57 protein-coding genes, 2 pseudogenes and 1 riboswitch (1 of these 60 only partly in view) are annotated in these 57,114 nt (G+C 50.5%); of the genes and pseudogenes, 48 read left to right on the top strand and 11 right to left on the bottom strand.

Annotated features, from left to right (window positions below; translation table 11 throughout):
* The 5 genes in view from WMO29_RS12900 to WMO29_RS12880 are tightly spaced (at most 31 nt apart) and all read left to right on the top strand, a layout consistent with a single transcriptional unit that may run on beyond the window.
* Window positions 1-219, top strand: partial view of a 5-formyltetrahydrofolate cyclo-ligase gene (locus WMO29_RS12900; RefSeq protein WP_349165076.1) — the 3' end only. The gene continues 378 nt to the left of window position 1, outside the view; the window shows 219 of its 597 coding nt (coding positions 379-597); its start codon lies off the left edge, out of view; it ends in the stop codon at window positions 217-219.
* Window positions 220-1,461 carry a glutamate-5-semialdehyde dehydrogenase gene (locus tag WMO29_RS12895; protein ID WP_349165075.1) on the top strand — a complete coding sequence of 414 codons (1,242 nt, stop codon included), beginning with the start codon at window positions 220-222 and terminating at the stop codon, window positions 1,459-1,461.
* 3 nt (window positions 1,462-1,464) lie between these two features.
* Window positions 1,465-2,028, top strand: a complete 564-nt coding sequence (rsmD, locus tag WMO29_RS12890) for a 16S rRNA (guanine(966)-N(2))-methyltransferase RsmD (protein WP_349165074.1) — start codon at window positions 1,465-1,467, stop codon at window positions 2,026-2,028.
* Window positions 2,025-2,513, top strand: coding sequence for a pantetheine-phosphate adenylyltransferase (gene coaD, locus WMO29_RS12885; RefSeq protein ID WP_178039157.1), 489 nt, complete (start codon window positions 2,025-2,027; stop codon window positions 2,511-2,513). Before rsmD ends, coaD begins: the two co-directional genes overlap by 4 nt.
* A 31-nt stretch (window positions 2,514-2,544) precedes the next feature.
* Window positions 2,545-3,129: an ATPase gene (locus WMO29_RS12880; RefSeq protein WP_178039158.1), complete on the top strand. Its 585-nt coding sequence runs from the start codon at window positions 2,545-2,547 to the stop codon at window positions 3,127-3,129.
* Here WMO29_RS12880 and WMO29_RS12875 read toward each other — a convergent pair.
* A complete protein-coding gene (locus WMO29_RS12875) occupies window positions 3,080-4,048 on the bottom strand; it encodes a nucleoside recognition domain-containing protein (protein ID WP_178039159.1) in 969 nt (322 codons plus the stop codon). The two genes, WMO29_RS12880 and WMO29_RS12875, sit on opposite strands and share 50 nt — an antisense overlap.
* Window positions 4,049-4,079: 31 nt before the next feature.
* On the opposite strand from WMO29_RS12875, the gene WMO29_RS12870 reads away from it, so the two are divergent.
* The 41 genes and pseudogenes from WMO29_RS12870 to WMO29_RS12670 all read left to right on the top strand — a co-directional run bounded on the left by WMO29_RS12870 (window position 4,080) and on the right by WMO29_RS12670 (window position 42,962).
* Window positions 4,080-5,528, top strand: a complete 1,449-nt coding sequence (locus WMO29_RS12870; RefSeq protein ID WP_349165073.1) for an aminoacyl-histidine dipeptidase — start codon at window positions 4,080-4,082, stop codon at window positions 5,526-5,528.
* Window positions 5,529-5,575: 47 nt separating this feature from the next.
* Complete coding sequence (locus tag WMO29_RS12865; protein ID WP_178039161.1) at window positions 5,576-6,256, top strand: peptidoglycan DD-metalloendopeptidase family protein; 681 nt, start codon at window positions 5,576-5,578, stop codon at window positions 6,254-6,256.
* A gap of 13 nt (window positions 6,257-6,269) precedes the next feature.
* Window positions 6,270-7,082 carry a GTP pyrophosphokinase family protein gene (locus WMO29_RS12860; protein ID WP_178039162.1) on the top strand — a complete coding sequence of 271 codons (813 nt, stop codon included), beginning with the start codon at window positions 6,270-6,272 and terminating at the stop codon, window positions 7,080-7,082.
* Window positions 7,083-8,480, top strand: coding sequence for an RsmF rRNA methyltransferase first C-terminal domain-containing protein (locus WMO29_RS12855; RefSeq protein WP_349165072.1), 1,398 nt, complete (start codon window positions 7,083-7,085; stop codon window positions 8,478-8,480).
* Window position 8,481: 1 nt separating this feature from the next.
* Window positions 8,482-9,204: a pseudouridine synthase gene (locus tag WMO29_RS12850; protein ID WP_349165071.1), complete on the top strand. Its 723-nt coding sequence runs from the start codon at window positions 8,482-8,484 to the stop codon at window positions 9,202-9,204.
* Window positions 9,189-9,869, top strand: coding sequence for an HAD-IA family hydrolase (locus WMO29_RS12845; RefSeq protein WP_178039165.1), 681 nt, complete (start codon window positions 9,189-9,191; stop codon window positions 9,867-9,869). The genes WMO29_RS12850 and WMO29_RS12845 overlap by 16 nt, the downstream gene beginning before the upstream one ends.
* 3 nt (window positions 9,870-9,872) lie before the next feature.
* Complete coding sequence (locus tag WMO29_RS12840) at window positions 9,873-11,828, top strand: YgiQ family radical SAM protein (RefSeq protein ID WP_349165070.1); 1,956 nt, start codon at window positions 9,873-9,875, stop codon at window positions 11,826-11,828.
* 12 nt (window positions 11,829-11,840) lie between these two features.
* Window positions 11,841-12,665, top strand: a complete 825-nt coding sequence (locus WMO29_RS12835; protein WP_349165069.1) for a Cof-type HAD-IIB family hydrolase — start codon at window positions 11,841-11,843, stop codon at window positions 12,663-12,665.
* 18 nt (window positions 12,666-12,683) lie between these two features.
* A complete protein-coding gene (locus WMO29_RS12830; protein WP_178039168.1) occupies window positions 12,684-13,466 on the top strand; it encodes an SDR family NAD(P)-dependent oxidoreductase in 783 nt (260 codons plus the stop codon).
* A 43-nt stretch (window positions 13,467-13,509) separates the two neighbouring features.
* On the top strand, window positions 13,510-14,040 hold the full coding sequence (locus tag WMO29_RS12825) for an NUDIX domain-containing protein (RefSeq protein ID WP_178039169.1): 531 nt from the start codon (window positions 13,510-13,512) through the stop codon (window positions 14,038-14,040).
* A 19-nt stretch (window positions 14,041-14,059) separates the two neighbouring features.
* Window positions 14,060-14,764 carry a class I SAM-dependent DNA methyltransferase gene (locus WMO29_RS12820; protein ID WP_349165068.1) on the top strand — a complete coding sequence of 235 codons (705 nt, stop codon included), beginning with the start codon at window positions 14,060-14,062 and terminating at the stop codon, window positions 14,762-14,764.
* A 369-nt stretch (window positions 14,765-15,133) separates the two neighbouring features.
* A complete protein-coding gene (locus WMO29_RS12815; protein ID WP_349165067.1) occupies window positions 15,134-15,892 on the top strand; it encodes a hypothetical protein in 759 nt (252 codons plus the stop codon).
* Between the two features lie 41 nt (window positions 15,893-15,933).
* The gene (locus WMO29_RS12810) at window positions 15,934-16,536 is read left to right on the top strand and encodes a hypothetical protein (RefSeq protein WP_349165066.1); all 603 of its coding nucleotides are present in this window, start codon (window positions 15,934-15,936) and stop codon (window positions 16,534-16,536) included.
* Window positions 16,537-16,622: 86 nt separating this feature from the next.
* Window positions 16,623-17,666: an RluA family pseudouridine synthase gene (locus WMO29_RS12805; protein ID WP_349165065.1), complete on the top strand. Its 1,044-nt coding sequence runs from the start codon at window positions 16,623-16,625 to the stop codon at window positions 17,664-17,666.
* A gap of 375 nt (window positions 17,667-18,041) precedes the next feature.
* A complete protein-coding gene (locus WMO29_RS12800; RefSeq protein ID WP_349165064.1) occupies window positions 18,042-19,967 on the top strand; it encodes a beta-glucoside-specific PTS transporter subunit IIABC in 1,926 nt (641 codons plus the stop codon).
* A gap of 88 nt (window positions 19,968-20,055) precedes the next feature.
* Window positions 20,056-21,468 carry a glycoside hydrolase family 1 protein gene (locus WMO29_RS12795; protein WP_349165063.1) on the top strand — a complete coding sequence of 471 codons (1,413 nt, stop codon included), beginning with the start codon at window positions 20,056-20,058 and terminating at the stop codon, window positions 21,466-21,468.
* Window positions 21,469-21,472: 4 nt separating this feature from the next.
* Window positions 21,473-22,312, top strand: a complete 840-nt coding sequence (locus WMO29_RS12790) for a PRD domain-containing protein (RefSeq protein ID WP_349165062.1) — start codon at window positions 21,473-21,475, stop codon at window positions 22,310-22,312.
* A gap of 154 nt (window positions 22,313-22,466) precedes the next feature.
* Window positions 22,467-23,000 carry a Holliday junction resolvase RecU gene (locus WMO29_RS12785; RefSeq protein WP_349165061.1) on the top strand — a complete coding sequence of 178 codons (534 nt, stop codon included), beginning with the start codon at window positions 22,467-22,469 and terminating at the stop codon, window positions 22,998-23,000.
* Between the two features lie 49 nt (window positions 23,001-23,049).
* Window positions 23,050-24,015, top strand: a pseudogene (hisZ, locus tag WMO29_RS12780) (ATP phosphoribosyltransferase regulatory subunit); the annotation flags it as partial.
* 30 nt (window positions 24,016-24,045) lie between these two features.
* A complete protein-coding gene (gene hisG / locus WMO29_RS12775; RefSeq protein WP_178038138.1) occupies window positions 24,046-24,702 on the top strand; it encodes an ATP phosphoribosyltransferase in 657 nt (218 codons plus the stop codon).
* 12 nt (window positions 24,703-24,714) lie between these two features.
* Entirely contained in the window at window positions 24,715-25,725 is a 1,011-nt protein-coding gene (locus WMO29_RS12770) for an acyltransferase family protein (RefSeq protein WP_349165060.1), read from the top strand.
* On the top strand, window positions 25,722-27,023 hold the full coding sequence (hisD, locus tag WMO29_RS12765; RefSeq protein WP_349165059.1) for a histidinol dehydrogenase: 1,302 nt from the start codon (window positions 25,722-25,724) through the stop codon (window positions 27,021-27,023). Before WMO29_RS12770 ends, hisD begins: the two co-directional genes overlap by 4 nt.
* Window positions 27,024-27,026: 3 nt before the next feature.
* Window positions 27,027-27,614, top strand: coding sequence for an imidazoleglycerol-phosphate dehydratase HisB (gene hisB, locus WMO29_RS12760; RefSeq protein WP_349165058.1), 588 nt, complete (start codon window positions 27,027-27,029; stop codon window positions 27,612-27,614).
* A gap of 1 nt (window position 27,615) precedes the next feature.
* Complete coding sequence (gene hisIE, locus WMO29_RS12755) at window positions 27,616-28,713, top strand: bifunctional phosphoribosyl-AMP cyclohydrolase/phosphoribosyl-ATP diphosphatase HisIE (protein WP_349165057.1); 1,098 nt, start codon at window positions 27,616-27,618, stop codon at window positions 28,711-28,713.
* 81 nt (window positions 28,714-28,794) lie between these two features.
* Window positions 28,795-29,079, top strand: a complete 285-nt coding sequence (locus WMO29_RS12750) for a hypothetical protein (protein WP_178038121.1) — start codon at window positions 28,795-28,797, stop codon at window positions 29,077-29,079.
* Between the two features lie 18 nt (window positions 29,080-29,097).
* Window positions 29,098-29,660 (top strand): annotated as a pseudogene (locus WMO29_RS12745) (AzlC family ABC transporter permease).
* Window positions 29,657-29,983 carry a branched-chain amino acid transporter permease gene (locus WMO29_RS12740; RefSeq protein ID WP_349165056.1) on the top strand — a complete coding sequence of 109 codons (327 nt, stop codon included), beginning with the start codon at window positions 29,657-29,659 and terminating at the stop codon, window positions 29,981-29,983. Before WMO29_RS12745 ends, WMO29_RS12740 begins: the two are co-directional and overlap by 4 nt.
* Window positions 29,984-30,009: 26 nt before the next feature.
* On the top strand, window positions 30,010-31,935 hold the full coding sequence (locus tag WMO29_RS12735; protein WP_349165055.1) for a glycosyltransferase family protein: 1,926 nt from the start codon (window positions 30,010-30,012) through the stop codon (window positions 31,933-31,935).
* A gap of 80 nt (window positions 31,936-32,015) precedes the next feature.
* The gene (locus tag WMO29_RS12730) at window positions 32,016-33,380 is read left to right on the top strand and encodes a hypothetical protein (RefSeq protein WP_349165054.1); all 1,365 of its coding nucleotides are present in this window, start codon (window positions 32,016-32,018) and stop codon (window positions 33,378-33,380) included.
* A gap of 452 nt (window positions 33,381-33,832) precedes the next feature.
* Window positions 33,833-35,713, top strand: a complete 1,881-nt coding sequence (locus WMO29_RS12725; protein WP_349165053.1) for a TIGR03960 family B12-binding radical SAM protein — start codon at window positions 33,833-33,835, stop codon at window positions 35,711-35,713.
* Window positions 35,710-36,432, top strand: coding sequence for a TIGR03936 family radical SAM-associated protein (locus WMO29_RS12720; protein WP_349165052.1), 723 nt, complete (start codon window positions 35,710-35,712; stop codon window positions 36,430-36,432). Before WMO29_RS12725 ends, WMO29_RS12720 begins: the two co-directional genes overlap by 4 nt.
* Complete coding sequence (locus WMO29_RS12715; protein WP_349165051.1) at window positions 36,432-37,682, top strand: ribonuclease E/G; 1,251 nt, start codon at window positions 36,432-36,434, stop codon at window positions 37,680-37,682. The genes WMO29_RS12720 and WMO29_RS12715 overlap by 1 nt, the downstream gene beginning before the upstream one ends.
* A 232-nt stretch (window positions 37,683-37,914) precedes the next feature.
* Window positions 37,915-38,226 (top strand): 50S ribosomal protein L21, encoded by a 312-nt coding sequence (gene rplU / locus WMO29_RS12710; protein WP_178038128.1) that lies wholly within the window; start codon window positions 37,915-37,917, stop codon window positions 38,224-38,226.
* Between the two features lie 5 nt (window positions 38,227-38,231).
* Window positions 38,232-38,552, top strand: a complete 321-nt coding sequence (locus WMO29_RS12705) for a ribosomal-processing cysteine protease Prp (protein ID WP_178038129.1) — start codon at window positions 38,232-38,234, stop codon at window positions 38,550-38,552.
* 4 nt (window positions 38,553-38,556) lie between these two features.
* Window positions 38,557-38,844, top strand: a complete 288-nt coding sequence (gene rpmA / locus WMO29_RS12700) for a 50S ribosomal protein L27 (RefSeq protein ID WP_087165749.1) — start codon at window positions 38,557-38,559, stop codon at window positions 38,842-38,844.
* 73 nt (window positions 38,845-38,917) lie between these two features.
* Window positions 38,918-40,207, top strand: coding sequence for a GTPase ObgE (gene obgE, locus WMO29_RS12695; RefSeq protein WP_349165050.1), 1,290 nt, complete (start codon window positions 38,918-38,920; stop codon window positions 40,205-40,207).
* A gap of 200 nt (window positions 40,208-40,407) precedes the next feature.
* The gene (yhbY, locus tag WMO29_RS12690) at window positions 40,408-40,710 is read left to right on the top strand and encodes a ribosome assembly RNA-binding protein YhbY (protein WP_178038131.1); all 303 of its coding nucleotides are present in this window, start codon (window positions 40,408-40,410) and stop codon (window positions 40,708-40,710) included.
* 43 nt (window positions 40,711-40,753) lie between these two features.
* The gene (nadD, locus tag WMO29_RS12685; RefSeq protein ID WP_349165049.1) at window positions 40,754-41,374 is read left to right on the top strand and encodes a nicotinate-nucleotide adenylyltransferase; all 621 of its coding nucleotides are present in this window, start codon (window positions 40,754-40,756) and stop codon (window positions 41,372-41,374) included.
* A gap of 16 nt (window positions 41,375-41,390) precedes the next feature.
* The gene (gene yqeK / locus WMO29_RS12680; protein WP_349165111.1) at window positions 41,391-41,996 is read left to right on the top strand and encodes a bis(5'-nucleosyl)-tetraphosphatase (symmetrical) YqeK; all 606 of its coding nucleotides are present in this window, start codon (window positions 41,391-41,393) and stop codon (window positions 41,994-41,996) included.
* Window positions 41,977-42,339, top strand: a complete 363-nt coding sequence (rsfS, locus tag WMO29_RS12675; protein ID WP_349165048.1) for a ribosome silencing factor — start codon at window positions 41,977-41,979, stop codon at window positions 42,337-42,339. The genes yqeK and rsfS overlap by 20 nt, the downstream gene beginning before the upstream one ends.
* 5 nt (window positions 42,340-42,344) lie before the next feature.
* On the top strand, window positions 42,345-42,962 hold the full coding sequence (locus tag WMO29_RS12670; RefSeq protein ID WP_349165047.1) for an NUDIX hydrolase: 618 nt from the start codon (window positions 42,345-42,347) through the stop codon (window positions 42,960-42,962).
* Between the two features lie 194 nt (window positions 42,963-43,156).
* Here WMO29_RS12670 and lexA read toward each other — a convergent pair whose 3' ends face one another.
* Window positions 43,157-43,777, bottom strand: a complete 621-nt coding sequence (gene lexA / locus WMO29_RS12665; protein WP_178038135.1) for a transcriptional repressor LexA — start codon at window positions 43,775-43,777, stop codon at window positions 43,157-43,159.
* A gap of 264 nt (window positions 43,778-44,041) precedes the next feature.
* Between lexA and WMO29_RS12660 the strand changes: the two genes are divergently transcribed.
* The gene (locus tag WMO29_RS12660) at window positions 44,042-45,154 is read left to right on the top strand and encodes a DUF3048 domain-containing protein (RefSeq protein ID WP_178038136.1); all 1,113 of its coding nucleotides are present in this window, start codon (window positions 44,042-44,044) and stop codon (window positions 45,152-45,154) included.
* 134 nt (window positions 45,155-45,288) lie between these two features.
* On the opposite strand, the gene WMO29_RS12655 is transcribed toward WMO29_RS12660, so the two are convergent.
* The 5 genes from WMO29_RS12655 to cysK form a co-directional block, all read right to left on the bottom strand.
* Window positions 45,289-46,356 (bottom strand): tyrosine-type recombinase/integrase, encoded by a 1,068-nt coding sequence (locus WMO29_RS12655; RefSeq protein WP_178038137.1) that lies wholly within the window; start codon window positions 46,354-46,356, stop codon window positions 45,289-45,291.
* Between the two features lie 104 nt (window positions 46,357-46,460).
* Window positions 46,461-46,659: riboswitch (cobalamin riboswitch) on the top strand.
* Between the two features lie 854 nt (window positions 46,660-47,513).
* The gene (locus WMO29_RS12650) at window positions 47,514-47,870 is read right to left on the bottom strand and encodes a LysM peptidoglycan-binding domain-containing protein (RefSeq protein WP_178040076.1); all 357 of its coding nucleotides are present in this window, start codon (window positions 47,868-47,870) and stop codon (window positions 47,514-47,516) included.
* A 256-nt stretch (window positions 47,871-48,126) separates the two neighbouring features.
* Window positions 48,127-48,573, bottom strand: a complete 447-nt coding sequence (locus WMO29_RS12645) for an RrF2 family transcriptional regulator (protein WP_349165046.1) — start codon at window positions 48,571-48,573, stop codon at window positions 48,127-48,129.
* Between the two features lie 64 nt (window positions 48,574-48,637).
* Window positions 48,638-49,945: an O-acetylhomoserine aminocarboxypropyltransferase/cysteine synthase family protein gene (locus WMO29_RS12640; RefSeq protein ID WP_349165045.1), complete on the bottom strand. Its 1,308-nt coding sequence runs from the start codon at window positions 49,943-49,945 to the stop codon at window positions 48,638-48,640.
* A 49-nt stretch (window positions 49,946-49,994) separates the two neighbouring features.
* Complete coding sequence (gene cysK / locus WMO29_RS12635) at window positions 49,995-50,927, bottom strand: cysteine synthase A (RefSeq protein WP_178040079.1); 933 nt, start codon at window positions 50,925-50,927, stop codon at window positions 49,995-49,997.
* Between the two features lie 225 nt (window positions 50,928-51,152).
* On the opposite strand from cysK, the gene WMO29_RS12630 reads away from it, so the two are divergent.
* Window positions 51,153-51,908, top strand: coding sequence for a PP-loop family protein (locus WMO29_RS12630; protein ID WP_178040080.1), 756 nt, complete (start codon window positions 51,153-51,155; stop codon window positions 51,906-51,908).
* A gap of 119 nt (window positions 51,909-52,027) precedes the next feature.
* Here WMO29_RS12630 and carB read toward each other — a convergent pair whose 3' ends face one another.
* The 4 genes from carB to WMO29_RS12610 all read right to left on the bottom strand — a co-directional run bounded on the left by carB (window position 52,028) and on the right by WMO29_RS12610 (window position 56,974).
* Window positions 52,028-55,249 (bottom strand): carbamoyl-phosphate synthase large subunit, encoded by a 3,222-nt coding sequence (gene carB, locus WMO29_RS12625; protein ID WP_349165044.1) that lies wholly within the window; start codon window positions 55,247-55,249, stop codon window positions 52,028-52,030.
* A 38-nt stretch (window positions 55,250-55,287) separates the two neighbouring features.
* Window positions 55,288-55,725: a D-aminoacyl-tRNA deacylase gene (gene dtd, locus WMO29_RS12620; protein WP_349165043.1), complete on the bottom strand. Its 438-nt coding sequence runs from the start codon at window positions 55,723-55,725 to the stop codon at window positions 55,288-55,290.
* Window positions 55,726-55,742: 17 nt separating this feature from the next.
* Window positions 55,743-56,381 carry a cytidylate kinase-like family protein gene (locus WMO29_RS12615; RefSeq protein ID WP_349165042.1) on the bottom strand — a complete coding sequence of 213 codons (639 nt, stop codon included), beginning with the start codon at window positions 56,379-56,381 and terminating at the stop codon, window positions 55,743-55,745.
* 71 nt (window positions 56,382-56,452) lie between these two features.
* Window positions 56,453-56,974 carry a nitroreductase gene (locus WMO29_RS12610; RefSeq protein WP_349165041.1) on the bottom strand — a complete coding sequence of 174 codons (522 nt, stop codon included), beginning with the start codon at window positions 56,972-56,974 and terminating at the stop codon, window positions 56,453-56,455.
* Between the last annotated feature and the right edge of the window lie 140 nt (window positions 56,975-57,114).

Raw genomic sequence — 57,114 nt, 5'->3', positions numbered from 1 at the left:
AAAGCCTTGATGCTGATGCCTGGCGTGGCTTTCGATGAGGAACGGCACCGGATCGGTTACGGCGGGGGCTTTTACGACCGTTTCCTGGAGGCGCATCCGAAGCTTTCCAGAGTGGCGCTGGCCTTTGAATTTCAGGTAAAAGAAAGCGTTCCTTATGAAGCGTTTGATATCTGTCCGGAGAAAATCGTGACAGAGAAACGGGTAATCGGGAGGAAATAGATGACATTAGAGTGTATTGGACAGAAAGCAAAGGAAGCGGAACCGATTCTCCGGGTCATGACCCGGGAGGAGAAAGACCGGGTACTTTTGAAAGCGGCAGAGCTTCTTGTAAGCGAGCAGGAAAAGATCCTTGCATCCAATGAAAAAGATATGGAAGCGGGACAGGAGCGCGGCATGAAGCCGGGACTTCTGGACAGGCTGAAGTTGACCGAAGATCGCATCGCGGGCATGGCGGAAGGTCTTCGCCAGATTGCGGACTTACCGGATCCGGTGGGGGAAGTCATGAAGGACTGGGTGCCGGAAAATGGCCTGCATATCCGTCAGGTGCGAGTGCCTCTTGGCGTCATCGGCATCATTTACGAAGCCCGGCCCAATGTGACTGCGGACGCCTTCGGACTTTGCTTCAAAACCGGCAATCCGGTGGTGCTGCGGGGCGGAAGCGACGCGATTCATTCCAATCAGGCCATCACCGAGGTGCTGCAGCAGGCATTAATAGCCTGTGGTTGCCCGGAAAGTGCTATCCAGCTTCTGACGGATACCAGCCGTGAGACGGCTGCGGCCTTTATGAAGCTGAACCGGTACATAGATGTGCTGATTCCCAGAGGAAGTGCCGGGTTAATCGCCACCGTTGTCAATAACAGTACGATTCCGGTCATTGAGACAGGATCCGGTAACTGTCACATCTATGTGGATGAGACAGCGGATCTTGAGATGGCCGTGAATATTGTATACAATGCTAAGACACAGCGCATCGGCGTCTGCAATGCCTGCGAGTCTCTGGTGGTAAACCGTAAGGTAAAAAACGCATTTCTGCCTCTGCTGGCAAAGAAGCTTCAGGAGAAGCAAGTGGAGCTTCGCGGAGACGAAGCAGCCAGAGAAGCGGTTCCTATGACGGCAGCCACAGAGGAAGACTGGGGTACGGAGTATCTGGATTACATTCTTTCTGTGAAGACCGTAGATAATGTAGAGGAAGCCATTGCCCATATCAATCGTTATAATACCGGACATTCCGAAGCAATTATCACAGAAAATCAGGAACATGCAGAGAAGTTTTTAAAGGAAGTGGATGCAGCGGCAGTCTATGTAAATGCTTCGACCCGCTTTACCGACGGCTTTGAGTTCGGCTTTGGCGCGGAGATCGGCATCAGTACCCAGAAGCTGCATGCCAGAGGTCCCATGGGTCTTGTGGCGCTTACTTCATACAAATACGAGATTACCGGCCATGGCCAGGTAAGGGGGTAATACATGAGAGTAATAGCAGGAACAGCCCGGAGTATGCCGCTGAAATGCATTGAGGGGCTGGATACCAGGCCGACCACCGATCGAATTAAGGAAACTTTATTTAATATGCTGCAGCCGGAGATCCCGGGCTGCCGGTTTCTGGATCTCTTTGGCGGAAGCGGGGCTATCGGTATCGAGGCCTTAAGCCGGGGCGCGGATTTCGCGGCCTTTGCGGAAAATAACCGGAAGGCTTACGACTGCATCGGCGACAATCTGGTCTTCACGAAGCTCAATGACCGGGCGCGGGTATTTTTTATGGACGCTTTGGGAGCGCTTCGGGTGCTGGAGGGCGAAGAGCCCTTCGATATCATTTTCCTGGATCCGCCCTATGGAAAGGGACTGGAGCGGGATGTGCTTGGTTACCTTCAAAATTCCAGCCTGATGACTGCCGATACAACCATTATTCTGGAGGCGTCACTGAACGAAGAGACAGACTGGGTTGAAGATTTGGGCTACCGGATCCGCAAGGTAAAAAAATACAAGACGAATAAGCATCTCTTTATCGAGATGGATGAGGATGACGAATGATTAGAGCAATTTATGCAGGAAGCTTTGACCCGGTGACGAAAGGACATCTGGATGTGATTGTCCGCGCTTCCCGGATCGTGGACGAGCTGGTGGTGGGTGTCTTAAACAACCGTGCCAAAACTCCGTTGTTTTCTGTGGAAGAACGTGTTAAGATGTTAGAAGAAGTCACAAAGGAATATCCGAATATCAAGATTCGCTCCTTTACAGGACTTCTGGTAGATTTTGCGAAGGAATGCGAAGCCCATATTATCGTGCGCGGCCTGCGGGCGATCACGGACTTCGATTATGAGCTGCAGATGGCCCAGACCAATCGGATTATGAGTCCGGATCTGGATACGCTGTTTCTTACGACCAGCCTGGAATACGCTTACCTTAGTTCCACAACGGTCAAGGAGGTGGCAGCCTTCGGCGGCGATATTTCCGCTTTTGTACCGCCCTATGTGGAAGAAAAAATCCGGGAGCGGATGAAGGAGCGTTACGCGTAACTAAAATGGAAATAGAGAGGAGAACGGTTTTATGAGCAGCAAGATCGAACAGATCATCGAGGAGATCGAGGAGTACATTGACGGCTGCAAGCCGCAGACATTATCAAAGACGAATATCATTGTCAATAAAGAGGAGATTGAAGAACTGCTGCGGGAGCTTCGCATGAAGACTCCGGAGGAGATCAAACGTTATCAGAAAGTGCTGGCTAACCGGGACGCCATTCTGGCAGATGCCCAGGCGAAGGCAGACGCGATTATCAAGGAGGCCAATATACATACGACCGAATTGATCAACGAGCATGAGATCATGCAGCAGGCGTATGTACAGGCCAATGAAATTATGGCAGCCGCGGAGGCAGAGGCACAGAAGCGTCTGGATGCAGCCACCATCGAAGCCAATAACTTCCGTATGCAGGCCATGCGCTACACCGACGATATGCTGGGCAATCTGCAGAATCTGGTTCGCCAGACTATGGAAGGACACGCAGCACGCTATGAATCTATGATGAACTCTCTGAATAATTTCAACGAGATTCTGGCAAGCAACCGGGCAGAGTTAGGACCGGCTATCGCAACAGAACAGCCGGAAGAGGAAGCGCCAAAGGAAGATCAGTAAGTCCAAGATACAGAATGGCGAAGCAGGCGGTGAGCAGGGCCGTACCGGCTTTAGCTTTCAGATAACTTAAAACCGAAAGCTGGGTTCCCTGCAGCATGCTTTCCGTCTGTGCTGCACCGGACAGACCGCCGAAGGAAACGATAAAGAGCGACAGCGCCCAAGCGGCGCGCTTGGTAAGAATCGGTGACGCGGCGGTCAGGGCAATGCCGTTTGTGATTTCCAGCAGACCGACGGTCAGGCAGGAACACAGCGGCAGGGAGCCGATAAGGAGAAGCAGCAGCTTTGCCAGCATGGAAAACAGGATGAGATAGCCGCCGAGCTTCAGGATATTTTCCAGGCCGTCCATGATGCAGGCATCCACGATTTTGAAGCTGATTTGAGATCCGGATGTCTTTTTTTCTATGGATAGATCCGGAAAGGTCTGCCTGTGACGGGTCAGCGCCGCGTAGAGGAGCGGCGCGCCATAGACCAGCAGAAGGGAAACAGGGACACGCTCCGGCAGCTCCAGCGCTTCCGTCAGGCAGTAGCCGGTGAGAAAGGCGGGACTTGGGTTATTGGTAAAGGTAAGCAGGTACGCGCCTTCTTCGGGTGTGATACGGTTCTCCCGGACCAGATCGGCGGAGATCTTCGCTCCCACAGGGTATCCGCACAGGAAGCCCGTCAGCAGGCAGAAAGAACCGTTCGGAGAGAGTCCGAAAAAGCTCCGTGCTAGGGGTGCAAGGAACCGGGTGATGCCAGAGACCCCATCCAGAGCGATCAGAAGCCGGGAGAGAATAAAGAAGGGAAGCAGCATTGGCAACAGGGTGTGGAACCACAGCAGCAGTCCTTCCGAGGAAGCCGCAGCGGCCTGTACCGGAGCCAGCAGCAAAAAAGCAAGTAAGATAAGACTGACAGTCATATAAATAAATTTTTTTCTCATAGAAATCTATATGAGAGCAAGGAGGAACAATATGCGAGTTTTGGAAGGATTAGAGCCGAAGAAGGTATTTGAATATTTTGAGGATCTGACACAGATTCCGAGAGGATCGGGAAATGAGGCCGGCGCGGCAGAATATTGTATGGAATTCGCGAAGAAGCGCGGACTATCCGCGTCCCGGGACGAGTTCAACAATGTGGTCATCGTTAAAGAGGCTTCCGCAGGTTACGAGGACGCACCCACCGTCATCATCCAGGGGCATCTGGATATGGTATGCGAGAAAGAGGCGGACTGTACTATTGATTTCGCGAAGGATCCCCTGGACGTGGCCGTAGACGGCGATTTTATCTACGCGAAGGGCACGACCCTGGGCGGCGACGACGGTATCGCGGTCGCTATCGCACTGGCGATTCTGGATGACGACAGCCTGTCCCATCCCCGTCTGGAGTGTCTGTTTACCACCGGAGAAGAGGTGGGTCTTCTGGGCGCCAAGGATTTTGATGCTTCTCATATGAAGGGGCGCAGACTTATCAACATCGACTCCGAGGAGGAGGGGATCTTTACCGTGAGCTGCGCCGGTGGCATGGACGGCATTCTGCATATCCCGGCGGTCTATCAGGAGACTGAGGGCGTACGCTACACCGTAACCGTAGACGGTCTTCAGGGCGGTCACTCCGGAGCAGAGATTCATAAAGAGCACGGCAATTCCAATATTCTCATGGGCAGAGCGCTCTGCTGGTTGGACGAGGTGGTGAATTTCCGGATTGCCGGGCTGTCCGGCGGTCTCATGGACAATGCGATTCCGCGCAGCACGAAAGCGGTACTGTATGTGCCGGAGGAGGAATGTCAGGCCTTTGAAGATCGTCTGAATACCCTCGACGCCATTTACAAGACTGAGTTTGCGGCAAGCGACGCAGGTGTAACCGTAAGCTTCGTATCCGAAGGAAAGGCAAGCGGTCAGGCCCTGACGCCCAAGTGCGCGGCCATCCTGATGTATGTGCTTCATATGGTGCCCAACGGCGTCATCAAGGACAGCATGGATATCCCGGGACTGGTACAGACGTCCCTGAACCTGGGCATCTTACGTCTTACCAACGAAGAGGCGACCGCCACCTTCAGCATCCGAAGCTCCATTGAATCCGAGAAGCAGGAGCTGGGCGACCGTCTCCGCCACTGTGTGGAGTTTCTGGGCGGAACCTACGAGGAGAAGGGCTCCTATCCGGGATGGGAGTACCGTCATGAGTCCGAACTTCGGGATACCTGTGTGTCTGTATTTAAGAAAATGTATGACCGGAATCCGAAAGTTATGGCCATCCACGCAGGCCTGGAGTGCGGTCTGTTCAGCGGCAAGATGGAAGGCCTGGACTGTGTCTCCATCGGACCGAATCTGTATGATATCCATACGCCGAAGGAGCGCTTAAGTATTTCTTCCACAAAGCGGATCTATGAATTTGTGGTAGAGGTTCTAAAAGAACTGCGCTAAGCATAAAATATTTAGTAAGCATTTTTGATGCGGAGTGAAGATGCGGGATGCGTAAGCTTTCAGCTGCGGGGTCTTGGTTACTGCTGCTGGGTCTTGGTCTGTTGATTCTGGGTACGGAAGAACATATCCGGAGACAGGCCGGACTTTTTAAGACGGCTCAGGCGCAGGAGCGCCCGGAGGAAACTGCGCGGCGTTATTATGAGCTGTATGAAAATATCTGGAAAGATCTGGAATATTTTCCGATTCCCCAGTGGAAAGAGGAAAACCTATCCGTTACTTATGAGAACAGCTGGCTTTTCGAGCGTACCTATGGCGGAACACGCGGCCATGAGGGAACGGATCTGATGCCGCCGGAGAACGAAAGCGGGGTGTATCCGGTGATCAGTATCTCAGACGGTACGGTGGAGAGCGTCGGCTGGCTGGAAAAGGGCGGCTGGCGAATCGGTGTCCGGAGCATCCACGACGTATATTTTTATTATGCCCATCTTTCCTCCTACGCGGAGGAGTTCCAGAAAGGCGACGTCATAAAGGCGGGGCAGCTTCTGGGCTATATGGGCGATACGGGCTACGGAAAGCAGGAGGGTACTTCCGGTCAGTTCCCGGTGCATCTGCATCTTGGGATCTATCTTCGAAATGAAGAGTTTGCGGAACTGGCAGTGAATCCCTACTGGTTTCTGCGCTATCTGGAAAACTGCCGGCTGACGGTATCCCGGGGCGCGTCCGGCTGAAAAGGAGAGGTATATGGAAATACAATTGTGGCGGGAGATTTTAAATCCCTATGAGCTGGCGGTCAAGGAGGTCATGACTAAGTTTAACCACCTGATCAAGGAGCACCGGGATCGGGGACTTTACTGTCCCATCGAGCAGGTGGATGGCCGGGTCAAGACCATTTCCAGCATTCTGGATAAATGTCAGAAGAAGAAAATTGATCTGGAGGATATCGAAGAGAAGATCTATGATCTGGCCGGTATCCGCATCATCTGTCAGTTTGTGGAGGACATCGACAAGGTAGTGGAGATCATCCGGAACCGCAAGGACATGGAAATCAAGCAGGAGCGGGATTACATACGGGAAATGAAAAGCAGCGGCTATCGCAGCTACCACATTATCCTTTATTATACGGTGGATACGCTGAACGGCCCCAAGCGCCTGCAGATGGAGGTGCAGATCCGCACCATGGCCATGAATTTCTGGGCCACGGTGGAGCATTCCCTCCAGTATAAGTACAAGCGGAATATCCCGGAGCATATCAAAGAGCGGCTTTTAAGCGCGGCGGACGCCATCATCACCCTGGATAATGAGATGTCCACGGTGCGCAGCGAGATCATGGACGCGCAGATCTCCTTCCGGATTCAGGCGAACATCGTGGCGGATATCCTGAACAATATCCAGAACCTGTACCGGGTGGCCAATAAGCGGGAGATCCTAAAGATTCAGGATGAATTTTACCGAATCTACGCCATGAATGACATCGATCAGCTGGAACGCTTCGACCGACAGCTGGATATGATTGCGGAGGGCTATCGGGCCCAGTCGCTTCCTACGGAGGAATAAATGTTACAATTACCGGAATCCTTTTTACAGGAAATGAGAGAACTCCTGGGCGATGAATATGATGCCTGGGAGAAAAGCTATGAACATAACGAGGGCTTTCGCGGCCTTCGTGTTAATACAGGGAAGCTGCGTCCGGAGGAGTTTCAGGCTCTTTCGGCCTTTTCTTTGCGTGCGGTTCCCTGGACCCGAAACGGCTTCTATCTGGAGGAACAGGCGCAGGCGTCGAAGCATCCGTACTACGCGGCCGGGCTTTATTATCTTCAGGAGCCCAGCGCCATGACGCCGGCAGCCTGTCTGCCCATCAAAGAAGGCGATCGGGTACTGGATCTCTGTGCAGCCCCCGGCGGAAAGGCCACGGAACTGGCGGCAAAGCTGCGCGGAACAGGTGTTCTGGTAGCCAACGACATCAGTAATTCCCGGGCAAAAGCCCTGCTTAAAAATCTGGAGCTCTTTGGCGCCGGCAATATTCTCGTAACCAGCGAGACGCCCGAGCGGCTTCTTAACTATTTCGAAGGCTGGTTTGACAAGATTCTCGTGGACGCCCCCTGCTCCGGCGAGGGCATGTTCCGAAAGGAACCGTCCATGGTGAAGGACTGGCTGGAAAAGGGACCGGATTATTATGCGGAAATTCAGAGAACCGTGGTGACTGCGGCGGCGAAGCTGCTGCGTCCGGGCGGACAGTTAGTCTATTCCACCTGCACCTTTTCGAAACATGAAAATGAGGAAACCATTGAGCGGCTGATAAAAGAGGAAGGCTTCACCCTGCTGCCGCTGCCATTACCGGAGGAACGGGAAGCGCTTGGCTTCGCGCCGGGGCTCGGGGCCTGCGCAGGCGCAGCCCGGCTGTTTCCCCATCGGTTAGATGGGGAAGGACATTTCGTGGCTTTACTGCAGAAGAATGTATGTTCTGATAATTCTGCCGCGACGTTACCAAGGCACAAGGAAAAGGCAGACTCTAAGGGTGTGCTGAAAAAGCTCCCGGAGGAATGGCTGGATTTCGCAAAGGATCTGCATGTGAAATGGGACGCCCGTTGTTTTCGCCTTTACGATGGCCGATTATATGTGCTGCCTGAGGCATTGACGGGTAAAAATATCCGTTCCTTACGCTTTCTGCGGACAGGCCTCTATCTGGGCGAAGTAAAACCGAAGCGCTTTGAGCCCAGCCAGGCTCTGGCCATGTATCTGCGAAAAGAGGAGTTCGCCCTGTCGGTGGACCTGAAAGCGGACGATGAACGTGTATTCCGCTATTTAAAGGGTGAGACGTTGGATCTGGAGGACCTGGCAGCGCGAGGGGCGAAAGGCTGGTGTCTGGTCTGTGTGGACGGGTACCCCTTAGGCTGGGGAAAGCTTGCAAACGGTACGCTCAAGAATAAATATTATCCCGGATGGAGGTGGTAGCATGCGTCTGGACAAATATCTCTGTGAAGCGGGATACGGAACCCGGAGCGAAGTAAAAAAATTGCTGCGAAGCTGCATAGTTACTGTAAACGGGGAAAGGGTTACGAAGTCGGAGACAAAGATAAAGGACGGCGATGTGGTGTGCGTAGCCGGAAAAGAGGCGTGCTTTTCCAGGGTGGAGTACTGGATGCTGCATAAGCCTGCCGGATATATTTCCGCCACCGAGGATAAAAAGCTCGACACAGTACTGGAGCTTTTGCCGGAGAACGCTCGTTCGGATTTGTTCCCGGTGGGACGGCTCGACCGGGATACGGAAGGCCTGCTGCTTTTGACCAACGACGGTAAGCTGGCCCATTACCTGTTATCCCCCAAACGCCATGTGGACAAGACCTATTACGCCAGGATTCAAGGTCGGGTGAAATCGGAACATGTGCAGGCCTTTCTGGAGGGACTGGATATCGGCGATGAGAAAAAGACCCTTCCGGCGGAACTGCGGATTCTGAAATCCGGCCCGGAATCGGAGATCGAAGTGACTATTCGGGAAGGACGCTTTCATCAGGTAAAACGGATGTTCGAGGTCATCGGCTGTGAGGTTACGTATCTGAAACGGCTTTCCATGGGAAGTCTGAAGCTGGATGAGACTCTGGAGATCGGCGCGTGCAGGCCCCTTACGGAAGAAGAACTTCGAAAATTGAAGGAGGAGACAGGATGCTGGACGGAATAAAAGCAGTTCTTTTTGATCTGGACGGAACCCTGGTAGATTCCATGTGGATGTGGGGAGCCATTGACGTGGAATATCTGGGCCGTCATGGCCTGACAGTCTATCCCGGGCTTCAGCAGGCCATCGAGGGCATGAGCTTTTCGGAGACTGCAGCGTATTTTAAAGAGCAGTTCGCCCTGCCGGATAGTCTGGATGTGATTAAGGCCGAGTGGATCGCCATGTCAAAAGAAAAATACGCCCATGAAGTGCCTTTAAAACCAGGCGCGCGGGAATTTCTGGAATACCTAAAATCACACGGAATCAAAGCCGGAATCGCCACCAGCAATGGCCGGGAGCTTCTGGACGCCGTGGTGGCCGGGCAGGGGCTTGCGCCTTATTTCCAGTGCCTGATGACCTCCTGTGAGGCAGGGGCCGGAAAACCAGCGCCGGATATCTATCTCAAGGTGGCGGCGGAGCTTGGCGCGAAACCGGAAGACTGTCTGGTCTTTGAGGACACACCCGCAGGAGCCCAGGCCGGGAAAGCAGCCGGAGCAAAAGTATGTTCGATCTACGACGCGTATGCCAAAGATCGGCAGGCTGAAAACCGCCGGCTTGCAGATTACTATATTCACGATTTTTATCAGGTGCTGGACGGGACCTATGAGACGTTGGTACCAGGACAGGAGTAATACATGAAACAGCAGGGATTTTTGCCCGCAACAAAAGAAGAATTAAGGGAACGAGGCATTACGCAGCCAGACTTTGTCTATGTCATCGGCGACGCCTACGTGGATCATCCATCTTTCGGCCCGGCGATCATCGGGCGGGTGTTGGAAAGCCACGGCTACAGCGTGGCGATCCTGGCCCAGCCGGACTGGAAGGATCCAAAGAGCATTCAAGTCTATGGCGAGCCGCGCCTGGCCTTCCTGGTCTCCTCCGGAAATATGGATTCTATGGTAAATCACTATTCCGTGTCGAAAAAACGCCGGAAGACTGACGCATTCACGCCGGGCGGTGTTATGGGAAAACGCCCCGACCGGGCCGATATGGTATACAGTAACCTGATTCGCCATGTATATAAGCATGTGCCTATTATCTTAGGCGGCATTGAGGCCAGTCTCCGACGCATGGCCCATTATGATTACTGGGCGGATGGCTTTAAGCGGTCACTGCTTCTGGACAGCGGAGCGGATCTGATTTCCTATGGCATGGGCGAACGGTCCATCGTGGAGATTGCCGACGCGCTGGCTTCCGGAATTTCCATTCGGGATCTGACCTTTGTAAATGGAACTGTCTACAAGACCAGCCATAAAGAGGATATTTACGACGCGATTTTCCTGCCGGATTATGAGAGTATGAAGGCCGATAAGACTCTATATGCCAAAAGCTTCGGGATTCAGCAGAAAAATGCCGATCCGATCCGGGGAAAACGGATGGCGGAGCAGTATTCCGAACATCTGTTTATCGTGCAGAATCCGCCGGCAAAACCCTTGTCCCAGGAGGAAATGGATGAGATCTACGATTTGCCGTTCCAGCGGGCGGTGCATCCTTCCTGTCTGACGCAGGGCGAGGTTCCAGCCTTTTCGGAGATCAAATTCAGTCTGGCAAGCTGTCGGGGCTGTTTTGGAGCCTGCAGCTTTTGCGCCCTGACCTTCCACCAGGGACGGATCATCCAGGCCAGAAGCCATGAATCCCTGCTCCGGGAGGCCCGGGCTATGACAAAGGATAAGGACTTCAAGGGCTATATCCACGACGTGGGCGGTCCCACCGCAGATTTCCGGCAGCCTGCCTGCGATAAGCAGCTGAAAGCCGGAGCCTGCCCGGAACGGCAGTGTCTGTTTCCGAAACCCTGTCCGAATCTGAAGGCCGATCACAGCGATTACATCAGCCTTCTCCGGAAGCTCCGGGCCATCCCCGGCGTGAAAAAGGTGTTCATCCGTTCCGGTATCCGCTTTGATTATGTGCTGGCGGATCCAAATCAGAGTTTTTTGAAAGAACTCTGTGAATATCACGTAAGCGGCCAACTGAAAGTGGCACCGGAGCATGTGTCCGACGCAGTCTTATCGAAGATGGGCAAGCCGAACCGCAGCGTCTACGAGGAGTTCTGCCGCCGCTATAAAAAGATGAACGAAACCCTGCAGAAAAAGCAGTATCTGGTGCCGTACCTCATGTCCTCCCATCCGGGATCGACGCTGAAAGAGGCAGTGGAGCTGGCCGAGTACTGCCGGGATCTGGGCTACATGCCGGAGCAGGTGCAGGATTTCTACCCGACGCCCTCCACCATGTCCACCTGTATGTATTACACCGGTCTCGATCCTCGCACCATGGAGAAGGTCTATGTGCCGAAGAATCCCCATGAAAAGGCCATGCAGCGGGCGCTGATCCAGTACCGGGATCCCAAGAACCGGGAGCTGGTGCAGGAAGCCCTGGAGAAATGTGGCCGCCGGGATCTCATTGGTTATGGACCCAAATGCCTGCTTCGCCCGGAGGGAGGAAGACCCGGAGAGCGGAGTGGACAGAAAACCGATTTCCGGAAAAACAGTTCCGGGAACAGAGCAGGCGGACGCACGGAACGAACAGAAACAAATGTTCGAAAGAACGCTGGAGCGAAAAAGAAGACGATCCGGAATGTACACAAGAAGAAATAGGAGAAGCTATTTATGAGTCAATATCAGCTGATCGCCCTGGATATGGACGGCACCTTATTAAACAGCAAAAAAGAAATCAGCCCCGGATGCAGAGAAGCCATTAAAAAAGCACTGGCAGAAGGCAAAGAAGTTGTGCTTTCCACCGGCCGCTGCCGCCCGGAGCTGACAGAATTCCGGAAACTGATCCCGGGTCTCCGCTATGTGAACTGTACCAGCGGAGCTATGGTTTACGATTTTCGGAAGCAGCGGGTGATTTATTCCAACACCATAGATATCCCTGTGGTCAAGGAAATCTTCCGCCTCGCTCGGAAGGAAGAAGCCATGCTGCACATCCTGGATGAGAAATCCATCGAACAGACCAACCAGCTGGCCCACATCGATCGCTACGGCATGGGCGTCTACAAGGAGCTGCATGCCCGGGTTGTGGAGCCCCATGACGATCTGTATGGCTTCTACATGGCCAATCCATTTCCGGTGGAGAAAATCAATTTGTATCATCAGAGTATGGAATCCAGGACGCGGACCAAAGAGCGGATTCAGGCTCTGGCGCTTCCGGTGGAAATGGTAGATGCGGAGAGCTCGTCCCTGGAGCTGACTGCCACAGGCGTCGATAAGGGCGTGGGCCTTACGAAGCTCTGCGAGGCCCTCGGCATTCCGGTGAGCGCCAGCATCGCCGTGGGAGACGCAGACAATGATTTAAGTGTCCTACGGGCCGCAGGACTTGCCGTAGCCATGGGAAATGCGTTGGATTCGGTGAAAGCAATTTCGGATGTCACCGTGGCGGACTGTGATCACGACGGCTGCGCGGAAGCCATTTACAAATATCTGCTTGGATAAAACCGGGAGGTGGAAAGGATGGAAAAAAAGAGAGCATCCATCGCAATCGTAACAGGAGCATCCTCCGGCATGGGCCGGGAATTCGTCCGTCAGATAGCGGAAAGCTACCGCTCCATATCGGAAATCTGGGTGATCGCGAGACGGGAGCAGGCATTGCTTACACTGCAGGAGGAGCTGAAGGATAAAACGACGATTCGGACCCTGCCCATGGATCTGGCGGAAAAGGACGCCTGTGCGGAGCTTGCGGCTTTGCTTAAAAAAGAAAAGCCTGTGATCCGGATTCTGGTGAATTCCGCAGGCCTGGGACATGCCGGGAAGCTGGAAACCCAGGATGTGGATCAGATCTTAAATATGATCGATGTCAACTGCCGCGCGCTGACAGCCGTTACCATGACCTGCCTGCCCTATTTCCGGAAGGGCAGCCGAATCCTTCAGATGGATTCCGGCTCGGCCTTTCTGCCTCAGCCGGGCTTCGCGGCCTACGCGGCCAGCAAGGCTTACGTGCTGTCTTTGTCGAGAGCGCTGAAGGAAGAGCTGCGCAGCCGCCAGATCTCCGTGACCGCCGTGTGTCCGGGTCCGGTGAAAACGGATTTCTTCGCCACCGGCGGCATTAAGCTGAACCCGGTCAAGCGCCTGTTCCTGATAAAGCCCGAGCGTGTAGTACGGAAGGCCCTATTTGACGCCGAAAAGGGCAAGGCCGTATCCATCTCCGGCGGCAGTATGAAGCTGGTCCGCGCGGCGTCCGGCGTACTGCCCCAGGGCCTGATGACGCGGCTGTCAGCGATGCTGTTTTCTTTCTGAAACGGGAAAATAACATATTAAAAATGGATAGGGGAGTTTTATTATGGAAAAAAGTACAGTCGGAACCTTGACGACGCTGTGTTATCTGGAGCAGGGCGGCAAATTCCTGATGATGCACCGAATTAAGAAGAAAAATGACGTAAATCAGGACAAATGGATCGGTGTAGGAGGACATGCGGAGGCCTACGAGAGCCCCGAGGACTGCCTTCTTCGCGAGACCTTCGAGGAAACCGGCCTGACACTGACCGATTACCGCTTTCGCGGCATTGTCACCTTCGCCCTGAAGGGCGTCGAGACCCAGTATATGTGTCTTTACACTGCCACCGGCTGGGACGGCGAGCTGGACTACAATTGTCGGGAAGGCGTACTGGAATGGATCCCGAAGGATAAAATCGATGACCTGGAGCTCTGGGTGGGGGATAAAGTTTTCTTTAAGCTGCTGGCTCAGGAGGCGCCATTTTTCTCATTAAAGCTTACCTATGACGGCGATACGCTGGAGGAGTGCGTGCTGGACGGAAAAGCACTGGATTGGCTGAAATTTCTTGACAATGGGTGTGGAACGCCGTGTAAATAAGTGATACGGAGGAACGTTTATGTACAGTGACGCATTCTGTAAAGTATACAATCAGTTCGGTTGGAACTATTTTCCCGAGGCCTTCGGCGAACAGCTGCTTACCTGGCTTCACCAATATCAGATAACTGTCCACAAAAGCCTGGATCTGGCCTGCGGCACGGGCGTGCTCTGCGAGATTCTGGCGGGAGATGGTATCGAGGCCAGTGGAATGGATTTTTCGGAGGGTATGATCGAGATCGCGAAGCAGCGAAATCCGGAGATTTCCTATGAGGTGGCAGATATGATTACCTATCGGCCGGATGAAAAGTTTGATCTGGTGACCTGCACCGGCGATGCGCTGAATCATATCATGCGCCTGGAAGATATGGATCGGATATTCGCGAATGTATCTGCATATTTGGCAGAGGGCGGCTATTTCATTTTCGATATCCTGAATGAAAAAGAAGTGCCGATGGCGGAACCCATCGATCTGGATTTCAGCGAGACGGTCAAGGCCCAGTTTATGGTGACCCACGATCCGGATGGCCGCATCAACCTGAAAACCACCGTTTATGAAAATGGCGTAAAGCAGTTCGAGGAGAATATCAAAGAAATTGTCCACGACGAGAAAGCCGTCTGTGAGCTGCTTCGAAAGAACGGTTTCCGGGTGGAAAAATGTGCCAATCATTTCCTGGAAAATGAAGGAAATTTCAGTAAAACCTGGTATATCATTGCAAGAAAATAAAAAGGTTTTTTTCTTTATCCCATAATACACCACGCCGACCGCGTCCGCCAGAAACTAGAGGCCGTAGAGCAGAAACAGGATACCGTTTTCATGACAGATCCTTTCGTTAAATCAGAGTTCATTTTTGTTCACGTCTTTCTTAAGTAACTTCGTGATCTGACATTCATTATAATAAAAGATAACGGAAAATGCAACCGGACCGCGTACGGCTACGTTTTACCGGATAATGGACAGCCCGGCATTGAGCCGCGAAATTTTGTCTTTCTCACAAAAAAGAATGCTTGAAGTATGCAGGAGATCTGCGTATAATGAAATGCGGGTGAGAAGCCCCTTGACAGAAATGGTTTGACAGAAAAAGGAGAGTTTATCATGAAGAAATACTGGCTGGCTGTGCTGCTGGGCGTTTCGGTGCTGGCGGCAGGCTGTAAAGGTAGCACAGATAAAACGGATACCGCCAGGGAAGCCGAGGCGGAGAACAAAGAAACCGAAGATCAGGAAAAAGAAGCTTTAAAGACCGATGGAACGAAAGACGCTATCCTGGCAGGCGCAGGTACCCTGTCTGACGCCGCAAAGAGCGCTTACCGTTCTGTGCTGGATGACATTTATTATAATCAGCAGTTCCCCAATGGTTTAGAACTGGATTATAACGGCTCGGATCTTTCGGAAAATAAATACGGCGTCTACGATATCGACGGCGATGGCCGCGACGAGCTGCTGATCGCTTATACGACAGCGTCCGCGGACGGCCAGATGTTCCTGATCTATGATTTTGTGGAAGCGCTGGACGCGGTGCATGAGGAATTTACCGGCTTCCCGGCTGCGACGTTCTATGACAATGGTGTAGTGCGTGCGGACTGGAGCCACGATCCAAGTACCGTAGAGGGCAGTGATTTCCAGCCCTTTACGCTCTTCATTTATGACGAGGAAGTGAATACATATGAGTTTCTGGGCTCTGTCTGTCAGCAGGATAAGCCTGACGTCTATTATCAGACTCTGGCAGGCGGGGAGGAGACGGAGATTGACGAAACCGTTCTGAAAGACTGGCTGGATTTCTGCATCGGAGACGCAGGCCAGATCGAGGTCCCCATGGTAGAGCTGACAGAAGAGAACATCAAAGCATTAAAATAAACAAAGTCATCCTATAAAGGAATTACAAGGAGAACCTATTTATGCGAAATGTACCCCAGAAAGGCGACCACGGCTATACGGACGCCCATAAAAAAGCGCAGATTATTAAGACCTTTATCTTTTTCCTGCTGCCCGCCGTCATCTTTACCGTCGGCTATGTGACGTCCGGGACACGCCTGAATCTGTTCACAGTGGTGGCGGTTGTAGGCTGTCTTCCGGCCTGCAAGGAGCTGGTCAACGTGATCGTGTTCTGCAGACGCCGTTCCATCCCTCAGGATCTCTACGAGGAGCTGGATCGACACACCGGCGGTATGGAGCACGCTTATGAGCTGGTTCTGACCACCTATGAAAAGAATTATCCTGTCCATAGCCTGGTGATCCGCGGAAATGAGATCGCAGGCTACACCACACTGAAAAATACGGACTTAAAACCGGTGGAGGCGCATATCACCAAGATCCTGAAGGAGAATGGGATCTCCGGTGTCCATGTGCATGTGTTTGCGGATCTGAAGGCCTATCTGGATCGGGTGGACGCCCTGGCGAAAAAGGAACCGGAGGAGATCCCGTTTACGCCGGATGAGCGCTATCCGTCCCTGAACCGGGAGCAGCTGATCCGGGGGTTAATTCTGGCACTGTCCCTGTAAAAATGAGCAAAACGATAATGCAGCAGGCTTTCTAAATATCAATGGCCTGCTGTATTTTCACTTATAGGATGTAAAGGAGAGAAACCATGCGTCTTCTGACCGTAGGCGAAAACGAAGCCGGACAACGGCTGGACAAATTGCTGGGAAAATATATGGACAAGGCCCCGGCCAGCTTTTTTTACAAAATGCTGCGCAAAAAGAATATCACCCTGAATGGGAAAAAGGCGGAAGGAAAAGAGCGCCTGAAAGCAGGAGACGAGATCAAGCTGTTCCTGGCGGACGAGACCATAGACGGCTTTTCCAGTATGATGGGGGAAATGGGAACCGAAACCAGACAAAGTGGGAAAAAGGAGACCATGGCAGCAGGAGGAGCCAAGTCAAAGAAAAAGCTCCCATTAAGGCTCCGACCGGAAATCATCTACGAGGACAAAAATGTCATTTTCTTTAATAAACCGGCAGGTCTCCTGTCACAGAAAGCGAAGCCCTCGGATATCTCCCTGGTGGAATACCTGACGGAGCATCTCCTGGAAACCGGCGAAGCCACAGCAGAAAGCTTACGCAGCTTCCGTCCCGGCATCTGCAACCGTCTCGATCGCAACACCAGCGGTCTGGTAGCCGCAGGCAAGAGTCTCCGTGGCCTTCAGGAGCTGAATGAGCTGTTCCGTATCCGCAGCCTGCACAAATACTACCGCACCATAGCTGCAGGCTCTGTCATGGATAAACAGCACATCGAGGGCTGGCTTCAGAAAAATGAAAAGACCAATCAGGTACAGATTTTTAAGCAGGAGAGAAAGGACGCTTTGCCTATCTGTACCGAGTATATGCCGTTAAAACAGCTGACTTACAACGGAAATCCTTATACCTATCTGGAAATCAACCTGATTACAGGCCGATCCCATCAGATCCGCGCGCACCTGGCCAGCATCGGCCATCCGCTTATCGGGGATACCAAATACGGCAGTCCGAAGATAAACGCGGAATTCCGGAAAAACTTCGGTCTGAAATACCAGCTTCTCCATGCCTATCGGCTGGAGCTTCCGGAGCTCACCGGAGCTCTTTCGAATCTTTCGGGGCAGCAGTATATTGCGCCGCTTCCCAAAGAATTTATGAACGTTTTGAACCGCGGCTGATGTAAAAGCCACGGTTTTTCGTTATTCTATACAAAACCTTTTCGAAAAATTCATATAGTATTCACAAAAATTTAAGAAACACTTGCAAAGTAAAAAATCCTGTGCTAAAGTATTATCAGATTGAGAGACAATTACATCGTGGTTTCACATACGACGTGTTACTGGTTAGGCAGGCAAGATCGGGTGAAAATGAAAAGGATAGAAAAGTGCGGATAAGCTGTATCAGTATCTGCGTTTTCTGTTGGAAATTCATTTCACTGGGTCTTTTTTTGTGTGAAATTTTCTGGTGCGTACCAGGTCTTTCGATACCATATATTCTGGCCGGATATAAGAACCTTATATTTTACACATTTACAATACAAAGGAGAGAAAACCATGGATTACAACAAAATTGCCCAGGACATTCTTGACAATGTGGGCGGCAAAGCCAATGTAAAACAGGTGACACACTGTTTCACCCGTCTGCGCTTTATCCTGAAGGATGAGAGCCTTGCAAAGAAAGACGTGGTAGAGCATCTGGAGGGCGTTATCTCTGTCGTCGTTTCCGGCGGACAGTTCCAGGTGGTATGCGGCGCAAAGGTCACAAAGATTTATGACGCAACCGTAGCGATCCTCGGAGACGCCGTTGCAGGCGGTTCCGTAGACGAGCAGGTTCCGGATCAGAAGCAGCCTCTGGGCAACCTGATTCTGCAGAAGATCACCGAGATCTTCACACCGCTGGTACCGGCTATTGCGGCAGCAGGTCTGATCAAGGGTCTTCTGGCAGCATTTGCCAAGGTGCCGGGCTTCGATACAACCAACAGCACCTACATCATCATGAACACCGCTTCCAATGTTATTTTCTACTTCATGCCGATTTTCCTTGCTTACACCGCATCCAAGGCATTGAAGTGCAGCACTGTTGTAGCTATGATGCTGGGCGGCTTTATCTGCCATCCCACCATTGACGCACTGGTTCAGGACGTAGCTACCAAGTCCACCATCTTCGGACTTCCGGTTATCAAGATGGCGTTTACCGTAGGAGAGTCCTCTAAGGTATTTGCTTACACTGAGTCCGTTATCCCGATTCTTCTGGGCGTGATTGTACTGTATTTCCTGGAGAAATTCTTAAAGAAGGTCGTTCCGGAGATTCTGCAGCTCATCCTGGTACCGGGTCTGTCCCTGATTATCATGGTTCCGGTTATGCTGACTGTTGTAGGACCGGTTGGTATCTATGTTGGTTATATTATTCAGTTCCTTTACAATGCGCTGTACGGCTTCAGTCCGGTACTGGGCGGTATCATCGTCGGCGGTCTGTGGGGCGTATGCGTTATCTTCGGCGCGCACAGAGCACTGCTTCCGATTGGTCTTAATGACGTAGCCCTGACAGGAACCAACACCCTGATGTGCTTCGCTGGTTCCGCAAACTTCTCTCAGGCAGGCGCAGCACTTGGCGTTATGCTGAAGACCAAGAGCCAGGATTTAAAGCAGGTAGCAGCTTCCGCATCCCTGTCCGCATGGCTGGTAGGTATTACTGAGCCGGCTATCTACGGCTGTAACCTTCGTCTGAAGAAGCCGATGGTATGCGCGGTAATCGCCGGAGCTCTCGGCGGTGGTATCATGGGTATCGGCCACGCAGTCAACACAGGTTTCGCAAATAATGGTATTCTGACCATCATGTCCTACTATGGCGAGGGAACAAGCCTGGGACAGTTCGTAGCTTACTTACTGGGTATCGCAGTGGCATTCTTTGGCGCGGCTATCCTGACTTACATCGTAGGCTTTGAAGATGTGGACGCAGTTCCGGCAGGCGCAGCAGCACTGGAGTCTGACCTGGCTATGCCGACCGCACCGGCTCACACAGGCGAGACCGTAGAAATCGCTTCTCCGGTAGAGGGAAAGGCTTACCCGTTAAATGAGGTGCAGGACGAGGTATTTGCTTCCGAGGCACTGGGCAAAGGAATCGCAGTTCTTCCGACCAAGGGAGAGGTGGTAGCACCGGCTGACTGTACCGTATCTGTTCTGTATCCGACCCTTCACGCTATGGGCCTGAAGCTCGAAGACGGCACAGAGCTTCTGATTCACATTGGTATGGACACGGTAGCCATGAACGGCGACGGCTTCACAAAGCATGTGAACGAAGGAGACAAAATTAAAAAAGGAACCCCGATTGTATCCTTTGACATTGACAAGATCAAAGCGGCAGGCTATGATACTACCGTAAGCGTTATCATTTCCAATACGGCTGATTTCGCAGAGGTCACCGGTGTTCCGGCAGAGAAGGCTGACCTTACCAGGGTTGTTATCAAAGCTGTAAAGTAATTGTTTGAATCTGTAACAAAAACATCCGCCGGGCGGAAGTCAGTACACTTCCGCCTGGCTTTTACAACTTTTAAAGGAGAACCTTATCATGACAAATTTTCCTGAAAATTTCCTCTGGGGCGCATCTTCTTCCGCATTTCAGATCGAAGGCGGCTGGGATGAGGACGGCAAGGGCATGACCGTGGCCGATTACAATTCCTTCAAGCGTTCCGACAAGCAGGCGGACAGCAAGGTGGCCAGTGACTTCTATCATCACTGGAAAGAAGATATTGACCTGATGAAAGAGATGGGTATGAAGGCATACCGTTTCTCCCTTTCCTGGGCCCGCATCATTCCGGACGGAGACGGCGAGGTCAACCAGAAGGGCATCGACTTCTATAATAATGTGATCAACTATCTGCTCAAGCAGGGCATCCAGCCCCTCGTAACCTTATACCATTTCGATCTGCCCTACGCTCTGGTAGAGAAGTACAATGGCTGGGAGTGCAGAGACTGTGCCTTCGCTTTTGAGCGTTATGCGCGGGTCTGCTATAAGGCTTTCGGAGACCGGGTAAAATACTGGCAGATGATCAACGAGCAGAACCTGATGATCCGTGTCAACAACCGTATGAATATCTACACTGAGGACGAATGGGAAGCAGACCGCATGCGTGCCCAGATGGATTACCATATGTTCCTGGGTCATGCGCTGGCGGTCAATGCCTGCCATGAGCTGGTTGAGGGCGGAAAGGCCGCTCCGGCCGTATCCTCCACCTGCACCTATCCGCTGACCAATAAGCCGGAAGATGTATGGGCCGCGAAGATGAACGACTGGTTCAAGACAAACTACTGCCTGGAAATGCACATCAACGGCGAGTATCCGGGTTACTATATGCGTTATCTGAAGGAGCGCAATATCGTTCCGAAGATGGAAGAGGGCGACGCAGCCATTCTGAAGTCTGCGAAAATAGACTATATTGCTCTGAACTACTACCGTACCCTCTGTGCAAGCTATCTGCCCGCAGACGAGGAACATCCGGTTGGATCCAGAGTCTTCCGCGGCAATGAGGTAGACTTTGACCAGTACGGCTACTGCCGGGACGAGAAAAACGAGAATCTGAAAGCCAGCGAATACGGTGCCCAGATTGATCCCATGGGTCTTCGGATTGTACTGAATGAGTACTATCGCAGATACCATCTGCCGCTGATTATCACCGAGAACGGTCTCGGTATGGCGGACGAGCTGACCGAGGACGGACGCGTGCATGACGATTACCGGATCGACTATCTGCGCGGCCATATCCAGGCTATTTCCGACGCCATCGACGATGGTGTGGAAATGATGGGTTACTGCCCCTGGTCTGTGATGGATCTTTTAAGCTCCCATCAGGGCTTCCGGAAGCGTTACGGCTTTATCTACATCAACCGTGATGATTTCAACCTGAAGGATCTGGGAAGAATCAAGAAGGACAGCTTCTACTGGTATCAGAATGTAATTAAGACAAACGGGGAGAATCTGTAATACCATGCGTGTCATTAAGGTGTTGAACAATTCGCTGGTGCTTGCGTTGGACAACGCGGGCCAGGAGTCTATTCTCATGGGAAAGGGAATCGGCTTTCACAAGTCCATAGGATATGAGTTTCAGGAAAGCGAGATTGAAAAGGTCTTTGTTCTCAAGGACAAGGAGGTCTCCCGGAACATCATCCGTCTGGCGGCAGAGACAGACAGCGTCTTCTTTGAGCTGGCCAAGGCGGTGATTGATTATGCCATTGAACAGTTCGACATGAAGCTGATGGACCATATCTATCTGTCCCTGACGGATCATCTGTCCTTTGCGGCCAGACGGATACGGGAAGGCATTGTTCTGCAGAATTTTTACACGCTGGAAATGAAAAAATTCAATCCCCAGGAGTTTCAGGTGGGGGAATATGCGGTGAAGCTCATGCGGGAGCGTCTGGATCTGGAGATTCCGGTGGATGAGGCGGGCAATATCGCCTTTCATTTCATCAACGCCCAGTTCAACCATCCCTATAACAGTCAGAATCTTCTGATTAGCCGCACTCTGGACGCAGTGCTGGATATTGTAAAATATGCCTTTGGGATTACTTACAACGAGGACAGCACTTCGTATTCCAGGTATGTAACCCATGTGCGCCTGTTCGCCCAGCGTCTGGTGAGCCGCAATCAGCTGCCGGATGAGAAGAACAGTATTCTCTATGAGCAGATTCATTCCATCTGTCAAAAGGAATTTGCCTGTGTGGAGAAGATACAGATCTATGTATATGAGCAGTTTCGCCAGAAGCTGTCCAGCCAGGAAAAAATGTATCTGGCACTTCATATCCATCGGGTACTGGAAGAGGATTAAATATTAATACGGAAAGTCAGCTCTTTGGGAGCTGGCTTTTTGCATCCCCGGGCTTTGCTTTTCCGAAATCAGAGGTTGTTTTATCATGACTTCCGATTTATAATGATATTTGATTTTATTCGCGTAAAAATTTTCAGATAAAGAGGACCTGACTATGGCGACCTGGAATTCCAGAGGGCTCCGGGGTTCTACCCTGGAGGATTTGATCAACCGGACCAATGAAAAATACCGGGAACAGGGACTGGCGCTGATTCAGAAGGTGCCGACCCCCATTACCCCCATTAAGATTGATAAAGAGCACCGGCACATTACCCTGGCTTATTTTGACCAGAAAAGTACCGTGGACTATATTGGAGCTGTACAGGGCATTCCCGTGTGCTTCGACGCCAAGGAATGCGACACGGACACGTTTCCGCTCCAGAATATTCATGCCCATCAGGTGGAATTTATGGGCGATTTCGAGCGTCAGGACGGCGTGTCCTTCCTGATCATTCTTTTTGCAAAGCGAAATGAACTCTATTTTCTTCCATATAAAAAAATGAAGGAATTCTGGGATCGGGCCGAGGCAGGCGGACGGAAGAGCTTCCGCCATGACGAACTTGACCTGTCGTATGTGCTTGCGCCCCACGGCGGCTACCTGGTTCCCTATCTGGACGGAATTCAGAAAGTGATTGACGAATCGGGTTAAACACTTTATAATGGTAAATCAGTAAAGCGTTTAGGAGGCAAAAAGTAAGATGAAGAATCAAAATCCGCTTTTGCATACCCCGGAAGGCGTCCGGGACATCTATGGTAATGAGTTCGTACAGAAATTTGAATTGCAGCAGCTTTTATACCGGATCCTTGCGGGCCGCGGCTATCAGGGTATTGAGACGCCTACCTTCGAGTTTTTCGACGTATTTTCCAGAGAAGTCGGTACAGTTTCCTCCCGGGAGCTCTATAAATTCTTTGACAAAGAGGGCAACACCTTGGTACTCAGGCCGGATATGACGCCTTCCATCGCCCGAGCTGTGTCCAAATATTTTCACGATGAGACCCCCATCCGGCTCTGCTATATGGGCAACACCTTTATCAACTATGACAAATATCAGGGCCGCTTAAAAGAGACTACCCAGATGGGTGCAGAGCTCATGGGCGATGGCAGTGTGGCGTCTGATGTGGAGCTGCTTTCGGTGCTGATTGAAGCCCTGCAGGAAGCGGGCCTTCGGGAATTTCAGGTGAGCGTGGGGCAGGTGGAGTTCTTTAAGGCGCTGCTTCGGGAGGCCGGTATCGGCAATGCGGCAGAGGAGAGTCTGCGGAGACTCATTTCCGATAAGAACCGGTTCGGCGCGGAGGAGCTGCTGGCAAGCTATGATATTTCTGAAAAGCTGCGCGCAACCTTCCTTGAGATGGCGACGCTGACCGGAGGCGAGGAGGCTTTGCAGAAAGCCAGAAGCCTGACAGACAACGCGGAGGCACTGGAGGCACTGGAGCGGCTTCAGGAGATCTACGAAGGTCTGAAGAAAAAGGGTTATGAAAAGTACGTAACCTTTGACCTGAGCATGCTAAGCAAGTATAATTACTATACAGGCATTATTTTCCATGCCTATTCTTACGGCTACGGCGAGCCCATTGCCAAGGGCGGACGGTACGATAACCTGCTGTCCCATTTTGGCCGGGAGCTGCCCGCGGTTGGCTTTGCCATCGTGGTGGATCAGCTGCAGCGGGCTCTTCGAAATGACGCGGAGAAGAAGGTGAACGCCACCGATGACGGCAAGCGTTATCTGACCTTCGCGCTGACCAAGGGACGTCTGGCCAAGAAGACCCTGGAGCTTCTGGAAAAGGTGGGTATCACCTGCGAGGAAATGAAGGATCCGGACAGCAGGAAGCTGATCTTCGTAAATGAGGAGCTGGGTCTCAAATTCTTCCTGGCCAAGGGTCCGGACGTCCCTACTTATGTGGAGTACGGTGCGGCGGACATCGGCGTGGTCGGCAAGGACACCCTGGTGGAAGAGGGCCGGAAGATGTACGAGGTGCTGGATCTGGGCTTTGGAAAATGCCGTATGTGTGTCTGCGGACCGGAATCGGCCCGGGAGAAGCTGGCTCATCAGGAGCAGATCCGCGTGGCCACCAAGTACCCGGATATCGCAAAGGATTATTTCTATAATCAGAAGCATCAGACCGTGGAGATCATCAAGCTGAATGGCTCCATCGAGCTGGCGCCCATTGTGGGGTTGTCTGATGTGATCGTGGATATCGTGGAGACCGGCTCCACGCTCCGCGAGAACGGCCTTGGCGTGCTGGAAGAGGTAATGCCTCTATCTGCCCGCATGGTGGTCAATCAGGTGAGCATGAAGATGGAATCAGAGCGGATTACCAAGCTGATTCAAGATCTGAGGGCTGCACTGTAAATCGGAGGAAGCATGCAGCAAAAGCGTTTGGACTATCTGGATATGGCAAAGGGCATTGGAATCTTTCTGGTGATCCTGGGTCATATCGAATATATACAGGAGGATACCCTGAAATGGATTTCTTCCTTTCATATGCCGCTGTTTTTCGTGGTGGGAGGAATTCTGGCACGTCTGAAGCAGGGAGAAAAGCGTTCGGTCTTTCAGTCCATTGAAAGCCGGGTGCGGGGCGTACTGACGCCGTATCTGTCCTTTTCTCTGATGCTGCTGACCATGAATACGATTACGCATCTGCTGAACAGCGAGGCCCTGTCCGGAGCGGCGCTTGCGAGACAGTATGTGGATACCTTTACAGGTTACGGTGTGCATATTTTATGGTTTTTACCGGCCTATTTTATCGCGGGCACGCTATTCGCGGTGCTGACGGGAACCTGTAAGGAATGGCAGAGAAATTTTCTGATTGTGCTGTTGGCCGCCGGCGCTTACGGCATTTCTGCCGGGCTTGGGCTTGATCGGTATGTAACCTGGGAATGTACCTTAAGCGGATATCTGGGTTATGATATCCTAATTACGGTGTTGCGTGGAATTCTGGCTATGCCGTTTCTGGTGATGGGCTGGTACATGACGAGGCTTCCCAAGGGCTGGCCTGCGTTGCTGCTGATTCCCGGAAGTCTGCTGGCGCTGCGGGCTCCGGTGTTTGATCTGCATTACCTGTATGTACATCCGGTGCATTACCTGAACGCGTTTCTGTGCTGCGCCGGGCTCATCGCCCTGGTGAAGGCACTGCCGGTGAGCCGCGTGTTATCTTGGCTTGGCCGGAATTCTTTAGTCATTATGTGTACACACGCCACCTTTTTGGTGGTATACTATGTGTCACTGGGAATGTTTTTTGTAAAAAAATGGATACCAATGTCCCAGCCTGCGTTTAATCTGGGCGTTGCCATATTGGTCTGTGCCGCGGAGGTTCCCATTGCCTGGATTTTTAACCGCTGGTTCGGACGTCTTATTGGGAGGTCATCAAAATGAAAGTCGTTACATTGGATGAAAACAGCAAACAGAATCTGCTGGATGAATTGTTGAAGAGAAGCCCCAATCATTACGGGGAATTTTCCGAACGGGTCAACGCCATCATCGAAGATGTAAAAAAAAATAAAGACGCGGCCCTGTTTTCCTATACGGAGCGGTTCGACGGGGCGAAGCTTGACGCATCCACCATCCGCGTCACCAAAGAGGAGATCGAGGAGGCTTACCATGAGGTAGATCCGAAGCTTCTGGAGGTCATCAAAAAAGCCCTGGTCAATATCCGCAGCTACCACGAGAAGCAGCGCCGTTACAGCTGGTTCGACAGCAAGCCGGACGGCACCCTGCTTGGCCAGAAAATCGGGCCCATCGCCTCCTGTGGCGTCTATGTACCCGGCGGCAAGGCAGTCTATCCGTCCTCCGTTCTGATGAACGTGGCCCCGGCCAAGGTGGCCGGTGTGGAGCGTATTGTCATGACCACACCGCCCGGAAAGGACGGCAAGGTATCTCCTAATACCCTGGTGGCAGCCTGTGAGGCGGGCGTGGATGAGATCTACAAGGTGGGTGGAGCCCAGGCCATCGCGGCGCTGGCTTTCGGTACGGAGAGTGTGCCGAAGGTAGACAAGATCGTGGGGCCCGGCAATATCTATGTGGCTCTGGCAAAGAAGGCCGTATATGGCTACGTAAGTATTGATTCCATCGCAGGCCCCAGTGAGATTCTGGTACTGGCTGATGAGACCGCCAATCCCCGCTATGTGGCGGCCGATCTGCTTTCCCAGGCGGAGCACGACGAGATGGCGTCCGCAATCCTGGTAACCACCAGCAAGGAGCTGGCGGACAAGGTTCAGGTAGAGATCGAAGGGTTTGTGCAGAAGCTGTCCAGGAAAGCGATTTTGGAAAAGTCGCTGGAAAATTACGGATATATTCTGATTGCGGAGAATCTGGACGAGGCCATCGCGGCGGCCAATGAGATCGCCAGCGAGCATCTGGAGATCGTCACAAAGGATCCTTTCCAGGTGATGACTAAAATCCGAAACGCAGGCGCGATTTTTATCGGCGAGAATTCCAGCGAGCCCCTGGGGGACTATTTCGCGGGACCGAACCACATCCTGCCGACCAACGGTACGGCGAAGTTCTTCTCCCCGCTGAGCGTGGACGATTTTATGAAAAAATCCAGTATCGTATACTATTCAAGAGAAGCGCTGGAGGTGGTACATGAAGATATTGAAACCTTCGCGAAAGCGGAGCAGCTGACGGCACACGCGAACTCCATTGCGGTACGCTTTGAGAAAAAGGAGGACTAGACTATGGAACGAATCGCAAGTCTTTCCAGAACCACGAAAGAGACGGATATTTCCATTACCCTGAATCTGGACGGCAGCGGAAAAGCGGATATCTCCACAGGCATCGGTTTCTTTGACCATATGCTGAACGGCTTTTCCAGACACGGACTCTTTGACCTGACCTGCCAGGTGAAGGGCGATCTGGAGGTGGACTGCCACCATACCATCGAGGACACCGGCATTGTGCTGGGGCAGGTGATTCGTGAGGCCGTGGGAGATAAAAAGGGCATCGTCCGCTACGGCACCTGCATTCTGCCCATGGATGAGTCCCTGGTGCTCTGTTCCCTGGATCTGTCCGGCAGACCCTATTACGTCTCCGACGTGGAATTCCCTACGGAAAGAGTAGGGGAAATGGATACCCAAATGGTGAAGGAGTTTTTCTACGCCATTTCCTATAGCGCCGGTATGAACCTGCATTTCAAGATGCTGTCCGGCGGCAACAGCCACCATATGGTCGAGGGCATGTTCAAGGCCTTTGCCAAGGCCCTCGACATGGCGACCACGCACGATCCGAGAATTACAGACGTGTTATCTACGAAAGGAAGTCTTTGATATGAGTGAAAAAAATATCGCAGTGATCCGGCTTCTGGCCGGAAAGGTGCAGGGAGAGGGCGCAGACAAAGAAGCGGCTGTCCTTGCAAGATATTACAGTGACAATGGAGCCGACGAAATTCTGGTCTTTGACCTGTCCGACGGGGATGTGGATCACGATCTGTCCATCGGCGCGTTGAAAGAAATCTGCCGCACCGTGGAGGTTCCGGTGAAGGCCGGCGGCAGAATCAAGCGGCTGGAAGATGTGAAGAAGATTCTCTATGCGGGCTGTGAAAAAGCCATTTTAAACTATGGACGTCAGGAAAATATCGACCTGACTGAGGATACATCCAAGCGCTTCGGCAAAGAAAAGATTGCAGCCTGCGTGGACAGCTCTGATGTGGTCAGCGCCCCTGCGGCTCTGATCGAGGAGTATGTGAGCGAGCTGATTTATCTGAATGAGCTCGTACCCTTCGTTGAGAAAATCCGCCCCTTAAGCTGCAATATGGAATGGTCCGAGTTTAAGCTTGGCCCGGACGGCCTGGTTCCGGTGGTGGTACAGGATTACCGTACCGATGAGGTACTGATGGTAGCCTATATGAACGAGGAGGCCTTCCATCAGACGACCCGGACCGGCAAGATGACCTACTGGAGCAGAAGCCGCCAGGAGCTTTGGGTCAAGGGTCTGACCAGCGGTCATTACCAGTATGTAAAGGACCTTAAAGTAGACTGCGACTGCGACACCATTCTGGCAAAGGTATCCCAGACCGGAGCAGCCTGCCATACGGGCAATAAGTCCTGCTTCTTCCACGAGATCGCGAAAACCGATTACAAGAATACCAATCCACTGAAGGTTTTCGAGGATGTATACAAGGTGATTGCAGACCGCAAGATACACCCCAAGGAAGGTTCTTATACCAATTATCTCTTCGACAAGGGTATCGACAAGATCCTGAAGAAGGTGGGAGAGGAAGCTACGGAACTGGTTATCGCGGCAAAGAATCCGGATCCGGAGGAGATCAAGTATGAGATGTCGGATCTGCTGTATCACGCTATGGTTCTGATGGTGGAGCGGGGTGTGACCTGGGAAGATATTACGTCGGAGCTGGCCAACCGGTAAAATAAAAACCATGGCAGTTCTGATTTCAGAATGCATTTCATAATGTATAGTAATTCCCACGAAATAAAAGGCGGTATCTTTATGAAAAAAACAGAAAGACAGGGCGGACAGTACCGGCAGCTTCTTTTGGCGCAGCGGGGGCAGGCCCCGGCTCAGGAGGAACCGGTCGGACGAATCTGGATAAGGATTCGCTTTTATGTCTGTCTCTGTCTTTTTGCGGCGTATATGCTTCTGGATTACAGCCATGCAAATATCGCTTCCTGGAACAGTGAACGGATCTGTCAGGAGGTGGAGCGGGATTACTCCGAACAGCTTGGCTTTGATTTGAATCAGGTTCTGAGCCAGGCTGCGTCGGCCATAGAATGAATACAGGATCTTTAACTAATGAGTAAGACTTTTAAATTCGCATTCGTGAAAACCATCCCGGTTATGCTGGGATACCTTTTCCTGGGACTGGCCTTCGGCCTGCTTCTGCAGGAAGCCGGTTACAGCTTCTGGTGGGCTCTTCTGATCAGCACTGTCGTCTACGCCGGTTCCATCCAGTTCGTACTGGTAGGTTTCTCTCCCTGACCGATGAAACCTATTCCCTTTTATGTTCCTTAAAGGTGCCGGAAGAAATAGATGAAAAGAAAGTCATGTTCCTGATTTCTCTGCTGGATCAGATTTACTGGATCGTCGGCTCTGTGGCAGGCGCGGCGCTGGGACAGGTGCTGCCCTTCGATATGACAGGCATTGATTTTGCCATGACGGCACTCTTTGTGACCATCTTTGTGGATCAGTGGAGAGAAGCGAAGAGCCATCTGCCCGCAGTCATCGGTCTTATCAGCTCGGTGATCTGTCTTCAGATCTTCGGCGGCAGCAATTTTATCCTGCCGTCTCTCATCATTACAGTGACAATTCTGATGGCATTGCAAAAAAGACTGGAAGGAAGGGTGGAAAATACATGACAGCGACGCGCGCATTTGTTATAATTCTGGTGACAGCTGTCTGCACGCTGATTACCAGGCTCGTTCCCTTTATGCTGTTCGGCAGGAAAAAGGAGATGCCGAAAGCAGTCAATTATCTTGGCGCGATTCTGCCCCCGGCGATTATGGCAACTCTGGTGGTCTATTGTCTGAAGGGCGCGGATCTCTTTTCCCCCACCCATGGCATTCCGGAACTTTCGGCCACGATTCTGACAGCGCTTTTACATGCCTGGAAACGGAACGTCCTCCTTAGCATCGCGGCGGGAACCTTCTGCTACATGCTTCTGGTGCAGGTAGTTTTCTGAAATAATATTTTTGAAGTAGGAAAGACATGAATTTAAACAAATTAAAACAGAACAAAAAGAAACTTTTTGCAGCAGCGGCAGTCTTGTGGCTGCTTGCTTGCATGTTTGTCACGCCGGTATTTACGACGGTGACACTGACCTTTGAAAATGACCCTCATGGCGAGGTGGTAACAACCGTTTTTTCCGGACCGGGTGAAAATGTCAGCGGCCGGGATGAGCACCATCGGGTGGTGGTGAATGGGGTTGCCCGGATCTTCTTTGGCGATCTCCAGTACGGCAGCCACTGCTCCCTGAAACGTATCGACCCGCTGGACCAGCATTATTCCACAGGCGAGCCGCTGACCATCACAAGACTTACTGTGTCGAAGAACGGTATTCAGACGGTGGATCTGACCGGTGACAAGCTGGGGACTTATTTTACGGTTAATTCAGATCTGGAGCTGTTGGGAGAGGACGGTTTCACCTTTCTGGTAACCGGAGAGGATTCCCAGATGCTTCCGACAGAAGCCTTTCAGACACTGTGTGCGCAGACGCCCTTTGCCGTGCGGCTTCTGGGAGCGCTTGGCAGCGGCATTCTTCTGGTACTGGCTATTCTTTTGGTACGCTGGTTCACACGAACAATCGCGGGACAAAGTCTCTTTTCCAAACTGATTTTCTGTGTGTTGTTCGGCGGACTTTTCGCGGCCACCTTGATGACCATTTTTACCGGCTTCTGGAATCCGTTCTATCTGAATCCGGACGAATATCATACCCTGTCGGCAGTCAATTATTATTTCTCGCACTTTATGCCGCCGGATATGCGGGATCCGGCCATCATCGATTCTTATGCCATCTACGGAACCACTAGGCACAGCGAATGGACGCTCTTTTATTTCCTGACTGCGAAAATCGGACAGTTTTTTGCAGACCCCATTATCCGGGTGCGTTTCTTTACGACGGTGACCTTCTGTATCATGGCTGGCATTGCGCTGAAGAACGTAAAGAAGAACTGGGCGCTCTCTGCCATGCTGCTTCTGACGCCCCAGGTGTGGTATCTGTTTTCCTACTGCACTTCGGATTCCCTGGATTTTTTCATGAGTTTTCTGTGCATGTATGAAGTTATGAAAAAGGACAGCATGCTGAATCGGGTGCTGGACGAGCCGTTTTGCAAAAAGCAGCTGCTTTATATGGCGCTTCTGGGTCTGCTGTTTGTGCAACCCTTATGGGGCAAACCCACGTTCTATGTGGTGCTGATTTTCATTTTCCTGGTGCTGCTGATTCGACTGTTCTACACGCCGAAGGAGAAGCGCATGACGCTGCTCTGGAAGTATTTGGGCATTGTGGGTTTTACGCTTGGTATTTTCACGATCCGATATATGATTACGGATTTCCCGTACTACGGTCTCTTTGGCAAATATCAGGTCTATATGGATATGATGGAGCAGACGGCCCTGCCCGAATACAAGCTCTCCACGCCGGCTCTGGAACGGGCTTATTCTATGAGCTTTATGGAAAAGGGCATTACATTGGAACAGCTTCTGACCGGCTTTGATTTCAATAAGAACCTGTTCCGCACCTTCGCGGGCTTCTTTGGATCTTACGCGTTCGGCGCCCGGGACTGGTATTATACGGTTATGGCCATTCTCTATCTGGCGATCATCGGATATCTGCTGGCGCAGGCTTACCGGAAAAAAGACTCCCGGACCTGGTGGGAGATTGGCGCGGCGGCCTTGTCTATGTTCATCCAGTACGCGCTGATTGTATACAATGCCTGGGTGGTGGACTTCCAGCCCCAGGGACGTTACCTGCTGCCGATTGTGTTCTATGCGGCCTACCTGATTCATCGGACGGACTGCGAAGGGAAGAGTAAGGTGCTGCGGATATTACTGTGTCTGACCTGTCTCTTGTCCCTGTACAGCTTCTATACCGTGGGCATTCCGAATCTGGTGTCGGTGCACGGAATACAGGCGTAACTGAAAGTCCGAAATAAAATGCGGCACCAGGAATATATTTATATGCCTTGACACAGGCGAATGAAGGAGAAACATAGGTTATGATCTGGTTGAAAGACAAACGAATATGGATTTTGCTTGGCTTCTATGGAGTCCTGGCGATTCTTTTTCATATGTGCTGGCTGAAGCTTGGCGGCGGGGATGATTATTACTTTATGACCTGCCTTGATGATACCAGCTTCGGCGCATTCATGGTGAAGCGCTGGTATGGCTGGTCCTCCCGCCTGGTAATCGAGGGCGTGCTGGTACTGGTATTGCAGCAGCCGATCCTGGTATGGAAGGTGCTGGATATTCTGGTGTCGGTGCTAATTGCGTGGCTGTTGTGCGGATTTTTCTGCAGCGGCTATGGGAAACATGGAAGTGGCAGCAGTATCCAGACCGACAAAAACACTTTGTCTGGGACTCGGACGGTTGTCCCGCTTACATCCCTGATTCTGTTCCTCTGCCTCCTCCTTTCCTATGATTTCCGGGAAATGGATTCGGCAGGCTATATGACCACGACCATCAACTACTGGTGGCCCCTGGCAGCGTTAATGATAGCGGTGCTGCCTCTGTATCTCTGGTATCAGGAAGGTACCTGCAAGAAAAGTTACTATGTCCTCGGTACGCTGGCGGCCATTTTCGCCATCAATCAGGAGCAGATCTGCGCCATGGCATTGCTGGCCTGTCTGTATCTGCTGATTACAGATAATCTGCGGAGAAGAAAGACGAATCCCTATCTGTATGTACTCCTTGCCCTGTCTGTATGCTTCGCCATCTGCGTCGCGATTTGCCCAGGCAATGCGGCTCGCAAGGCTTCCAACATTGATTTCTGGTTCCCGGCCTACGCCGGATTCAATCTGGTGCAGAAGGTATTGCTTGGTTGGTACAGTCTACTAAAGACTCTGTATCAGGACGTCAATCTGCCCTATTTTCTGATGAGCGCCGTGCTGTTTATGGCAGTCCGAAAAAAACAGAAGAGATTTCCGGCACGCCTTATCGCAGCCATTCCACTGCTCTCAAATTTGGGACTTCTGGGCGTCCTGCTGTTCGGAAAATACCGGGAATACCCCTGGGTACACCTGATTCTCCATGTGTTTGATTTCGACCAGCCCGTAGTATACTATCAGGGCAGTCTGCCGAATTCCAACCGGCTCCTGCTGCTTGTATACACGTTCTGCTGCGCCTGCGTGGTGATTTCCCTGTTCCTTATCTGGAATAAGAAAGAGCGATCCATCGACGCATTAGCACTCCTCGTCATTGCCTCCGCCTCCAAGATCAGTATGGGCTTGTCGCCTACAGTCTGGGCCTCCTCGGAGCGCACCAGTATTTTCCTGGATTTCGGATTTATTCTGCTGGGAATGCTGGCGGTACGGGAAATGGAGCCGTGGAAAGCTGCTAAAAAATCGTGTTGTGCCATACCGTAAAGTAATGTATAATAATTCCCAGTGCTTTATGCATTATTTAACTGGACATATTTTGTTCTTACGATGTAATAAAGGAATATAGGTATTTCATGAAACGTAATAAAATAAAAAAAATTCAGTATATCATATGTTGTGTTCTATTAATATGGGGTGCAATTGATAGTTTAGTTAAATTTGTAAGGCTGGTTACCAACCCGGCATGGAGTGCTTCTTATAGTGCGCCGTTGCTGTGGTTTCTGATTATTTATTTTGTACCAGTGTGTATTATATTTTTTATATTTGAAATAATCAAACGATTTATTAAATAAATTAGGGGGAATCACATAATAGCGGAACAGGTTACCACTCCGATATCATTACCGGAAAATCATGTTGTATTTAATGAGTTCCCTGATCTATGCTATTGTGCAATTATTTTATGTGTATATAGCACAAAGAACAGCGAGGTATGTATGAAAAAATTAGCTTTGTCCGATGAAATTTTGCTGAAGATAGATAAACCGGCCCGGTATCTCGGAAATGAGATCAACGCAGTGATGAAAGATAAAAATAAGATAGATATTCGTTTTGCCATGTGTTTTCCGGACGTCTACGAAATAGGCATGTCCCATCTGGGCATCCAGATCCTGTACGATATGTTCAATCAGCGGGAGGACGTCTGGTGTGAACGCGTCTATTCTCCCTGGACCGATCTGGACAAAATCATGCGGGAGCAGCACATTCCGCTCTTTGCCCTGGAGTCGCAGGACCCCATTCGTGAGTTTGACTTTCTGGGTATCACGCTGCAGTACGAGATGGCCTACACCAACGTCCTTCAAATCCTGGATTTAAGCCAGATCCCGCTCTATGCCAAAGAGCGTACCTGGGATGACCCCATTGTCATTGGCGGCGGTCCCTGCGCTACCAATCCGGAGCCGCTGGCGGATTTCTTTGATCTGTTTTATATCGGAGAGGGCGAGACCTCCTATTTTGCGCTGTTGGACGCTTATAAGGCTTCCAGGGCAGCAGGAGAGAGCCGTGTACAGTTCCTGGAGCGTGCGGCGGAAATCCCGGGAATCTATGTGCCTTCTTTTTATGATGTCATTTACCATGAGGACGGAACCCTTGCGTCCATGGAGCCCAACAATCCCCATGCGCCCGCAAAGGTACAGAAGCAGGTGGTCACCGATCTGACTCACAGCTTCTATCCGAAAAAGCCGTTGGTTCCGTTTATCAAGGTGACCCAGGATCGTGTAGTTCTGGAGATTCAGCGTGGCTGCATCCGCGGCTGCCGTTTCTGCCAGGCCGGTATGCTGTACCGCCCTATCCGGGAGCGTTCCCTGGAAATGCTGGAAGAGGCCGCCACAGAGATGCTTAAAAACACCGGACATGAGGAGATTTCCCTAAGTTCCTTAAGCTCCAGCGATTTCAGCCGCCTGCCGGAACTGGTGAATTTCCTCATCGATACCTTTGGTAATAAGGGCGTCAATATTTCCCTGCCGTCTCTGCGTATCGACGCCTTTTCCCTGGATGTCATGAGCAAGGTCCAGGATATCCGCAAGAGCAGCCTGACCTTTGCGCCGGAGGCCGGTTCCCAGCGTCTCCGGGACGTGATCAACAAGGGACTGACTGAAGAAATCATTCTGGAAGGCGCCGGACAGGCCTTTGAGGGCGGCTGGCAGAAGGTGAAGCTGTATTTCATGCTGGGACAGCCCACAGAAACGATAGAGGACGAGAAGGCCATCGCCTGGCTGGCGGAGAAGATCGCAAAGCGTTACTACGAGATTCCCAAAGACAAGCGCAACGGTAAATGTCAGATTACCGTCAGCACTTCCTTCTTCGTGCCGAAGCCCTTCACCCCGTTCCAGTGGGCGCGCATGTGTACCAAGGAAGAATTTCTCGACAAGGCCTATATCGTCAACAGTGAGATCAAGGCCCAGTTAAATAAAAAGAGCATCAAATACAACTGGCATGAGGCCGACGTGACCGTGCTGGAGGGCATTCTGGCCCGCGGCGACCGCCGGGTGGGCGCGTCCCTTCTGGCTGCTTACCGGAACGGCTGTCTCTTTGATTCCTGGAGCGAGTGCTTCGATAATGACAGGTGGCTTCAGGCCTTTGAAGAGACCGGACTGGATGTGCCGTTCTATACTACCAGACATCGTGATGAAAATGAGTTGTTCCCCTGGGACTTCATCGACATCGGCGTTACGAAAAAATTCCTGCTGCGGGAGTGGAAGCGGGCTCACGAGGAGACCGTAACCCCCAACTGCCGTCAGCAGTGCCAGGGCTGCGGCGCGGGCAGTTACCGTGCCGGCTGCTGTCCCACAGCGCTTACAGGAGGTGAAAACGCATGAAAATCCGTATCAAATTCCGCAAATATGGTATTATGAAATTCATCGGCCATCTGGATATCATGCGCTATTTCCAGAAGGCCATGCGCCGGGCGGACATCGACATCTGCTATTCCGCAGGCTTCAGCCCCCATATGATCATGTCCTTTGCGTCTCCCCTGGGCGTGGGGCTTACCAGCGACGGCGAGTACCTGGACATTGAGATAGGAAATGAGCTGTCCTCCGAAGCGGCAGTAAAGCGTCTGAACAGAGTTATGGCCGAGGGCGTGGAGGTTCTTTCCTTCCGGAGGATCCCCGAGGAAAAATCCGCCAACGCAATGTCTCTGGTGGCGGCCGCCGATTACGAGGTCCGTTTCCGGGAAAACAGCCTGCCTGCGGACTGCGTCTTTGGAAATGGCCTGGAGGAAAAATGGGCGGAGTTCTGCGCACAGAAACAGCTCCTGGTGACAAAAAAGACGAAAAAAGGCGAGCGGGAGCTGGATCTAAAACCATTGATTTACGATACAAAATGCCAGGATGATTCCATTTCCTTACAGCTCTCCGCCGGAAGTGCCGAGAATGTGAAGCCGGAGCTGGTACTGGAAGCCTTTGCCACTTACGCAGGCTTTGAACTTCCGGAATTTGCCCTGCTGATTCACCGGAAGGAGCTGTACGCAAACCTGGCCGGTGAGGGCGAGCCACGGAAGCTGATAAGCCTGGAAGATCTGGGAGAGGAATTCTGATGGAACAGACAGAAATCATGGCAGAGCATACCTCTTCTTCGCACGCCGGGCAGCAGGGAGGCGGCGCCTTTCTGGTAACCACCCTGACCATCAGGGACCGGGAGCGCACAGTCTACGCTTTTTATGAAAATGACCATGCCGCCGAGCTGTCCTGTCTGCCCGCAGGCGGAGAATCCATCCTCGGAAATATCTATGTGGGCAAGGTGAAAAATATCGCTGCCAATATCAGCGCGGCCTTTATCGAGATTGCAAACGGGCAGCTCTGTTATTACGCCTTAAATGACAATGATGCGCCCATTTTCACGACACCGAAGAAAAAGAACACACTGGTGGCCGGAGATGAGCTTCTGGTGCAGGTGAGCCGGGAGGCCGTCAAGACCAAAGCCCCCACAGTCACTGCGAACCTGAATTTTGCCGGAAAATATCTGGTTCTGACCAGCGGCAAGCATCATCTGGGGCTGTCTTCCAAGCTTTCTCCTGAGGATAAACAGCGGCTTCGCACTATCGCAGAGCCTTTTCTTGGGAAAGATTTCGGCATCATCGTCCGTACCAACGCAGCGGAAGCCTCGGAGGATGAGCTGCGCGCGGAGCTTGGCGAACTGACAGAAGCCTATCGTTACACCGTGGAAACCGGGCGAAACCGCGCCTGTTTTTCTCTTGTATACAAAGAGCCGTCCGCTTACGCGGCAAGACTGCGGGGACTACGTGCCGACAGCTTTAATAAAATCGTGACGGATCGTGCGGACATTTACAGGGAACTAAAAGCCTATCTGACAGACCGTCAGCCGGCGGATCTGCCAAAGCTTTATTTCTATGAAGAGACAGCACCGTCCCTGGACAGCGTCTATGGCCTGTCCAAGGCCTTTGAAGAAGCCGGAAAAGAGCGTGTATGGCTCAAATCCGGCGGCTATCTGGTAATTCAACCCACGGAAGCCCTGACCGTTGTGGACATAAATACGGGTAAATATACGGGCAAAAAGAAGAAGGACGACACCTTCCTGAAAATCAATCTGGAGGCGGCCAGAGAGTTGGCGAGACAGCTCAGGCTCCGGAATCTGTCCGGTATCATTGTGGCAGATTTCATCGATATGGATCGGGAGGAAGATAAGCAGACACTGATGGCAGTGCTGGCATCGGAATTAAAAAAGGATCCGGTACGGACGTCCCTCGTAGATATGACGCCTCTTGGCCTGGTAGAAATTACTCGTAAAAAAGTGCAGAAGACACTGGCAGAGCAGGTAAACAGCTGATTTCACAGACATCCGAAAAACACATTCAGGAACGTTTTAAGGGGACTGAATGCATGAAAAACAGACGAAAAATATTTAGCTGAAATATGATAGAAATTACTTGACAGCAGGAAATTGTCCTGCTATTATATAAAAGATGCCGCACAACGAGGTATAAGTATGTGCTTTTTCAGTCCGACTGGAGAGCGCGTCACCGAAATTGGCGAGTAATTATATTAGGAGGTGCCACAGAATGTACGCAATTATTGCAACAGGTGGTAAACAGTACAAAGTATCTGAAGGCGACGTGATCAAGGTTGAGAAGCTTGGCGTTGCAGCTGGTGAGACTTATGAGTTCGATCAGGTTCTCGCAGTTGGCGGAGATTCTCTGACCGTAGGTACACCGACTGTAGCAGGAGCTACTGTAACTGCATCTGTAATCGGTGATGGTAAGGGCAAGAAAGTCATCGTTTACAAGTACAAGAGAAAATCTGGATATCACAAGAAGAATGGTCACAGACAGCAGTACACAGAAGTGAAGATCGAGAAGATCTCCGCGAACTAATTGTCATGATAACCGTTACCATATATAAGAAATCCAATCAGTATCTGGGGTTCGATATCAATGGACATGCCGGATACGCGGAGGAGGGTTCCGATATTATCTGCGCAGCAGTCAGTGTGCTTTCACTGAATACGCTGAATTCTATCGAGGCCTTTACAGAAGATGAATTTTCCGGTGAACAGGGTGATGGGTCGCTGACCTGCACCTTCCCGGAGCCTTTGTCAGAGAAAGCCGCATTGTTGATGGATTCCATGGTACTTGGGCTGACAGACATTCAAAAAAGCTATGGGAAACCATATATCAGGATTGTATTCAAGGAGGTGTAATACCATGTTACAGATGAACCTTCAGTTATTCGCTCATAAAAAGGGAGTAGGTTCTACAAAGAACGGCAGAGATTCCGAGTCCAAGAGACTGGGAGCTAAGAGAGCCGACGGACAGTTCGTAAAGGCCGGAAACATTCTTTACAGACAGCGCGGAACCAAGATTCACCCGGGTGTGAACGTAGGACGCGGTGGCGATGATACACTGTTTGCTCTGACCGACGGAGTCGTAAGATTCGAGAGAAAGGGCAGAGATAAGAAGCAGGTTTCTATCGTTCCGGTAGCAGCAGAATAAGTTGGTTGTAAAAGGCTTCAAGTCGGAAGATTTGAAGCCTTTTTTACCATTTTAATTTTCGGAGAATTATTATATGTTTGCAGACAGAGCAAAGATTTTAATCCGCTCCGGTAAGGGCGGAGACGGACATGTCAGCTTCCGCCGGGAGCTGTACGTACCCAACGGCGGTCCGGACGGCGGAGACGGCGGACGCGGCGGCGATGTGATTTTTGAAGTAGACGAGGGACTGAATACCCTCTATGAGTACCGTCATAAGAGAAAGTTCAAGGCTCAGGACGGCGAAGAAGGCGGAAAACGACGCTGCCACGGTAAAGACGGCAGCGATATTATATTAAAGGTTCCGGAAGGAACTATCATCAGAGAAGCGGAGAGCGGAAAGGTGATCGCGGACATGTCCGGCGAGAACCGCAGACAGGTAATCCTGCAGGGCGGCCGTGGCGGCGCGGGAAATATGCATTTTGCCACATCCACCATGCAGGTCCCGAAATACGCCCAGCCGGGCGTACCGGCCCAGGAGCTGGAGGTTCTTCTGGAGCTGAAGGTCATCGCGGACGTGGGACTGGTCGGTTTCCCGAATGTGGGAAAATCCACGTTCTTATCCCGTGTGACCAATGCACAGCCGAAGATCGCCAACTATCATTTCACCACTCTGAACCCGAATCTGGGCGTGGTGGATTTGCAGGGTGCTCCTGGCTTCGTCATCGCGGATATTCCGGGACTGATTGAGGGTGCTTCCGAGGGCGTGGGTCTGGGACATGAGTTCCTGCGCCATATCGAGCGTACCCGCGTACTGATCCATATTGTAGACGCTGCATCCACGGAAGGCCGTGATCCGGTAGCGGATATCTACGCCATCAACAAGGAGCTTGAGGCTTACAATGAAGAGATCGCGGCGCGTCCGCAGGTCATTGCAGCCAATAAGACAGACGTCCTGGGCGACAATGAGGAGCCCATCCAACGTCTGAAGGACGAGTTTGAGCCACAGGGCATCAAGGTATTCCCGATTTCCGCTGTGGCCGGAAAGGGACTGAAGGAACTCCTCTACTATGTAAGGGAGCTCCTTGATCAGGCGCCCCAGGAGGCCATTGTCTTCGAGCAGGAGTACTTCCCGGGCGAGGAGCTGGTATACGAGAACCTGCCATACACCGTTACCAAATCCGAGGAGGAAGAGGGCGTCTTCATCGTGGAAGGACCGCGTATCGAGAAAATGCTGGGCTACACCAACCTGGATTCCGAGAAGGGCTTTGCCTTCTTCCAGAACTTCCTGAAGAATACGGGTATCTTAAAGGAGCTTGAGGAAGCCGGTATTCAGGAGGGCGATACGGTCCGGATGTACGGACTTGCATTCGACTACTTCCGTTAGGCAATGAGCAGTGCGGAAGAAAGTAAAGACAGACACGTTGTACCCGAAGGGCACATAAGGGGCTGTTTTTGCTTTCTTTCATAGGGCGAAGCCCGCGAGCGAGATGGAGCGCAGCGGCAAGGTAAGCCCGGAGGGCGAGAGAGTGCCCTGGGGCAAATCGAGCCGCACTGCGATATAAATATAAGACAAAAGGAGAAATCATGACAAGTAAACAGCGTGCTTATTTAAAAGGCCTCGCAATGACCATGGAGCCGATTTTCCAGGTGGGCAAATCTTCCGTTACACCGGAATTTACCAAGGCTGTGGACGAAGCGCTGACTGCCAGAGAGCTGATTAAGCTCAGCGTTCTGCAGAACTGCGCGGATGATCCCCGCGCCATCGCAGAGGTAATTGCCGACCGCACCCGCTCTCAGGTCGTGCAGGTGATCGGAAAGAAGATCGTGCTGTATCGTGAGAATACAGACGAAAAGTACAAGAAAAAGAAGATTGTACTTCCGTTATAAGATTTTATAAAACACAGATTCTCAGGGAAAGGCGGTTATTTTCATGGAGCTTACACGAAAAAAGGTCGGCATCTTGGGCGGAACCTTTGATCCGATTCATACCGGACATCTGATTCTGGCGGAAGCTGCCTATGAGTCCTTTTCCCTGGATTATGTGCTGATTATGCCAAATGGCAACCCGCCCCACAAGGCCGGTCAGGTGAACGCTACCATGGAACAGCGCACCCGGATGGTGGAGCTTGCTGTGGCGGATAATCCGCATCTTAAGGTATCGGATTTCGAGAAAACACCGCAGGATTATCATTATACCTACGAAACCCTGGAGTTTCTGAAAAAAGAGCACCCGGATACCGATTACTATTTTATTCTGGGAGCAGATTCCCTGGTTCATTTCCACACCTGGATGGAACCCAGACGGATCTGCGAAGCCTGCAGTATCTTGGCGGCTACCCGGGATCATATGGAAAGCGAAGAGTTGACCGCCCGCATTCAGGAGCTTTCCCGGGTGTTCGGCGCTCATATTTATCCCATGGAGACGCCCAACATCGACATTTCCTCCAATATGATTCGGGAGCGTGTCCGCACCGGTCGTTCTATCCGGTATTATGTGCCTGAGGCAGTGGAGGAATATATTTATAAAAAGGGATTATACTGTCCGGCTTAAGGAGTTACTGATTATGATGAAGAATTATGATATGAAATCCTATCAGAAGAAGCTGAAGCGGGAAATGGATGAGGGCAGATATCAGCATACACTGGGCGTCATGTATACTTCCGCGGCCCTGGCCATGCGCTACGAATATGATATCCAGAAGGCACAGATGGCGGGACTTCTGCACGACTGTGCGAAATGTATTCCCAATGGAAAGAAATTAAAGCTGTGTGAGAAACACAACATTCAGATCACAGAGGTGGAGCGCCGCAATCCCTTTCTGCTGCATGCGAAGCTTGGGGCCTTTCTGGCCATGCATGAGTACGGCATCAACGACAAGGAGATTGTCAGCGCCATTTTAAACCATACCACCGGTAAACCGAATATGTCATTGCTCGACAAAATCGTCTACGTGGCGGACTATATCGAGCCCCGCCGTAACAAGGCACCGAATCTGACGGAGGTACGGAAGCTTGCGTTTATGGATCTGGATGAGGCTCTGTATAAGATTCTGTCTGATACACTGGCTTATCTGGACGACGGCCCGGGCGAGGTGGACGAGATGACAGTCAAAGCTTATGAATATTATAAGGCAAAGCGTGAGGAGGCAAACCATGACACAGAAGCAGTCTAAAGAAATGGCGCGTCTGGCTTATCAGGCCATGGAAGACAAGAAAGCGCGCGATATCCGTATCATTGATATTTCTGAAATTTCCGTTCTGGCCGATTATTTTCTGATTGCCAGCGGTTCCAATAAGAACCAGGTACAGGCCATGGTGGACAACGTACAGGAGGAGCTGCATAAGGCAGGCTTCGTTCCGAAGCAGGTGGAGGGCTACAACAGCGCCAACTGGATTCTCCTGGACTATGGCGATATCATCATCCATGTATTTGATGAAGAAAATCGTCTGTTCTACGATCTGGAGCGGATCTGGAGAGACGGATCCGTCATTGCTGCCGAGGATCTGGAGGCATAAAAACCATGAGTAAGATCGAAAAGGTCACCAAGACCACCGATAACCGATTCCTGAATATGTACGATCTGGATGTCGTTACAAAAACCGGTCATAAGGGACTTTACCACGTGGCATCCCGGGCAAAGGACGTGTCTGATTTGAAGTTGAATACTCATGTCAACAAACCGGATGGAGTCATTATCTATGCCCTCTATGGCGAAAAGCGGGAGCAGGTAGTCCTGATTCGCCAGTATCGGTTCAGCATCGGCGGTTACATCTATGAATTTCCGGCGGGACTGGTGGATGAAGGGGAAAATTATCATCAGGCAGGTGTGCGGGAACTGAAAGAAGAGACCGGACTTACGTTTCATCCTATTGAAGTAGATGAGATGTACAGCCGCCCTTATTTTACGACCATTGGAATGACCGATGAGTCCTGCGCTGCTGTATACGGTGCCGCAGACGGTGTAATTTCCAGGAATGGTCTGGAAGACGGAGAAGAGATAGAAGTCGTTTTGGCAGATCGCACGGAAATTCGAAGAATTCTGAAGGAAGAGAATGTATCACTGATGTGCGCTTACATGATGATGCATTTTCTGTATGAGGATCCGGAGAAGCCTTTTGGATTTTTACATGCGGAATAAACATGACAGCAGATGAATATGACTCTGCCAGGAAGGTGACTGTCATAGAGAGCAACACATTGGAAACTTATGTGTTATATTGAATTTTAGGTTATAATGTAGAAGGATGTAACATTGTAAAGGCTCTGTATTACAAATCATATGTAATACAGAGCCTTTTATAAGATAGCTTTTTTTATTACACTTTTCAGTAATTACCGGAAGAAGCGGAACACACCGAACACCTTACCAAGAATCTGACAATCCGGCACGATAATCGGATCCATGGTATCATTTTCCGGCTGCAGACGGATGTGATCGGCCTCGCGATAGAAGGTCTTGACCGTCGCGGAGTCGTTGATCAGCGCAACCACCATGTCGCCATTGGCAGCGGTCTGACACTGCTCCACAAGAATGGTGTCGCCGTCAAAGATGCCCGCATTGATCATGGACTCGCCTTTAACCTGTAGCATAAAACATTGCTCATTTGGCATAAACTCCATCGGTACCGGGAAATAAGACTCCACGTTCTCCACGGCCAGAATGGGCTCTCCGGCTGCCACACGGCCTACAACCGGGACGTTAACAACTTCACCGCGGCGGGCCGTATTGAAGTTATCATCCATGATCTCAATCGCGCGGGGCTTAGTGGGATCCCGGCGGATATAACCGTTTTTCTCCAACGTCTCCAGATGGGAATGAACGGACGAGGTGGATTTTAACTGTACCGCCTCGCAGATGTCACGGACCGAGGGCGGATATCCCTTGTTAATGATCTGTGATTTAATATATTCAAGAATTTCGGACTGCTTTTTCGAAATTTTACCGTAAGCCATAGTTAGATTCCTCCCGAACGTAATAAGGTCTGTATTTACTATCAGTATACCACAGGATGTATGATGATGCAAACAAATGTTTAGAAAATTTGTTCGTTTCCTTTTATAAGTATACATAATATAATTATGTATACTTATGCGTTACAAAATTGCATATTTGTGTAAATTTTAAGCACATTTTACATTTTTACTGGTATCTTATTACAGAACGTGATATAATTGTTACCAGATTATTAAATTCTACACAGGAAGGAAACTATGCAGATGAAAAAACGTTTAACACTGATTCTGCTGACCTTATCTCTTGCAGGCCTCCTTAGCCTTACCGGCTGTGGTAAAGGCGATCAGGAAGCTACATCAGATAACACCTTTTCCACTGAGGATGAAGTGACAGCGGATGAAGCAGAGGACACAGAAGACACCGAAGAAGAAGCGGAAGAGGTTGCTCCGGAAGGTATGTACCGCAGTGAACTGACCAATGAGTGGATCAGCGAAGATCTGAAGGATCAGCGTCCCATTGCTGTTATGGTTGACAATGAGAAGACCGCACTTCCACATTATGGACTGTCTCAGGCAGACATTATCTACGAGATGATGAACAGTACTCTGAATGACCATATCACCCGTTTCATGGTTCTGGTAAAAGACTATGACAGCATCAAGCAGCTGGGAAGCGTACGAAGCGTACGTCCGACCAACCTGATGATCGCGCCGGAGTGGAATGCCATCGTATGTCATGACGGCGGCCCGTTCTATATCAATACATTCCTGAATAATCCCTATGTGGATCATTTCAGCGGAACCTTCTCCCGCGTAAAGAACGGAAAGCCCCGTGAGTTTACCGAATATATTCTGACCGGCGATATGGCAAAGAACTTCAAAAATAACTCCAGTATCGACCGTAGCTATAATGAATATGCTCCCAAAGAAGCACATTTCCAGTTTGCTTCCGAGAGTAAACCGATAGAGCTTGACGGAACGGATTGCACACTGGTAGACCTGCCCTTCAAGCACAATGGTTCTCAGCTCGATTACGATGCGGAGAGCGGCACCTATCTGTATTCCGAATACGGCTCCAAGCATTTGGATCCGGGCAACGGTAACAGGCAGCTGGCATTCAAGAATGTTATTCTGCAGAAGATGTCCTACAGCCAGTTAGATGAGCATGGTTACATGGTATGGAACTGTCTGGCAAGCGGTCAGGAGGGCTATTATATCACCAATGGTAAGGCCATCCCGATTACCTGGACCAAGACATCCGATACCGAGCGTACGGTTTACCGTGATCTGAACGGCGACGAGATTACTATCAATACCGGTAAGACCTACATTGGCTTCGTAGCAGATGATGTGTGGAGCGAACTGGTAGTTGAGTAAACAAACTTCAAAAAATGGGTAGAAGAATACAGCACCATCGCAGCGAAAAACGCAGCAGATTAGTTTTCACTTCAGCTTAACGCTGCTTCCTCAAAAGGCCCTGCAGGTGATTCATTCATCTGCAGGGCCTCTCTTTATTCTTTCCGAAGCTTTACCACATTCGCCGCGCTGCGTCTCCTGGACTCATCCTGAGCGGCATAGTGCTTCCTTGTGGTATTGACGTCCTTATGACCCAGGACGTCCGCCACCAGGTAAATGTCGCCGGTTTCCTGATACAGCGTTGTACCGTAGGTACTCCGAAGCTTATGTGGGGTGATTTTCTTCAATGGCGTCACCTGCCTGGAATACTTTTTTACAAGATTTTCCACGGCCTTTACGCCGATACGACGGCGCTGGGTGGAATAGAAGAGGGCTTTTTCATGGCCTTCCTGGGGATTCACAAGCTTTCGGCTGCCATTGATATAATCCTTCAGCGCCTTTTCCACTTCATCACCGAAATAGACTATCATTTCGGAACCGCCTTTTCGGATGACGCGGATGCCATTGGTATTGAAATCAATATCAGTCACATCCAAGCCCACACACTCGGAGACACGGATTCCCGTACCCAGAAGAAGCGTCACAATAGCCAGATCCCGTTCTTTGGTTTTCTCATAGTAGACTTTTTTCTGACCGGTCAGCTCATCGCCGCCATGCTCGATAAAATCAAGTAAACGGGCTGTTTCATCCGGTTCCAGGCGGATGATGGCTTTCTCATGAAGCTTGGGCATGTCGACAAGGACGACCGGGTTATTTTTTATCAGTTCGTAACGGTAAAGATAATTAAACAAACTACGGACGGCAGATAACTTTCTTTTCATACCGCGTTCTCCATTTGTAATATCAATTTCGCCCTGTTCTTCCTCACGTTGATATAGTTTTAAATACTCTTTGTATTCCTCAATGTCAACGGTACTAATTTTATCTAAATCCTCATATGTAAAATCTGTTGTTTTATAATTTTTAAATAAAGGATTTTTCTCTACCAGAAAACGAAAAAAAATTCGTATGTCATATCCATATGAAATTCTGGTGGTAGTAGCCATGCTCATTTCCTTTGCCCGGAAAAAATCGCTGACGAAAGAGGGCAGGGTAGTAAGCACCTCCCGCAGCCGCTGAATATTCTCCGCATCCTTCTGTTCATGATAATTTTTATATTTCATTGTGCATGCCCGTCCTTTCTGTGGTTCTATTTTATCATTTTTTATGTAAAACTTCCAGAAAAGAATTGACTTTTCTGTATATACTGTTATAATAAATTTGTACAATTCCATATAAGGTATTAAGTGCTCAGATGGCCCCTCAGCCAGATGAGAAAAGGGAATCAGGTGTGAATCCTGAGCGATCCGGTCACTGTATTCAGGGAGTATCCTTTGATTGAATCCATTGTACTTTTACAGTATGAGAAGGAAAAAGGTATATGATGATCTGTAAGTCAGGAAACCTGCTTAGTATTTGAGGAGAGACTTCCGATGAAAGTTCAGTTCCTGACAGAAAGGTATTTGCGTTATGCCTTTTTGGGGTGTCTGCTTTTGGAAGCAGGCATTTTTTGTTTATGGAATGCGCTCGATGTGGAACCGTACAGGTAGCCGGGATGATATAAATCTTGAACATGCATTTTGATTTCTGGTCTGACAGGTCGTGACGGCATTCGGTCTGTTACGCTGGGAAGATAAATGTACCTCACCAAAATCCCTCAAAAAGCGATATATTATTACCCAACGAATTCGCTTACATTATAAACCAACCCAAATATTCAATCCGGCAGCCTTGACATCTGCGTCAGTGCTGTTCAGATTTTTCGATTTCACCTTATTGGGATTACCTGCAGCTTCCCGGTAGAGCGAATGAGAGAGGTTTGGACGTGCTGATAGCAGATGTTTTTTGTACCTTTTTTTATAATACCTGGAGCTATATGGAATCACGCATATAGAAATATATAGCTATATCTATTCGAAAAACAAGGATTTGGCGTATAGATCTAGGTCAGTCTGTACGGCACTCTTCGCCAATAAATACATTGTGTTTCGCGCAGACTTGTAGATTAAAAGCCGGATATTTAATCTTTTTGCAGACTAAACATCCGGCTTTCTTTTGTACCTTTTCCATCTCTCTGGTGTTTGTTTAAAATTCTCGTGTATCTTATTGGCAACGATTTATTTCTCTTATGTATTTTATTTTCTTATGTATTTCGTGCTCACCAATCTTATGTGTCTTAAAAGCTTTTGTACCTTATTAAAAATTCTCTCTTTTGTATATCTATGTAAAACTCAGTGGTACCACTGACAAACATAGCGCATCTGCCATGGTGGTCAATCGCTTACTTATACTCTGCAGAATAATACGGCATTATCAGATACTGGCCGGATACGATACTGTCGCTGTCTGCAATACCGTTAATCTGACGTACCTCTGCTACATAGACCGCACGGGACTCATACTGGTCACCCATATAATCCTCTGCCAGATCCCATAGGGTGTCGCCGGGCTGAATCTCAATATTCGTATAATACTTATAATAGATAGTATCCGACTCCTTTGCCTCGGCCTGGGAAAGAAAACTGCCGAACAAAAAGGTGAAGGCAAGGGCCAGGCAAAGGCCGGAAACCAGAATCAGAAAATTCCTTTTTCTTTCATATGCTCTTCTTCTCTCGTATCTTAATTTTCTTCCGTACATAAGATATGCCCTCCCCACTCTTGCGCTCTCCAGTGCGCCTACTGTTCGAACACGCTTTCCGAACAGCTGTTCTTTTTTGATATTTGTATTATAAGTCTCGAACATTCGTTTGTCAATACATATGTTCGAATTTTATATAAAAAAGAATGTGCCACTGGCACATTCCCATGTTTCGAAAATTATTTACTGTTACATAAAAGCGGTATCCCTGTCCTTCTATTTCCGAAAGTCAGAAACACCGCCCGTACGGTTCTGTTTAAATATAATACATATCCTGCCCGCTGCTCAGGCGCTGCTGATAATCCGCCTTCAGTTCTTCCAGCGTAAGCTCTGACAGAAACTGTTCCATAGCCTGATTGATCGGGTCAATCAGACGCTTCTGCATGGTCTCTGAGACAGCGTAACATCGACTTTCCGAAGATACTTCTTCATCTGCTATCTGATAAGAACCCTCCAGGATCTCCAGGATCTCCGCTGCTGTAATGTATTTGGGACTCCGGGCAAGCTGATAACCTCCCTGGGGCCCTTTTAAGGCCTTTACAAGCCCTGCGCGGCGAAAAGAAGCAAATACCTGCTCCAGAAACTGTGCCGGGATTTCTCCGCGTTCTGCGATGTTGCTCAGGGAAACATACTGATTCTGCGGCGCAGAAGCCAGATCAATTAATGCCCGCAGTCCGTAGCGGCTCTTTTTCGAAAGCTGCATAAGTAAGTCCTCCTCATGAAAAAGATAAGGGGCAGATACATGATCCGCCCCTGTACTCAGTCTTTTACTGTACTGCCTTGAATGCCTCGTCCAGATCCTGAATGATATCGTCGATATTCTCAGTTCCGATAGAAAGACGGATGGTGTTCGGCTTAATGCCCTGATCCAGAAGTTCTTCCTCTGTGCACTGGCTATGCGTGGTGGTTGCCGGATGGATAACCAGAGACTTCACATCAGCTACATTTGCAAGCAGGGAGAACAGCTCCAGGTTGTCGATGAAGTCCTTCGCCTTCTGTGCGTCGCCCTTGATTTCAAAAGTAAAGATGGAGCCGCCGCCGTTCGGGAAGTACTTTGCGTACAGTTCCTTCTGCTCCGGATCATCGGATACAGACGGATGATGAACCTTCTCTACCTGCGGATGGTTGTTCAGATACTCTACCACCTTCAAAGCATTCTCTACGTGACGTTCTACGCGGAGAGAAAGGGTTTCAAGTCCCTGCAGGAAGAAGAATGCATGGAACGGAGAAATGGTTGCTCCGGTATCACGAAGAAGGATAGCGCGAATCTTGGTGACAAACGCAGCCGGTCCAACTGCCTTTGTAAAGCTGATTCCATGATAGCTGGGGTTCGGCTCTGTCAGGGACGAGAATTTTCCGGAGCCCTCCCAGTCGAATTTTCCACTGTCTACAATGACTCCTCCGATGGTAGTTCCATGACCACCGATAAATTTGGTTGCGGAATGAACGACGATATCCGCGCCGTACTCAATGGGGCGAACCAGATACGGGGTTGCAAAGGTATTATCTACAACCAGCGGGATTTTATGCGCATGGGCAATCTTTGCCAGTCTCTCGATATCTACCACATCAGAATTCGGATTTCCCAGAGTCTCAATGTAAAGAGCCTTCGTATTGTCCTGAATGGCTGACTCTACCTCATCGTAGTTGAAGATATCTACGAAGGTAGTTGTCACACCGTATGCCGGAAGGGTATGCTCCAGAAGGTTGAAGCTTCCACCGTAAATGTTCTTTGCAGATACGATATGGTCACCGCTCTGAGCCAGGTTCTCAATGGTATAGGTGATAGCTGCCGCACCGGATGCTACAGCCAGAGCTGCTACGCCGCCTTCCAGTGCTGCAATTCTCTTCTCAAACACGTCCTCAGTGGGGTTGGTCAGACGTCCGTAGATATTGCCTGCGTCTGCCAGTCCGAAACGTGCAGCCGCGTGATCGCAGTTGCGGAATACGTAGGAAGATGTCTGGTAAATCGGAACGGCTCTTGCATCCGTTACCGGATCCGGCTGCTCCTGACCTACGTGAAGCTGAAGGGTTTCAAATTTAAATTTTCTCTGTTCTCTTGTAAGTTTGCTCATTGGTTTTGCCCTTTCTTATGGTAAATTATTTTATGATACTTCAAATGAATTACTCGGTAAACAGCGGTGTGGAATAATATCTGTCTCCGGTATCCGGAAGCAGTACCACGATGGTCTTGCTTTTGTTCTCCGGACGCTTTGCAAGCTGGATGGCTGCGTACAGTGCCGCACCGGAGGAGATTCCTACCAGAACGCCTTCCTTCTTCGCCAGAAGCTTTGCTGTCTCAAATGCATCATCATTTTCAATCGGAAGAATTTCATCGTAAATCTTGGTATTCAGTACATCCGGGACGAAGCCGGCGCCGATTCCCTGAATCTTGTGGGGACCGCTCTTGCCCTCAGAAAGAACCGGGCTTCCTGCGGGCTCTACTGCTACAACCTTTACATCCGGCTTCTGGGACTTCAGGTACTCTCCTGTTCCTGTCAGGGTTCCGCCGGTACCTACGCCCGCTACAAAGATGTCAACTGCTCCATCGGTATCCTTCCAGATCTCCGGGCCTGTGGTTGCTTTATGTGCTGCCGGGTTTGCCGGATTTACGAACTGTCCCGGGATGAAGCTGTTCGGGATTTCCTTTGCAAGCTCTTCTGCTTTAGCGATGGCTCCTTTCATACCCTTGGCTCCTTCAGTCAGAACCAGTTCTGCACCATATGCCTTCAGGATGTTTCTACGCTCTACGCTCATGGTCTCCGGCATAGTCAGGATGATGCGGTATCCTTTGGCTGCTGCAATGGCTGCCAGGCCAATGCCTGTATTTCCGGAGGTCGGCTCTATGATTACGGAACCTTCTTTCAGTGCTCCCTTTGCCTCTGCATCCTCGATCATCGCTTTTGCGATACGGTCTTTTACGCTTCCGGCAGGATTGAAATACTCAAGCTTTACCAGTACGGTAGCTTCCAGTCCCAGCTCTTTTTCTACGTTTGTAACCTCTACCAGAGGTGTGTTTCCGATGAGTCCTAATGTTCCCTTATAAATGTTTGCCATTGTTTTCGTTCTCCTTTCAATCTCCTCAAGTTCGGTTTTTCTTTTCTTATATTTCCTATCTGTTTAGTAGTATATACCTGGTTTTTGAAATTGTCAATAGCTTTTTTCATCTTTTTCTGATAAACTAAGTAGGGAATTAATTTGAAAATAATTTATATAAAAAGGATCAAATTGAAGAAATACCCTACGGGTATACCTGAATTAAGAAAGGATTGACCAGAGGAAATGAAATTACAGCAGCTTTTAAGCCATGTCCGCAAGGCCGTGGATACCTACCATATGATTGACGACGGAGACCATATCGCTATCGGAATCTCCGGCGGAAAGGACAGCCTGACTATGCTCTATGCGCTGCATGGACTTCGGCGGTTCTATGAGAAGCATTTTGAAATTGAGGCAATTACAGTGGATCTTGGCTTCCCGAATTTTGATTTAAGTCCGATTCAGGCGCTCTGCGATGAGCTGGGCGTGCGGTATACGATTGTGAATACCGAGATCTATGACGTAGTGTTCAACGTTCGTAAAGAAAGCAATCCCTGCGCGCTCTGCGCCAAGATGCGCAAAGGTGCGCTTAATGAGACGATTAAGAAGTTGGGGTGCAATAAGATCGCGTACGCACACCACAAGGACGATGTGGTAGAGACGATGATGCTCTCGCTTCTCTATGAAGGGCGGTTTCATTCCTTTGACCCGGTGACGTATCTGGATCGGATGGATTTAACGGTGATTCGGCCATTGTTGCTGGTGGATGAGGCGGATGTGATTGGATTTAAGAATAAATACAATCTGCCGGTATGTAAAAGTCCCTGTCCGGCGGACGGATATACCCGCCGGGAATATGCCAAGGAACTGATACGGCAAATCTGTCATGAGAATCCGGGGGCCAAGGAACGGATGTTCCGGGCGGTGCTGGACGGATTATATAAGAAGTTTGAGGACACGGAGTATGTGCGCAAGCTGGTGCATCCGGATGTGATTTGATATGTTAAAACGGACGAAGCCAGGAAAAATCCCCTCCCACAGGGACGCATTGTTTTCCTGTGGAAGGGGATTTTTCCCGGCTTCTGGTTTTGTAAAACGAAAGGTTATTAAATAACTTCTTACTCAATCTCCGCATGCAGATCCTGCAGGGACTTCACATCAAGCTTGCCACCCTTGGCATTTACCTGACGGATACCCTCCGCAGTAGCGATGGCTGCCGCCATGGTGGTCATATAGGGAATCTTGCCCTTGATAGCTGCCTTGCGGACATAGCTGTCATCAAAGCGGCTCTCATTTCCGGAGGGCGTATTCACAATTAAATCAATCTTCTTATTGGCAATAGCATCCAGGATATTCGGACGGCCCTCGCTCAGCTTCTTGATTTTCTCAGCCGGAATACCATCTTCTGTAATCATATCGTAGGTTTTTCCGGTTGCCATAATATGGAAGCCATCCTGATGGAAGCCTCTTGCTACCTGAAGAAGCTCTTCCTTATCACGGTCGCTGACACTGATCAGAACCGTTCCGGACAGGGGCAGCGGTGTCTGAGTCGCTTCCTGCGCCTTGTAGAAGGCTTCTCCGAAATTGGACGCCAGTCCCAGTACCTCACCGGTAGAACGCATCTCCGGTCCCAGAATCGGGTCTACCTCCTGGAACATATTGAAGGGGAATACCGCCTCCTTCACGCCGTAGTGATGGAATTTGCTCTCCTTAAGACCGGGTACCGGGGAAGGAATACCGGTCAGCTCCTCTGTAATAACCTGGGTAGCCAGCTGTACCATCTGAATGTTGCAGACCTTGGATACCAGCGGCACCGTTCTGGACGCTCTCGGATTGGCCTCCAGTACAAATACCTTACCGTCCTCGATGGCATACTGCATATTCATCAAACCGCAGACATGCATCTCTTCCGCAATCTTCTTTGTATATTCCTTAATCGTCTTTACATTCTCCTCTGAGATATTCAGAGAAGGCAGGATGCAGGCGGAATCTCCGGAATGAACGCCGGCCAGCTCAATATGCTCCATGACAGCCGGTACAAAGGCGTGGGTTCCGTCACAGATGGCATCTGCCTCGCACTCCATCGCGTGATGCAGGAAACGGTCAATCAGAATCGGACGATCCGGAGTCACGCCTACCGCCGCACGCATATATTCCTTCAGGCTCTCCGGCTCATGGACAACCTCCATACCACGGCCGCCCAGTACATAAGAAGGACGCACCATAACCGGATAACCGATGCGCTCGGCAATTTCCAGAGCTTCCTCCACATCAACAGCCATACCTGCCTCCGGCATGGGGATATTCAGCTTCTCCATGATGGCGCGGAACTGATCCCGATCCTCTGCCAGGTCGATGATCTCCGGGCTGGTTCCCAGAATCCGGACACCATTCTTTTCCAGATCTGCTGCCAGATTCAGCGGCGTCTGTCCGCCGAACTGGGCAATAACGCCTACCGGCTTCTCCTTCTCGTGGATACTTAAGACGTCCTCCAGAGTCAGCGGCTCAAAATACAGCTTATCGGAGGTATCGTAATCGGTAGATACGGTTTCCGGATTGCAGTTTACAATGATTGTCTCGAAGCCAAGCTTCTTCAAAGCAATTGCCGCGTGTACACAGCAATAATCAAATTCGATACCCTGACCGATTCGGTTGGGGCCGCCGCCCAGAATCATGATTTTCTGCTTATCCGTGCTGACCGGGTTTTTATCCGGCGCATTGTAGGTAGAATAATAGTAAGCGCTGTCCTTGGTTCCGCTTACATGAACGCCCTCCCAGCTCTCTGTTACACCGATCGCCGTTCTCGCGCTGCGGATATCTGCTTCCGGAACCCCCAGAAGCTGGCTTAAATAACGATCTGCGAAGCCGTCCTTTTTAGCCTGTGTCAGGACCTCTGCGGGCGGTACCTGTCCCTTATAAGTTAAGAGCTTCTCTTCCTCCTCAACCAGTTCCCGCATCTGATTCAGGAAATAATCTTTGATTTTTGTCAGCTCAAAGAGCTCTGCATTGGTTGCGCCCTTCCGGATAGCCTCATACATAATGAACTGGCGTTCACTGGTAGCTGTATGCAGCATATGCAGCAGCTCTTCTTTGGATTTTTCATGGAAATCCTTCGCGAATCCAAGACCGTAACGGCCAATCTCCAGACTGCGGATGGCTTTCTGGAAGGCTTCCTTATAATTTTTACCGATACTCATAACCTCGCCAACGGCGCGCATCTGCGTACCCAGCTTATCCTCCACGCCCTTGAACTTTTCAAAAGCCCAGCGCGCGAACTTAATTACGATATAATCTCCGTCCGGAACATAGCGATCCAGTGTGCCGTATTTTCCGCAGGGAATCTCGTCCAGTGTCAGACCGGACGCCAGCATAGCGGAAACCAGCGCAATGGGGAAGCCGGTTGCCTTGGAAGCCAGTGCGGAGGAGCGTGAGGTACGGGGATTGATCTCGATGACGATGTCGCGATCTGTCTTCGGATCATGGGCCCACTGTACATTGGTTCCGCCGATGACCTGGATGGCCTCGACGATCTTGTAGGATTTCTCCTGCAGACGCTTCTGCACATTTTCGGGAATGGTCAGCATGGGCGCGGAGCAGAAAGAATCGCCGGTATGTACGCCCAGGGGATCGATATTCTCAATAAAGCATACGGTAATGATATTGTTTTTGCTGTCGCGGACTACCTCCAGCTCCAGCTCTTCCCAGCCGAGAATGGACTCCTCCACCAGAACCTGACCCACCAGGCTAGCCTGCAGACCTCTGGCTACGACCGTTTTCAGCTCTTCTACATTGTATACAAGGCCGCCGCCTGCGCCGCCCATCGTGTAAGCCGGACGGAGAACAACCGGGTAGCCCAGTTTATCCGCAATAGCTACTGCCTCGTCGACGGTATAGGCAACTTCGCTGCGTGCCATCTCGATCCCTAAGCTGTCCATGGTGTGCTTGAACTCAATCCGGTCCTCGCCGCGCTCGATGGCGTCTACCTGCACGCCGATGACCTTAACGCCATATTTATCCAGGACGCCTGCCTTCGCCAGCTCAGAGCAAAGATTAAGACCTGACTGTCCGCCGAGGTTCGGCAGCAGGGCATCCGGTCTCTCCTTCTCAATGATCTGAGTCAGCCGCTCCACATTCAGCGGCTCAATATAAGTGACATCCGCGGTTCCCGGATCGGTCATAATCGTAGCCGGGTTGGAATTAACGAGAACGATCTCGTAGCCCAGCTTCTTCAGTGCCTTGCAGGCCTGTGTGCCGGAATAATCGAATTCACATGCCTGACCGATAATAATCGGGCCGGAACCGATAATCATTACTTTGTGGATATCCTGTCTTTTACCCATGTTTTCTCTCCCTGTATTTATATCATAATTTTTTGTTTCTACGACTCTAATAAAATGGTAAATGGTCCGTCATTTAAAAGTTCTACTTTCATATCTGCGCCAAACTCTCCCTGTTCAACCACAGCCACTTCTTTTTTGCAGCTTTCAATGATGTATTCGTAGAGCTCATTTGCCATATCCGGACCCGCCGCCTCTGTAAATCCCGGCCGGTTCCCATGTCTGCAGTCCGCGTACAGTGTAAACTGGGAAACCAGCAGAAGCCCCCCGTTCACATCCTTCAGGGACTTGTTAATCTTCCCGTTTTCATCCGCAAAAATACGCAGGCCAATCATTTTTTTCACCAGACGGTCTGCGTCCTCTCTTGTATCTTCTTTTCCCACACCAATCAGCACCAGATAGCCCTGATTGATACGGCCGATGGTTTCCTCATGCACCGTTACCGATGCATGGGAAACCCGCTGTATTACAAATTTCATTTAAGATAATACTCCTGTCAGATTCTTTCGTGTTCCTTTTCCTTGTAAGCGACAAACTCACGAATCATATGAATCGTGCCATCGATGCCGAGAGTCGCTGTGTTCAGAGACAGGTCATAACCTGCCGCGTCGCCCCATTTCTTACTGGTGTAGTAATTGTAATAGCTTGCACGGCGCTTATCCGTCTTGATAATCAAATCTTTGGCTTTGGCGTCCGTCAGATCGTGACGTCTTGCAATCCGCACAATACGATCCTGGAGATCCGCATGCAGAAATACATTGACCACATTCGGGAAATCTGCCAATGCATAGTCAGCGCAGCGCCCTACGATGACGCAGGGGCCTTCCTTGGCGATATTCTTAATGGCGTCAAACTGCGCCAGGAAAATCTTGTGGTTCAGGGGCATCTCTGAGAAAGAAGAAGTGGTATATCCCAGAGAATAAGTATCCATCACCAGTGAATAGAGGAAGCTGTTGGTCGGCTTCTCGTCGTGATTTTCGAAAATCTCCTGACAGAGGCCGCTGTCCTTGGCTGCTCTCTCCAGCAATGCTTTGTCATAAAAAGGAACGTTTAACTCTTCCGCAAGCTGTTTTCCGATGTCGTGTCCGCCGCTTCCATACTGGCGTCCGATGGTAATGATTGTGTTATTTGCCATAAAATCATTCTCCCTTCCAGTTGTTCTTGTCTATATTATACAACATTTTGCAGGGAAATGGAACCTGAAAATTATTCCGCGTAATAAACATAGGAAGCCTTCCGTTCCTTAGGCTCCTTCGCCGGTTCTGCCGCATAACCCAGCACACAGTGGCCGATGCCCTCATAATCTCCTTCAATCCCGAGAGCTTTCAGGATTCCCTTGCCTTCCTCGCTCTCGAATTCCTCTTTCGCCCGGTGAATCCAGCAGCTTCCAAGTCCCAGATCCGCAGCGGCCAGCATCAGATTGCCCATCACGAGACTGCCGTCGTATACATGCGTCGGTTTGTTCTTGTCTGCCAGCACCACCAGTACCACCGGAGCACCATAGAACGGATCCGCTTTTGAACCCATAATCTCTGCGTTCATCTTTGAAAGTTTATCCCGCAGCTCCTTATTGGTTACGGCTATTATAATCGGGGACTGCATTCCCATTCCGGTCGGCGCCCAGGTGCCGGCCTCCAGTACTTTATTAAGCAGCTCCTTCGGAACCATATCCGGCTTAAAATTACGGCAGCTTCTTCTTTCTTTGATGGTTTTTAATGTCTCAGCCATGATGTATCACTCCTCTCGTTTTTCCAATTATAGCATGACGGTATTGCTTTTGCACCCCATTTTCATATTTTTTCGCACCCTTTTTAGCGACATCCTTCCATAAAAAGGAGCCCCGGCGCGTCCGCTCCCCAGCTCCGAGC

The organism is Laedolimicola intestinihominis, from assembly GCF_040096155.1.
In the GTDB taxonomy this organism is placed as follows: Bacteria; Bacillota; Clostridia; order Lachnospirales; family Lachnospiraceae; genus Laedolimicola; species Laedolimicola intestinihominis.
This window is presented reverse-complemented; position numbering and strand designations above follow the sequence as displayed.

Excerpts from the sequence above, each read along its gene's own strand:
- WMO29_RS12830 (WP_178039168.1), top strand. The coding sequence starts at position 12,684 with ATGGAAAAAAAGAGAGCATCCATCGCAATCGTAACAGGAGCATCCTCC.
- hisB (WP_349165058.1), top strand. The coding sequence starts at position 27,027 with ATGGAACGAATCGCAAGTCTTTCCAGAACCACGAAAGAGACGGATATT.
- WMO29_RS12740 (WP_349165056.1), top strand. The coding sequence starts at position 29,657 with ATGACAGCGACGCGCGCATTTGTTATAATTCTGGTGACAGCTGTCTGC.
- WMO29_RS12630 (WP_178040080.1), top strand. The coding sequence starts at position 51,153 with ATGAAATTACAGCAGCTTTTAAGCCATGTCCGCAAGGCCGTGGATACC.
- cysK (WP_178040079.1), bottom strand. The coding sequence starts at position 50,927 with ATGGCAAACATTTATAAGGGAACATTAGGACTCATCGGAAACACACCT.
- yqeK (WP_349165111.1), top strand. The coding sequence starts at position 41,391 with ATGAAGAATTATGATATGAAATCCTATCAGAAGAAGCTGAAGCGGGAA.
- WMO29_RS12720 (WP_349165052.1), top strand. The coding sequence starts at position 35,710 with ATGAAAATCCGTATCAAATTCCGCAAATATGGTATTATGAAATTCATC.
- dtd (WP_349165043.1), bottom strand. The coding sequence starts at position 55,725 with ATGAAATTTGTAATACAGCGGGTTTCCCATGCATCGGTAACGGTGCAT.
- obgE (WP_349165050.1), top strand. The coding sequence starts at position 38,918 with ATGTTTGCAGACAGAGCAAAGATTTTAATCCGCTCCGGTAAGGGCGGA.
- WMO29_RS12855 (WP_349165072.1), top strand. The coding sequence starts at position 7,083 with ATGTTACAATTACCGGAATCCTTTTTACAGGAAATGAGAGAACTCCTG.
- rplU (WP_178038128.1), top strand. The coding sequence starts at position 37,915 with ATGTACGCAATTATTGCAACAGGTGGTAAACAGTACAAAGTATCTGAA.
- WMO29_RS12820 (WP_349165068.1), top strand. The coding sequence starts at position 14,060 with ATGTACAGTGACGCATTCTGTAAAGTATACAATCAGTTCGGTTGGAAC.
- WMO29_RS12645 (WP_349165046.1), bottom strand. The coding sequence starts at position 48,573 with ATGCAGCTTTCGAAAAAGAGCCGCTACGGACTGCGGGCATTAATTGAT.
- WMO29_RS12735 (WP_349165055.1), top strand. The coding sequence starts at position 30,010 with ATGAATTTAAACAAATTAAAACAGAACAAAAAGAAACTTTTTGCAGCA.
- WMO29_RS12770 (WP_349165060.1), top strand. The coding sequence starts at position 24,715 with ATGCAGCAAAAGCGTTTGGACTATCTGGATATGGCAAAGGGCATTGGA.
- WMO29_RS12705 (WP_178038129.1), top strand. The coding sequence starts at position 38,232 with ATGATAACCGTTACCATATATAAGAAATCCAATCAGTATCTGGGGTTC.
- WMO29_RS12880 (WP_178039158.1), top strand. The coding sequence starts at position 2,545 with ATGAGCAGCAAGATCGAACAGATCATCGAGGAGATCGAGGAGTACATT.
- WMO29_RS12875 (WP_178039159.1), bottom strand. The coding sequence starts at position 4,048 with ATGAGAAAAAAATTTATTTATATGACTGTCAGTCTTATCTTACTTGCT.
- WMO29_RS12870 (WP_349165073.1), top strand. The coding sequence starts at position 4,080 with ATGCGAGTTTTGGAAGGATTAGAGCCGAAGAAGGTATTTGAATATTTT.
- hisD (WP_349165059.1), top strand. The coding sequence starts at position 25,722 with ATGAAAGTCGTTACATTGGATGAAAACAGCAAACAGAATCTGCTGGAT.
- WMO29_RS12860 (WP_178039162.1), top strand. The coding sequence starts at position 6,270 with ATGGAAATACAATTGTGGCGGGAGATTTTAAATCCCTATGAGCTGGCG.
- WMO29_RS12610 (WP_349165041.1), bottom strand. The coding sequence starts at position 56,974 with ATGGCTGAGACATTAAAAACCATCAAAGAAAGAAGAAGCTGCCGTAAT.
- WMO29_RS12810 (WP_349165066.1), top strand. The coding sequence starts at position 15,934 with ATGCGAAATGTACCCCAGAAAGGCGACCACGGCTATACGGACGCCCAT.
- WMO29_RS12805 (WP_349165065.1), top strand. The coding sequence starts at position 16,623 with ATGCGTCTTCTGACCGTAGGCGAAAACGAAGCCGGACAACGGCTGGAC.
- WMO29_RS12815 (WP_349165067.1), top strand. The coding sequence starts at position 15,134 with ATGAAGAAATACTGGCTGGCTGTGCTGCTGGGCGTTTCGGTGCTGGCG.
- WMO29_RS12655 (WP_178038137.1), bottom strand. The coding sequence starts at position 46,356 with ATGAAATATAAAAATTATCATGAACAGAAGGATGCGGAGAATATTCAG.
- WMO29_RS12895 (WP_349165075.1), top strand. The coding sequence starts at position 220 with ATGACATTAGAGTGTATTGGACAGAAAGCAAAGGAAGCGGAACCGATT.
- WMO29_RS12640 (WP_349165045.1), bottom strand. The coding sequence starts at position 49,945 with ATGAGCAAACTTACAAGAGAACAGAGAAAATTTAAATTTGAAACCCTT.
- rsmD (WP_349165074.1), top strand. The coding sequence starts at position 1,465 with ATGAGAGTAATAGCAGGAACAGCCCGGAGTATGCCGCTGAAATGCATT.
- rpmA (WP_087165749.1), top strand. The coding sequence starts at position 38,557 with ATGTTACAGATGAACCTTCAGTTATTCGCTCATAAAAAGGGAGTAGGT.
- WMO29_RS12785 (WP_349165061.1), top strand. The coding sequence starts at position 22,467 with ATGGCGACCTGGAATTCCAGAGGGCTCCGGGGTTCTACCCTGGAGGAT.
- WMO29_RS12725 (WP_349165053.1), top strand. The coding sequence starts at position 33,833 with ATGAAAAAATTAGCTTTGTCCGATGAAATTTTGCTGAAGATAGATAAA.
- WMO29_RS12825 (WP_178039169.1), top strand. The coding sequence starts at position 13,510 with ATGGAAAAAAGTACAGTCGGAACCTTGACGACGCTGTGTTATCTGGAG.
- WMO29_RS12845 (WP_178039165.1), top strand. The coding sequence starts at position 9,189 with ATGCTGGACGGAATAAAAGCAGTTCTTTTTGATCTGGACGGAACCCTG.
- WMO29_RS12840 (WP_349165070.1), top strand. The coding sequence starts at position 9,873 with ATGAAACAGCAGGGATTTTTGCCCGCAACAAAAGAAGAATTAAGGGAA.
- WMO29_RS12670 (WP_349165047.1), top strand. The coding sequence starts at position 42,345 with ATGAGTAAGATCGAAAAGGTCACCAAGACCACCGATAACCGATTCCTG.
- WMO29_RS12750 (WP_178038121.1), top strand. The coding sequence starts at position 28,795 with ATGAAAAAAACAGAAAGACAGGGCGGACAGTACCGGCAGCTTCTTTTG.
- WMO29_RS12835 (WP_349165069.1), top strand. The coding sequence starts at position 11,841 with ATGAGTCAATATCAGCTGATCGCCCTGGATATGGACGGCACCTTATTA.
- WMO29_RS12715 (WP_349165051.1), top strand. The coding sequence starts at position 36,432 with ATGGAACAGACAGAAATCATGGCAGAGCATACCTCTTCTTCGCACGCC.
- yhbY (WP_178038131.1), top strand. The coding sequence starts at position 40,408 with ATGACAAGTAAACAGCGTGCTTATTTAAAAGGCCTCGCAATGACCATG.
- rsfS (WP_349165048.1), top strand. The coding sequence starts at position 41,977 with ATGACACAGAAGCAGTCTAAAGAAATGGCGCGTCTGGCTTATCAGGCC.
- WMO29_RS12865 (WP_178039161.1), top strand. The coding sequence starts at position 5,576 with ATGCGTAAGCTTTCAGCTGCGGGGTCTTGGTTACTGCTGCTGGGTCTT.
- WMO29_RS12790 (WP_349165062.1), top strand. The coding sequence starts at position 21,473 with ATGCGTGTCATTAAGGTGTTGAACAATTCGCTGGTGCTTGCGTTGGAC.
- WMO29_RS12850 (WP_349165071.1), top strand. The coding sequence starts at position 8,482 with ATGCGTCTGGACAAATATCTCTGTGAAGCGGGATACGGAACCCGGAGC.
- WMO29_RS12795 (WP_349165063.1), top strand. The coding sequence starts at position 20,056 with ATGACAAATTTTCCTGAAAATTTCCTCTGGGGCGCATCTTCTTCCGCA.
- WMO29_RS12730 (WP_349165054.1), top strand. The coding sequence starts at position 32,016 with ATGATCTGGTTGAAAGACAAACGAATATGGATTTTGCTTGGCTTCTAT.
- carB (WP_349165044.1), bottom strand. The coding sequence starts at position 55,249 with ATGGGTAAAAGACAGGATATCCACAAAGTAATGATTATCGGTTCCGGC.
- hisIE (WP_349165057.1), top strand. The coding sequence starts at position 27,616 with ATGAGTGAAAAAAATATCGCAGTGATCCGGCTTCTGGCCGGAAAGGTG.
- WMO29_RS12800 (WP_349165064.1), top strand. The coding sequence starts at position 18,042 with ATGGATTACAACAAAATTGCCCAGGACATTCTTGACAATGTGGGCGGC.
- coaD (WP_178039157.1), top strand. The coding sequence starts at position 2,025 with ATGATTAGAGCAATTTATGCAGGAAGCTTTGACCCGGTGACGAAAGGA.
- nadD (WP_349165049.1), top strand. The coding sequence starts at position 40,754 with ATGGAGCTTACACGAAAAAAGGTCGGCATCTTGGGCGGAACCTTTGAT.
- WMO29_RS12650 (WP_178040076.1), bottom strand. The coding sequence starts at position 47,870 with ATGTACGGAAGAAAATTAAGATACGAGAGAAGAAGAGCATATGAAAGA.
- lexA (WP_178038135.1), bottom strand. The coding sequence starts at position 43,777 with ATGGCTTACGGTAAAATTTCGAAAAAGCAGTCCGAAATTCTTGAATAT.
- WMO29_RS12660 (WP_178038136.1), top strand. The coding sequence starts at position 44,042 with ATGAAAAAACGTTTAACACTGATTCTGCTGACCTTATCTCTTGCAGGC.
- WMO29_RS12615 (WP_349165042.1), bottom strand. The coding sequence starts at position 56,381 with ATGGCAAATAACACAATCATTACCATCGGACGCCAGTATGGAAGCGGC.